Below are 57,671 nucleotides of genomic sequence, written 5' to 3'. Positions count from 1 at the left end.
GCATCCGGCTCATTGGCATGGACAAGTGGGATGGAGTCAGGGAGCGTTTAAAGGACGATTGATGTTCAGTGGAGAGCAGTTGCCTGTACATTATCCCCCTGCTGAACTGGTTGTTTCCCCAAAGTTAACGGTTCAGCTAGATCCTCAACAGATTGATATCAGTGGTCATATTCAGATTAATAAAGGCCTGATCAAGATTGCACAGTTACCTCAATCCGCTATTTCACTTTCCGATGATGTTGTCATTTTGGACCAACCTCAAAGTCAACGTCAGAATCATGCGTTGGCCATGAATATGACCGTCGATTTAGGTAATGCACTCTATTTGGATGCTGAAGGGTTAACAGCACAGCTGACCGGGCAATTAAATTTGCATCAGCAACCGGAGCAGGATCTGTTTGCCATGGGGCAGGTCTCTCTAGAAGATGGGCGGTTTAAAGCTTATGGTCAGGATTTACAGATCCAATCAGGGACTCTCACTTTTAGTGGACCGTTGAATGAACCGAATATTTCGGTTAAAGCAATCCGAGATCCAGATAATACCGATGATAATGTGACGGTTGGCGTCACGGCATCGGGACCTCCTCATGCATTAGTGGTGAATATTTTTTCTGATCCCCAGATGGCGCAAAATGAGCAACTATCCTATCTGCTAAGAGGTCATGGCATTACTTCTCAGGAAGATAACTCGGCGCTCACATCACTATTGTTATCGACGGGGGTTAGCCAAACGGGCGCAATTGTGACCCGGTTAGGAGAAAAGGTAGGTATTGATCAGTTACAACTATCAACAGCGGGTAGTGGTGATGCAACGCAGGTTCGAGTGAGTGGGTATCTGTTGCCTGGGGTACGGGTTCAATATGGGATGGGCGTGTTTGCAACCAATAATGAACTCACGGTTCGTTATCAATTGATTCCGAAATTTTATCTAGAGGTCGTCAGCGGTTTGGCCAATGCGTTGAATTTTTACTATGAATTCAGTATACAATAGCCTGTTAATTTAGTTTTTTCTAATATAATATGGTGGCGAAAATAATGTTGAACCGAAACACAGCTATTAAAATGATGGATAGATAGGCACAGTGGATGCTGAGTAGTCGTTTAAAGCTGCTTTAACTTATCTGTGTACGGTTGCGTTTTGTGATATCTGCTTTTATCGCTGAGTATGGATAGCTAGGGGATTTTGAAATGACAAAAATTGTGATTGTTGGAGGCGTTGCTGGTGGTGCTTCGGCGGCTGCTCGGGCCCGAAGGTTGAGTGAAGATGCCGAAATTATCGTATTAGAACGGGGGGGCTTTATCTCGTTTGCTAATTGTGGTCTGCCTTATCATATCAGTGGCGACATTAAAGAACGGGAAAAATTGTTGCTACAGACTCCGGAAAGTTTTTTAGCCCGTTTTAATGTTGAAGTTCGGGTGATGAATGAAGTGATCGCCATCAATCGGGAACAAAAAAGTGTACAGGTTAAAAATCGGCTTGATGGTTCCGAATATACTGAAAGTTATGATGTGTTGCTATTAAGCCCAGGAGCTGATGCCATCACTCCCCCAATCCCCGGACTAGATAATCCATTGACGCATACTCTACGGAATATCCCGGATATGGATAAAATTATTGCCACTTTGAAAACGAATCGGGTCGCTCATGCGACGGTCGTCGGGGGTGGATTTATCGGTCTTGAGATGATGGAAGCACTTCATCAGTTAGGCATTACGACTACGCTCATTGAAATGGCTGATCAGGTGATGACGCCGGTGGATCGGGAGATGGCCGGGTTTGTTCATGCTGAAATTCGAGACAAAGGGATTGATTTACGACTGCAGGTCGCATTGACATCGGTTGAATATAAAGCAGCGGCAGAAGCGGAAGATACCGCCGGTGAGTTAATGTTGTCTTTAAGTGATGGCCATTCGTTAAGAACCGATATGCTGGTGATGGCGATTGGGGTTCGTCCAGAAATTTCTTTGGCTAAAAGTGCTGGCTTAGCAATTGGTGAATTAGGGGGCATCTGGGTTAATGATCAGATGCAAACGAGTGATCCTTGTATTTATGCTGTCGGGGATGCCGTTGAAGATCCGGATTTTGTAACCGGGAAACCTGCTCTCGTTCCATTGGCTGGGCCCGCGAATCGTCAGGGGCGGATGGCTGCGGATAATATGTTGGGTCGTGAGGAACATTATCAGGGAACTCAGGGAACAGCCATTTGTAAAGTGTTTGATTTGGCGGTTGCATCGACCGGGAAAAATGAAAAACAACTGAAAAAACTTGGGGTTGCATACGAAAAAGTTTATGTGCATACGGCCAGTCATGCCAGTTATTACCCGGGGAGTGAAGTCGTTTCGCTGAAGCTATTATTTGATCGTCATGATGGGAAAATCTATGGTGCACAAGCGGTCGGTAAAGATGGGGTTGATAAACGCATTGATGTTTTAGCCGTTGCACAACGAGCCGGGATGACCGTGGAACAGCTGCAACATATTGAATTAACGTATGCTCCTCCATTTGGGAGCGCTAAAGATGTGATCAATCAGGCCGCGTTCGTTGCATCCAATATTTTGAAAGGGGATGTCGTCGCGATTCATTTTAATGAAATTGAACATTTAAGTGAAAATCAGTTGTTACTAGATGTTCGCAATCCGAATGAACTTGAAACAGTGGGGTATATCGATGGTGCGTTGAATATTCCGGTGGATCAGCTCAGAAGCCGCATGCACGAATTGCCTAAAGATAAAGAAATTATTATTTATTGTCAGGTGGGATTGCGAGGCTATGTGGCTTATCGTCAGTTAGTGAATTCAGGTTATAAGGCGAAAAATCTGATTGGCGGATATCGCACCTATAAATTTGCGACTGCATGATTGGATGCAGCCTTATTTAGCATGAAGATTAAATGTGAGTTTCTAGTTATTTCGAGCGGGTTAAGTGTCAGTTCGCTTTAACTGGGTTCAAAGGAGATAAAAATGCCTGAAAGTTGGTTGATGGGCTTATTGGGTGGCATGGTCATCGGTGCAGCTTGTTTGCTTATGCTTAGTGTCAATGGGAAAATTGCCGGGATCAGTGGTATTGTGGGGCAATTGCTACAATCTGGTGCATCAAAAGAGTATTGGCGAGCTGCTTTCCTAGTTGGATTGATCATGTCTCCCTGGCTGGCTCAGGGATTACATTTGCACCTTCCTGATTTCACCCATATGAATATCTATATGGCGTTAGTGGCCGGGTTATTGGTCGGAATCGGCACTCGGTTGGGAAATGGATGCACCAGTGGGCATGGGATTTGTGGAGTCGGGCGCTTCTCCAAACGATCTATTGTTGCAACGATAACCTTTGTTGTGGTCGGAATGATCACCGCCACATTGGTGCACTAGGAGGCCTTTATGGTTATTGCTTGGATTTCGGGTCTGATATTTGGTTTGGGTCTCATTATTGCTCAAATGGTCGATCCGGCTAAAGTGCTTGGATTTTTAACGATTAACTCACAGTGGGATCCGACTCTGCTTTTTGTCATGATCGGTGCATTACTGGTGTTTTCGATCGGTTACTGGGGATGGGTACGGCGTTTAAAACAGCCGTTATTAGCTCGTCATTTTGAGCTGCCGACAAATCGTCAGTTGGATGGTAAATTGATTCTGGGCGCTGCGCTATTCGGGATTGGCTGGGGACTCGTTGGTATTTGTCCAGGGCCTGCGATTACCAGTATCGCCAGTGGTGCCTGGCCATTACTGGTTTTTGTATTAGCAATGTTGGCCGGAATGTATATTGCGAACCAGATTAAGCGTCGTTAAGCCATGTCGAGGAAGAGGCGACTCTTCCTCCTTGTGTTGTCTCTAATCTAATACGGCTAAAATTAGCGCTGGTTGTCAAATCCTGAGAAATGATCATTTGATACATTTAATTCAATTCTATATCAGTGTATTTTAATGCCATGAATGAAGTTAATTGATATTTGCCAACAGGTGATTGGGATTTGTTATTTATGCGGCAGCGAAGCCAAACAACTGTAGGTCTTCGGATTGATGTGGATACCTATCGGGGTGCTCGGGAAGGCGTTCCCCGGTTACTGTCATTACTTGATAAGTATCAGGTGAAGGGATCGTTCTTCTTTTCGGTTGGCCCTGATAATTCCGGAAGACAGCTCTGGAAACTGTGGCGACCTAATGTCTTGTGCAAATTTATACGAACGCAGATAGCCGGGGTCAGCCGTCATTATTCCGGAGCGTTGTGGCGTGGTCCGGTCATTGGTCATCGCGTCGCAGATATTATCCAGCAGGCGGATAGCGCAGGGCATGAGATTGGCTTGCATGCTTGGGATCATCATAAATGGGAAGCCCACAATGATGAGATGGGAGCGATGGAACTACGTTCCGAGTTGGAAAAAGGCTATCAGTTATTAAGTCAAGTGCTTGGGCGTGAAATTGATTGCAGTGCGGCCGCAGGATGGCGGTGTAGTGAACATTCACTGGCTGAGAAAGAAGCCTTCCCATTTCGTTATAATAGTGATTGCCGGGGTAAATCAATATTTGTTCCCGCTCAGGGTATGGCTCCTCAAATTCCGGTGACACTCCCAACCTATGAAGAACTCATTTATCGGCATGGCATCAAACGGCATAATTACAATAAAACTATTTTCTCCCAGATTAAACCCGAGCAATTGAATGTGTATAGCATTCATGCCGAGATTGAAGGGATGGGGCAATTTGAACTTTTCGATGAATGGCTAAGTATGGCTCAAACTCGTTCCATCCAAGTTGTGCCTTTGGGACAATTGCTAGACCAAGATTATGCATCTTGGCCCTATGATGGCATTGTCAATGCTGATTTAACAGGGGCCGATGACTGGCAGAGTCACCAGGCATCGGTTGTTCAGCATCCAGTTAAGGAAGAATGATTAAATTATAAGCTAGCTGTAGCCTGTTTGAGCCAGGCAAGTGTGGCTGGATCATCATGTAATTGTGGTGCAACCAGTTGATAGACTTTTTGGTGGTAATCATTAAGCCAGTGACGTTCGGCATCAGAGAGCCGTTCTTTTTGTATGAGCCGAGTATCAAATGGCACATGGGTTAATGTTGAAAACTGATAAAAAGGCCGATCACTATGAATGCTTTCGGCTATTTCTACGGTTAATAAATTTTCACAGCGTATTCCATAGCCACCATCCAGATAAAATCCTGGTTCATCGGAGATGATCATTCCTTCTTCTAAGGCGATACTATTGATCGCTTTAGAGATCCGTTGTGGGCCTTCATGAACACTTAAAAAGTGTCCGACGCCATGTCCGGTGCCATGATCAAAATCAAGCCCTTGTTGCCAGAGATATTGACGGGCTAGCACGTCTAGCTGAGTTCCGGTTGTTCCTTGAGGAAAACGCTGACAGGCCAGTGCGATCATTCCTTTTAAAACTAATGTAAACCGTTCTTTGATCTCCGTTGAAGGTGTACCAATAGCCACCGTACGAGTGATGTCGGTTGTACCAAAACGATATTGAGCACCACTATCGACCAAATAGACACTGTTTAGTGCAAGTTGGGCCGGTTGTTCGGCATTGATATGGTTATAGTGGCACATGGCTGCATTCGAGCCTGCGGCCGAAATTGTTGCAAAGCTTAAATCTAGGCAATCGGGATCCTGCATTCGGAATTTTTCAAGTTGATCACTGGCTTCCGCTTCATTGGGGAGCTGGTTTTGTTTCACCTGTTGATCCAACCAAGCTAAAAACTTAACTTCAGCCGCGGCATCGCGGCGGTGTGCTTCACGAGTACCGGCAATTTCGGTTGGATTTTTAGTGGCTTTCGGTAGCAAACATGGATCAGGTAATGCCACCAAGCTGATGCCCGCTTGTTGTAATTTGAGCTGACACCAGGCATTGCTTGTGGCTGGATCGGCTTGAACTCGCTGGCATTGTGTTGATAATTGCTCCAGAGCCCCTTCAAACTCCAGTTCGGGACGGATCGTTACACCTTCTCCAACATGTTCTGCAAATCCGGCTGGCACTTTATCAGGATTCACAAACCAGATCATTTGTCCGTCACTCATCAGAATCGCTTGGCTTAAAACAACGGGTAGACATGGGATGTCTGAACCACGGATGTTGAGGAGCCAAGCAATGGAATCTGATGCTGTGATCAAAGCTGCCTGAGCTTCGGCTTGCGCTATTTGGTGACCAATGCGCTGGCGTTTGGACAAACTACTTTCACCTGTGATTTGTTCTGATAACAAAATAGCAGGATCTTGAGGTGGATAAGGTCGATCTTCCCAGAAAAGATCGACGGGATTTTCAGTGGTGACGAGTTGTAATTGTAAGTGCTGAGCCAGTGCCTGTGCCTGATTAAATTGGTGCAGGCTGAAAGTGCGGCTATCTATCCCGATCCGCTGTTGCGGTTGTAGATTTTGGCAAGTCCAAAATAGATAAGGCTCATCAATAAGATGATGAAAACTATATAGATCAGCACTAACTTGCTGGCGAACCTGGACTGTATAACGACCATCGACGAAGATGGCGGCCTGATTGGCCAGAATTACGGCAACCCCGGCCGATCCGGTAAATCCCGTTATCCACTTCAACCTTTCATTAGAGGCTGGAACATATTCGCCTAGATACTCGTCAGCTCTCGGAATAATATATGCATCCAGTTGATTGGCAGTCATAAATTCGCGGATTTGTTGAAGACGCTGAGAGATCACGTGTGACATCAGAAGATTCCCTGATTTAAATAAAAAATGTGATCCAAGATTACGAAAGTTTTCCAACTTCGGCAATCAGCCTGTAAAGCTTAATTCGCATGGACTGTTGAAAAATGATATAACTCTATCGCATTATGTAAGAAGCTTTTATTGGACGGTATTTATTTCACTAAAAGTTGCATATACAACATCATATCCCGGTAATCGGAGTGTTACGGGAATAAATCATAAAAAATATAGAGATGGACAAAATGAAAAAACTAATGACTTATGCTGCTGCCGGGGTAGTCATGGCTTGTGCAGCTTTAAGCTCGCAGGCAATGGCTGCGGAATCAGCACTTGAAACAATTGTGAATTCTGGCAACTTGCGTGTTTGTTTTGAAGCGGGTTATATGCCGTTTGAAATGAAAGCCAAGGATGGTCGCTTTATTGGCTTTGATATTGATATGGGTAAACAGATGGCTCGAGCCATGGGTGTTAAATTTGTACCTGTCAATACGGCTTGGGACGGGATTATTCCTGCATTGCAGACCGGCAAATGTGACATCATTATGGCTGGGATGACGATTACGCCTAAACGAAATCTTAAAGTAAATTTTGCAACGCCTTATATCGTTATCGGACAGTCAATTATTCTGTCACCGAAGCTTAAAGGCAAAATTACCAGCTATAAAGATTTAAATGACCCTAAATATACGATTGCAACGAAATTAGGGACAACAGGCGATGAAGCCACTAAACGCTACTTGCCAAAAGCCAAATTAGATCTTTATGACACAGAAGCTGATTCGGTATTGCAGGTTGTGAATGGTAAAGCAGATGCATTTGTCTATGATATGCCATTTAATGCGATTTATGCCGCTCAGCATAAAAATCAGGTGATCCACTTAGATAAACCGTTTACTTATGAACCTCTGGGCTGGGCCATTCGCCAGGATGATCCTAACTTCTTAAACTTCCTCGATAACTATATGCGCCAGATCCGTGGTGATGGCTCGTATCAGCGAATTTATGACAAATGGTTCAAGTCTGATAGTTGGTTAAAACAGGTTCAGTAATGAACTGAAGGAGAAAGCCGGTTATGACTGCCGGCTTTCTTCGCTAATATTTGAGATTGAAAGAGAGTATTTGTCATGCAGTCAAAATCCGGTCGTTGGTTCGGACATGGGATCTATTTGATCATAATGGTGCTCATTGTCGGAGCCATCTATCTTTCCGGCAAGACCATTAATTATAACTGGCATTGGGAGCGGTTATGGCCCTATGTCGTTAATACAGAGATGCAAAATATTCGGGCTCAGGGCGATGGAACTGTGGTTGTCGCTAAAAATGGGCAGCTGGAAGTTCGATTTGATGGTCAGAGTCAACCGCAAATTGTTAAAAAATATGACCATCTGTTAGTGGGCGATGGTGATTTAGTCTTTGAAGGTGATCCGATTGCACAGCGTAACAATTGGCGATTTGGTCCGATTGCTGTTGGGCTCTGGGTTACGGTGAAAATTTCGTTTATTTCGTTGTTTTTCGCCATTCTTCTGGGTTTAATCTTTGGGCTGATGCGGGTGTCTAAAAATCAGATTGCCAAGGATTTGTCACTGACTTATGTTGAAGTCATCCGGGGTACGCCATTACTGGTTCAAATTTTCATTGTCTATTTTTTTATTGGTACCGTACTCAGTCTCGATCGATTTACCGCGGGTGTGGTTGCGTTATCGATCTTTACCGGAGCCTATGTGGTTGAGATTATTCGAGCGGGTATTCAGTCGGTTTCAACCGGTCAGATGGAAGCTGCTCGTTCTTTGGGGATGACCTATCCGCAGGCCATGCAGTATGTTGTGTTACCCCAAGCGTTTAAACGAACATTGCCTCCTTTAGCGGGACAATTTATTAACCTAATTAAAGATTCATCTCTGGTTTCTGTTATTTCAATTACTGATTTAACAAAAGCTGGACGAGAAGTGGTCAGTGGTAGCTTTGCCCCATTTGAAGTTTGGTTTACGGTCGCTGCTCTCTACCTTTTGGTCACTGGGGCACTATCTTGGGCTATTCAATTATTAGAGAAGAGGTTATCTGCCAGTGACTAATCAATACCAAGGCGATGATATGGTGGTGGCGACCGGGATTGATAAATATTATCCGAACGGTTGTCATGCACTGAAGTCTGTATCAGCCAAGATTAAGCGTGGTGAAGTTGTTGTCATTATCGGACCTTCTGGTTCGGGTAAATCAACTTTTCTCCGAACTTTAAATCAGTTAGAGGAAATTAGTAACGGTACCATTATTGTGGATGGTATCGATATGTATGATCGGTCGACCAATATTAATCGGCTTCGGCAAAATGTGGGAATGGTGTTCCAAGGGTTTAACTTATTTCCCCATAAAACAGCATTAGAAAACGTGATGTTGGCACCTCTTAAAGTGTCTAAACGACCTGCTAAAGAAGTGGATAAAATGGCCCGAGACTTGATGTCACGAGTCGGGTTATCCGATCGGATGAATAACTACCCATCGCATTTATCGGGTGGACAACAGCAACGGGTTGCGATTGCCCGCGCTTTGGCCATGCAACCGGATTTGATGTTGTTTGATGAACCGACGTCGGCTTTGGATCCTGAAATGGTAGGTGAAGTGCTGGATGTTATGAAAGCATTGGCCAAAGAAGGGATGACGATGGCGATTGTGACTCATGAAATGGGGTTTGCTAAAGAAGTAGCCGATCGAGTGTTATTCATGGAAGATGGGGCTTTGTTGGTAGACGATACTCCAGAAGCTGTGTTTGATAACCCAACGCATCCTCGGTTGAAACAATTTTTAGCTAAAATCCTGTAAGTATGGGGATTTATTAAATATCAATTGAGAGCGCGGTAAAGCCGCGCTCTTTGCTATCAAACTCTAATGGATAGCCTGAGACGTGCTCGTGCTACTGGTTTAGTACAGTAAGCTGAAATAGCGACGGCGATATTTTGAAGCCAGAGGATCGCCATTGAGTGTATTGACGATATCCAGAAATACTTTTTTGGCATTCCCCCCATCACTTTCCAAATCTTTTTGTAATAATTTCAGTAATAGCTCTAATGCTTCTTCGTTTCGGTTCGATTGTCTATACTGAACCGCTAACTGAACTTGTAGTGAAACATTGTCTGGGTCACTTTGTAGCTGAGCTTCCAGAGCCCGGATTTCAGGCGTATCCGCCGCTTGTTCTAATAATTCCAGTTGACTGACTAACGCATGGTATTCAGATTGTTGATCTTCTAACTTGGTTTTATCCAACAAGGCTTTGGCTTCAGGAGTTTTTCCTTGCTCCAGCAAGGCTGCAATGTAGGCAAAATGAACATCACTGCGATCGGGAGCCAGTTCCCATGCTTCTTTTGTCAGACGTAGTGCTCCGGCGGTATCGCCTTGTTCGGCTAACTGATGGGCCTCATCAAGTTTGAGATCTTCGGGTTTAGGCAGATACTTATTCAAGATGTCCCGAATGTTACCTTCCGGCTGCGCACCAGCAAAGCCATCAACGGGTTGGCCTTCTTTCATGATCATCACGGTGGGCAAGCTTCGAACGCCGAATTGTCCAACAAGAGGCTGAAGTTCATCGGCATTGATTCGCGCTAATGTGAAAGCGCCTTGGTATTCGTTTGCCAGTTTTTCTAGAAGAGGCATCAAAGTTTTACAGGGCTCACACCAATCAGCCCAAAAATCGATTACGACGGGATGTTCAAAAGAGCGATCGATCAAGATGGATTTTGCATTTTCCATGTTGATATCGATGATGAATTCATTTGCTGGCATAACACCTGTTTCCTATGGATAGCTTTACCATTTTTATGGGGACGAATTTATAGTTTTCAACTATACCGGTTCGATAACTTTAGCGAAATCATAGATTACTCGTTATAGTTAGACTTAAATAGTCTTAAGTATAGTCTGACGTGGTAGGTAGGTTTATGGAGCAGCTCTCGCTATCTGAATTAACCATTCTTTTAGTTGAACCGTCATTGACGCAGCGTAATGTGATTCACCGACGCTTGCATGATGCCGGAATTGATAATTTTTTATTTGCTGATAATTGTGAAGATGCGTATCAGATTGCCGCATCAAAGATACCTGATTTAGTGATTAGTAGTATGTATTTTGCAGATGGTACCGCAACGGATTTAGTGAACCAAATGCGCTCGAATACGTTGTTGCAATCAACGGCGTTTATGCTGATTTCTAGTGAAGCCAGTCATCATACCTTAGATGCGATCAAGCAAGCTGGGGTGATAGCGATACTGCCTAAGCCTTTCCAGTTCACGGATTTAATGAAAGCATTAAAAGCTACGCTGGATTATATCGATCCGGATGCCGAAGTAGATTTTGATATTGAACGATTTAAAAATCTTCGGGTACTGGTTGTGGATGATAGTATCACGGCTCAGCGCCACATTAGTCGTGTATTAAATAATATTGGAATTGAATGGATCGAAACAGCCGATAATGGCCGTCAGGCACTGGACTTTCTGGCAGAACAAAGCGTGGATTTAATTGTATCCGATTACAATATGCCGGTTATGGATGGTGCCGCCTTAGTTGAAGCATTAAGGCAGGATGAACAGTTTCATCATATTCCGATTATGATGGTTACCTCAGAGCAAGATGGGGCCAAATTGAATGGTGTTCGTCAAAGTGGTGTTTCAGCGTTGGTGGATAAACCGTTTGATATGGCCGCAATTAAGCAAATTTTGGCCGGGCTATTGTAAAGTTGTGTAGTACATGAATAGCATGGTTTTATGACCATGCTATTGGAATGTGTGGTTAAGGGTGTACTAATGAGTTTGTAGAGCCTGGTGCAGAAGAGGGAGAAACGGTAATTGTGATATCACTGCTGCTAAATCCGCTGCCGGTAATTTGAACGGTAGCCACCCGTTGACCCTTAATATAAGTTAAGACGGCATTTTGGCTTTTAACGGATGCAATTAAATTCCAGCCCAGCTGAGGCATATTTTGCCGGTAATATTCGAATGTTTTGAAAGGACTTTTTCCGTTATGTAATGCGAGTCGGCCGATCCAGTCATTTCCCTCACTGATAATAATCGATGCTTCCGGATCGAGTTTGGTATCGGCATCTGCAGGAATATCTTCAAATGCAGTGAGTGCTTTCTGGTCCTGCTTAATTGAATGATCTTTTACGCCGGTATCCCGGGTGGCGATTGATCCATTGGTACAGCCTGCTAAGACTATTATGGCGAGAGCCATCAATAACCAACGCATATTTTTCTCCTTTGCCTTTAAATGGTTGTTTGTTTCATCATTCAATGAATGGTTATCACTGGAAAATATCTTCACCCAATTGATCAATGAACACCTGACATTTTTGAATTGCCAGTTCAATTGCTTGTTGTTCGCTTGGACACACATCACTGCGAATAAAATGATGTTCTTTGGCGTCGTCTTGAATAGTTTTACGAATAAATGCAGCTACCCGATATTGTCCTTTTTCTGCAATAGGGGAAGGTGTAATTTCGAAACCTTTATAATCACAACTTTCATATTGCTTCGTTTGTGGTTGTTGCTCTGTTGTTGTGAAAAGGGATTTCAGAGATGTAAAAAGTCCCATATTTATTCCTTGATACAATACAATACCCGTTAGGGCTGTTGGCCTTTGATTGTTTTATTTTGTTTTAATCTATGTGTTTTGTATACGGTGATTAGATTTTAATTAACAGGGTATAACAAAGAACAAAATAATCCACAAAGATGAACAGAGTTAGATGATACCGACCTGATTTAAGAGTTACAACGGAGTTTGCAGTGAGCGACTTATTTCTTCAATCTATTCCCGGTTTTTGGGTTTTATTTTTAGTGTTGATCGCCCTATTGGGATGGGGGATCGCTTGGCGGAAAAACCGGCAGTTTTATGGGGCTGATCAGCAGTTGGCAACACTGCGTCGGGAGCAGGAGTTGATGCAGACGGAATTAGATAATCTGCGGGATCAGTCTTATCACTGGCAACAACAATATCAGCAGCAGATCCAACAACAAGGGCAGTGGCAAGCCCGTATGGAGTATTTGGATCAGTTACAGGTCAAAAATCAGGATTTAGAACAGCAGTTATCACAAGATCGTACTGAATTGGCCCGATCGCAAGAAAAATTAGAACAGTTACAGCAGCAGATGTTATCTCAGGAAAATACCGAACAACGTTTTAAAGAAGCATTTGAAAATCTGGCACATCAGATTTTTGAGCAAAAGAGTGCGGTGTTCCGGGATCAGAATCAGCAAAGTCTCGGTGCTATATTGGGTCCATTACGACAACAACTCGATAATTTCAGGCAGCAAGTACAGCAAAGTTATGATACGGAATCCCGTGAGCGGCAATCGTTGAAAACACAGGTTGAACAATTACAACAGCTGAACCAGCAAATGAGTGAAGAAGCACTGAATCTGACCCGAGCGCTTAAAGGTGATAATAAACAGCAGGGTAATTGGGGAGAGGTGATCTTATCCCGTATTCTTGAGGAATCCGGTCTGCGGGAAGGGCATGAGTATTCGGTACAGGTGGTTGGGAAAAATCAGCAGGGGCAGACGATTAAACCAGATGTTATTGTTGAACTTCCACATCAACGGTCCGTTATTATTGACTCTAAAGTCACGTTAACGGCTTATGAACGGTATAATCGTAGTGATGATCCAGCGCAGAAAGAGCAAGCCTTACAGGCACATGTCCGGTCTTTAAAAGGGCATATCAGTGGTTTGGGGAAAAAGAATTACCAGACTTTATATGGTGTTCAAGGGTTGGATTACGTGCTGCTGTTTGTGCCCATTGAGCCGGCGTTTCAACTCGCCGTGCAGGCTGATCCTGGATTAATCTCGTTGGCTAGTCAGATGAACATTTTATTGGTTAGTCCAAGTAGTTTATTAGTGGCTCTGCGCACGATTGAGAATTTATGGCGAAGCGAATATCAGCAACGAAATGCAGCGGAAATTGCCTTAAGGGCTGGTCGTTTATATGACAAGTTCTGTGGTTTTATCGAAGATATGATGGCATTAGGGCAGAATCTGGATAAAGCTCAGAGTTGTTATGATGGCGCGTTACAAAAACTTTCCAGAGGACGGGGAAATTTAGTTCGTCAAGCTGAACAACTTCGGCAGATGCAGATCCCAACATCGAAGCAAATGACCGATGAATTAATTGATGATATACATAATGAGTCTGCAGAATAGCCGAATACTTCTATAATCATTGCTATAGATTTATGAAGGATATGGTGGATGAAAATCGTAAATGGATGGTTACAACAGAGTTCTCCTATCCGGTATATGCACTGGTTGGGGCGCTCTTTTTTGCGGTTTATTGCGGCGTGGGCGCTGGTTTGTCTGGTTTTGTTATTTGTTGTTTTAAGCCTCTGTTTTTCGAATACTCAAGAACAATTGGCTCGGGATTTCGATCGTTCATTTGCACTTTATCCAATGGAAGTTCGGGAAGTTAAGGAGCTCGTCAATCAGCGTCTATATATCCTAAGTCAGTCTCAGGTTATTCAAGATTACGTACAACATCCAAATGATTCACATTTTTCCAATATTGGTCAGGCGCTTATAACACTTGCCGGAAAATTTCAATTGTCAGGGGATTTCTATTATGCCGATGCGAAAATCCAGCGAACAATTGGTATTGTAGAAAAAAATGAAAAGTATCAGCTTAAAGACTCATTACCAGATGGGTTGTCGACGCAAAGATTTTCTCAAGGTGTGGATCGTTCAGTGGATCGATTCCATTTTCAGAGTCGACAAAATAATGTGCCAGCTGACTATCTTTTTATTTCTGTTCCGGTTATGGATCGATCAGATCAACTATCTGGATGGGTGATTAATGTTTTTTCAATGCCACAGTTAGCTCGAATTTTTAGATTAACCGAATCACATGAATTAGTTCAGCGTGCTGCTGTGTTAACCCCGTATGGGATGTATGCTGGCCCAAGGGGGCAATTGACTCGAACTATTGTTCAGCAACATTTCCCACTATCGGATCTTAAGCAAGCATTATCCGATGTGATGAAGCTGACTCACTATCAGTCTTATTCTATGCGAATTGGATTTGCAGGGACCCTGTTTATCAATCGAGCATTAGTGGAACAGCATTACGATGTCGCTTTTTTGTATATGCCTTATTCGTTGATTTTGAAGCATATGGAAGGCTGGCTTATTGGTTCCGTTTTAATTGATTGCTTTGCTTTTATTTTAGGGACTATTTATATCCGCCAATATTTAGCGACCAAAGCTAGACAGCACGAGTTACTGATCTCTGTATCGGTTCAGAAAGCGTTATTCGAAAGTAATATTGTGATGATTGTTATCGATTATAAAGGGATCATCCGTCAGGCTAATCAGTATTCGTTGAACTATTTTAATCTTCATCAGGATGAACTCATAGGGACTCATATTGAGCAAATTTTGGCGTTTGCTCCAAGTATCAAATATATTGTAAAGAGAACTCAGCTTGAAAATGGATGGTTTGGTGAGGTCGAAGTGAGTCATGGCCAGCAAACTGTCTATTTAAAATTTAGTTCTACCCCCGTTTATGATAAAAACCAGCTTATATTTTGTGTATTGTCAGGTGTTGATATGCAGAAACAGAATGATGTCGAGTTTAAGCTAACACAGCGGGCCAATACAGATCCTCTGACTGGACTCTATAACCGCCGGTATCTGGAAGAACAAATTATACGAGAACTAAAACAATGTGAGCGTTCTCATCAGGCACTTAGTTTAGTCTTATTTGATATTGATTCGTTTAAAAAAATTAATGATCAACACGGTCATTATGTGGGGGATCAGATTTTAGTTGGGTTATCTAAACTGACGTTAGAACAGATCCGAGGCAATGATATTGTGGCTCGCTGGGGGGGAGAGGAATTTGTACTACTATTGCCAGCGACGAATCTTGAAGAGGCCGAACAGATAGCGTTAAATTTACAGCAGAAAATTGCTGATCTGATATGGGATAATGGCGTGAAATATACCTGTAGTTTTGGTGTCAGTTGTTGGCAGCCTTCTATTTCGGCCAGTGAACTATTTCAGCAGGCCGATGATATGTTATATGCTGCGAAATCGGCAGGGCGCAATCAAGTTTTTTGCTGGAAAACTTCGCGACAGCAGTCGGTTTAGCGGGTTACAAGAGGGGCTGCTTTCGTTTGAGCCTGCTGTTATGCATTGCGGATCGCAAGCATTTCATCTGCGGTTAACTGGCGATACTGGCCCGGTTTTAAAGTCTCATCTAGCGTGAGAGGGCCAATTTGCCAACGGTGAAGTTGAGAGACATGGTTGCCTACGGCTGCTAACATCCGTTTGACTTGATGATAACGTCCTTCCTGAATGCTTAAGTCAATCAATTGTGGCGCGAGAACAGTTACCTGAGCTGGTCTTGTTGCTTTTTCTTCCCCGTTTAAAAATATTCCTTGCTTTAGCTCTTCAATACTTGAAGGCGTGATGGGTTCTGCCAGCGTGACTCGGTAGGTTTTCCATTTATGCTGATTTGGCGATGTAATTTGATGGGACCATTGTCCGTCATCCGTAACTAATAATAGTCCGGTGGTATCTGCATCCAGACGGCCTGCCACATGTAATGGGGGCATGGATGGATCTTTGAGTAAAGAAAAAACACTGGGATGAGTGTGTTCATCATGGGTACAAACATAACCAACCGGTTTGTTGAGCATGAGGTAGACTGCTTGAGCGCGCGCGAGTGTCTGCTGATCTAATTGAACAACGTCTTCCTCAAAAATGTGTACTTTACCTTGTTTCTCGGTTTTTCCATTGACCTGAATACGTCCTGAGTAAAGTAGTTGTTTCACCTGACTGCGGGGAATGTTACAAGAATGGGCAATCATCTTGTCCAGTCGGATTGGGGTGGCCATAAAATTCCAGAGTTTAAAGAGATAATTTTATAAGATTTTACCTCTCTGGGTAAAGCTTGACTGCGATATGGTACCGATATCTTTTTCAGGTACACTTTATCCTGAGCAACGTTTTAACTAAGTAAGCGAGCATGGATCTAAAAGTATTACGTTATTTTTTAGCGGTAGTGCAAAAAGAAAGCATTACTGCGGCCGCTGAGTATTTGTATCTCACTCAACCAACGCTGTCTCGACAACTGAGTGCATTAGAAGATGAGTTAGGGGTGACTCTCTTTATGCGAGGAAATCGCAAAATTACGTTGACTGAAGAGGGGCGCCGGTTGCGTAAACGAGCTGAGGAAATTCTTGATTTGGTTACTAAGACTGAATCGGAGTTTCTTGCACCGGCAGAGCAATTGCGAGGCGATATTCATATTGGGAGTGGTGAAACGCGAGCGATGTCGGACATTGTGCAAATTATCCAACAGGTGCGTGTCGATTACCCGGATATCCACGTTCATATCCATAGCGGTGATGCCAATGATATCTTAGATAGCTTGACTAAAGGATTAGTGGATTTTGCGGTATTGATTGGTCCCGAGGACCTCAGTGAATATGAATTTTTGCGGCTGAAAAAGAAAAACCAATGGGGCTTATTAATGCGTAAAGACAGCCCTTATGCAGCCAAGACGGTGATTACACAGCAAGATATGCTCTTGATGCCATTGATTTTCCCGAGGCAACACAATACGGAAAACAAAATTAGTCAATGGATGGGGCCTCACTATCGTCAGCTTAATATTATTTCGACCTATAATTTGATTTTTAATGCGGCTTTAATGGTGGAGCACGATTTGGGGTATGCTTTGTGCTTAGACGGTTTAGTCAGTACTGTTGACGAGAGTATTTTTTGCTATAAGCCTTTGCAGCCAAGGCTCGATATTGACGTGTATGTGGTTTGGAAAAAACACAATCCTCTCTCGAAAGTATCGGAACTGTTTGCGAATCAACTTAAACTACAGCTGTTATAACAGCTGAATAAGTTTTTAAAGTGCCGCGATCAAACAACCAGCGTCAATGCTGGCTGTTTGATGAGATAAGACTGAGCGAATCAACTATAAGTATTGGTTAAAATAACTCACCAATTTTGTGATTGCTTGAGAGACGTACTCTGTCTTGTCGTATAAATCAATGTGCGTTGCGCCCGGGATGGTGAACCGTTCTTTAGGCTGTTGCGCTTTTTCATAGGCCATGTCAGTAAAGTATTTGGTATCGGCTTCACTACCGACAATGAACAGGAGTGGCCGTGGTGATACGGTATCGATGTGTGCAAATGCATCAAATGCTGCCAGACGGTCAAAACTCGTCAATAGTACTTTATTTGGGGAAGTCGGGTAGGCACAACGTGGTGTGCGGTAGTATTCGAAAGCTTCATGCATGATGACCGAGTCACCATAATGGGTATCCATTCCAAACTCGTCTTCGGTATTGGGGACATAGCCGATAATCAACGGTTCTTCGCCACGTGCTTCACGAGTACGTTGTTCTGCCACTAGAGACAACAATTTTTTCATTGTTTCTGGATTATTTTGACCTGGGTTGCCGTTTCTAGCGCTGTATCCGGTATTCCATGAGCTGATACCTGCAGCCGCTTTGATGCGGTATTCCGTTTGAATCGCGCTCAGTGTGTAACCTGCTCCCGCACAAATACCCATTGCACCAATTCGGTCTTCATCCACAAATGGCAGCGTGACGAGATAATCTACCGCACTACGGATATCTTCAACGCGTGCTGTTGGATCTTCTAAGTAACGAGGTGTTCCTTCACTCTCTCCTTGATGCGTTGCATCAAATGCTAAAGCTACAAAACCGGCTTGAGCTAAATTATAAGCATACAGTGAGGAGGCTTGCTCTTTTACACCCCCACCCGGGTGAGTCACCACAATTGCAGGGTATTGTTTGGATTCATCAAAGCCGTTTGGAGTAAACAGTAATCCTGCGACTTTAAGGCCTTGTTTAGTAAAAGTGACCCGCTTACCTTCAGTGTAATGGGTATCATAAAGGAAATTCACGTTATGCGTTGGAGTGGTCATAGAGTCTACCTTGGATCCAATAAATGAGATGGTTTTCATCGACTAAGTATTGAGAGTATATGAGGGGCTACTCGGCCATGTAAAATACTTATATTGGATGACCAGCCATACCTAAAATGCATGTATCTGTGATCAGGTTTAAATCATCAAAGAATGAATACTTCTTCGTTCGTCGTGTCTTATTTGGGTTATGAGAGAATGCTTTTGTATGTACCTAATAAACTTATTTTAATAACTTAATAATCAATAAATGAATGAACCTGATCCTCTTTTGAGATGGAATCTTTGGAGACTTTTTGACATCCGGTTGAGGTTAATCAAGGTCAGCGTTAAGCTATTCTAATTTAATATCATTCATAGTAACGTAAGCAGTTGGATTAGGAATGATAACGTTTACAGTAGTTTTGAATGATCAGAATAAAATTTGAGAACTAGATCTACGTTTAGTCTATATGTTCTGGTTTAATAGCGTTATTTTGAGTTATTTGGTTTCCTGATCATTGTTAACGATAACCAAATTTAGACTTTACAGGAGAGTAGCATGTCTCAACGTGCCGATGTGTCGGTAACATGGGAAGAATGGCAGATGACCCCTAAAGGTGAGGTCATTCGTTTATTCCATTTAATAAATGCAAGAGGGAGTCAACTGACTGTATCTGATTGGGGGGCAACATTAACCTCATTCAAGTTGGCAATGCCCGATGGCCGGCTTCGGCAGTTAGTTTTAGGATGTGATACTTTATCTGATTATCAAAATCAGAGTGCTTTTTTAGGCGCGACAGTTGGTCGATATGCGAACCGTATTCGTAATGCTCAGTTTTCAATAGACGGGCAGGTGTATCAGCTTGAAGCAAATGAAGGGACCACATGCTTACATGGCGGCCCTCATGGCTTCAATAATCAATTATGGAAAGCGAAAATTTTAGAAAATACTCCGGATCCTACCGTTGAGTTTTCAATCTTTTCCGCCGATGGTGATCAGGGTTTCCCTGGAAATGCAAATGTATCAGTTGAATTCTCACTGACCGCTGATGATCAAATTCGTATTCATTATAAAGCAACCGTTGATAAGCCTTGCCCATTCAATTTAACTAACCATAGCTATTTTAATCTAGATGGTGTGGCAGGAGATGTCGGTTCTCATGTGGTACAGATCAATGCCGATCACTATTTACCGGTTGATCAGGCTAATTTGCCCGCTGATGCTCCCCAACCGGTTGCTGGCACTCCATTTGACTTCAGAGTTGCTAAACCTCTGAATCAGGACTGGCGTAAGGTTGCGACCGATCAACGCTATCGTGGTTTTGATCATAGTTTCATTCTGAATCAAGATCCAGACGCACCTGCGATTCAAGTTGTTTCAGGCGATGAAAAAATATCTATGAGTGTTTATACCTCATCACCAGCCGTTCAGCTATATACCGGACAATATCTTGAAGGAACTCGGGGTCATAACGAATTGGTCTATCAGAATAGGGATGGCTTTTGCCTCGAAACCCAGTTCTTACCGGATCAGCCTAATAGTGACATTGCTGAAGCATGTATTGTTCGCCCGGGTGAAGTATTTGATCATTCTACGTGTTTTGCTTTTCACTATTGAGTCATTAAGTTTAATCACCTATTTTATGGGGTAGGTGATTAAACTACCTGCATTAATTGGAGTCATAATGAAGCAGTGGTATGCCGGGGTCCTTGTTTTAATCCTTTGTGTTTGTGCACTGTTACAACTTGCTTCACCTGCACCCTTTGGGTGGTTCTTTTATACGCTTGTGTGTGCGTTTGCCTGCCTGTTATCCGCTTGGAATGTGTGGCATCGTAAATTTGTTTTTATTTGTCTCATCGTGACGGCTGCCGGTCTTGGGTGGCAATGGATGGGGACATTATGGTTATTAACGAAAATACAATTATGGGATTCAGTTACTTTTTTTAGTAGCCATACGCCTTTTTTACAAATGCGACATGCACTGATTTTATGGATTATATTTTTATCGTTAGGGGGAATTATCCTCTGGAATGGTATTTCCTTCAAAAGCAAAGATGATTGATGTGGTATTGAATCAATTCATTTTTATGATGGATTGGCTCTTATTTAACCTGAGTGATGAAGAATATAATCAAAGCGTCATTTCAGTGTTATCACAGAATTAAATGATATAACTAAGTATTTTTTCTCATAAAATAGAAGTTGATTCGGTTTGACATTACTTTCTGCACTTCATAGAGTGATATCAATAATTGATTAGTAGTTATTTTTATGAAAAAAGATACCAAAATTATTGCCTCGGGACGTAAACCAGAATGGACCCGTGGCGCAGTAAACCCTGCGGTCGTTAGAGCATCTACGGTTGTATTTGACTCCGTGAGCGATATGAAAAAAGCGACGGCGCAGCGCCATAATAAGACTCTATTTTATGGTCGACGAGGCACTACGACTGCATTTGCCTTTCAGGATGCGATGAATGAACTTGAAGGCGGTGTTGGATGTGCCCTATATCCTTCAGGTACTGCGGCTATCAGTGGCGCATTGCTATCGTTTCTACAGGCGGGTGATCACTTGCTCATGGTCGATAGTGTGTATGAACCTACCCGTGATCTCTGTGATGGTTTGTTATCCCGATACGGCATTGAAACTACATATTATGATCCAATGATCGGTGAAGGGATTAAAGCACTAATCCAACCGAATACTAAAATTATTTACCTTGAGTCTCCTGGTTCTATCACGATGGAAGTGCAGGATGTTCCTGGTATTTGTCGTGTTGCTAAAGCTCATGGCGTGATGACGATGTTGGATAATACTTGGGCATCGCCTGTAAACTTACAGCCTTTTGCGTTGGGGATTGATGTATCCATTCAGGCTGCGACCAAGTATGTGGTTGGGCATTCGGATGTGATGTTAGGAACTGCAACCACGACTGCTGAATATTGGGATCAGTTGCGTGAGAATAGCTACCTGCTTGGGCAGTGTACATCTCCGGATGATTTATATTTAGCTTTGCGGGGGCTTCGAACTTTAGGTGTTCGGATGCGCCAGCACCAAAGTAACGCGATGCAAGTTGCACAGTGGCTTGAATCCCGTTCCGATGTTGATCATATTCGTCATCCGGCATTTGCATCATGTCCGGGACATGAGTTTTTTGAGCGAGATTATCTGGGAGCTAATGGGCTATTCTCGTTTGTGTTAAAGCAAGGAAATGCCGAGGGCATTAAGGCCATGCTGGATGGGATGCAACATTTTAAAATTGGTTTTTCTTGGGGGGGCTTTGAAAGCCTAATTTTAGGGCACACTCCCGAACATGTGGCGCATTTGCGCTCGGCTACTTCATGGCAGGCTCATGGTCCTTTGATTCGTTTGCATATCGGTCTGGAAGATCCTGAGGATTTGATTGCTGATTTAGACGCTGGGCTAGCTCGTCTGGCACAATGTAATTGATATTATGTTCAGTCTCGTGTTGATATGATGCGGGACGGTTGCTCTTCCCTATAAAAAAGCCGAGTCAATCTCGGCTTTTATGGGTTGGATCTAAATCACGATTGATGAATATGATGAAGCGTGATTTTATGGATTAGTCGTCAACCCCTATTAATACTTCAGTTGCTTTAACAATAGCATAAGCAGATTCACCGACTTTAAGATCCAGATTTTCTACAGCACCATTGGTGATGATTGACGCGATAACGACACCATCAGTTAATTCGATTAATACTTCGCTGTTAACGGCACCTTTAGTAATTGATTTAATAGTCCCTTTAAGCTGATTTCTGGCACTTAGTTTCATGTTGTGTTCCTTGTCATTGATGAAATTATAATCATTTATAGATGATTTCCTGTTCAACAACTCCGTGAGTTGTCAATACAGTTAATCCTTGTTATTTATGCAGTTATTAAGTAATAAAATCAATAGTAGTGAAGCGATAAATTCAATAATTTTTTGTTAACGTAAATCACGACTTGAAATGGAGTTACCGTAGATCAGCTTACAAAAGTATTATTTTGGGGGCGTGAAAGGAAGGCTCTACACAAGATAGAGCCATGTTATGAATATGTACTACAAGATGATCTAATGATTCATATGCTGATGACATAGAATGTTCAGCATTTTTAATGTGGCATTAATCCCGGCATACACTTGGTTCGCATGAACGCCTCGGGTTTTGAACGTTTGTCGCTGCTCATTAGACCAGTGAATCACACACTCGGTTAAAGCATTGGTTTTCCCGCCGGGGGGAATATGAATTTCAAAATCGACCAAAGCAGGAAGGGCAATTCCGATTTGCTTTAATGGCGTTTTAAGCGCTTCAATAAAGGCATCAAATCCGCCATTTCCCGAGCCGGCACTTTTAAGAATTTGATTTTGATAGCCCAGTTTAATACTGGCAACTGAGTCGATGTCTAGACCACTGGTAATGGAACAATTGAGTAATTCGAGATAATTGAATTGTTGGCTTTCTAGTGTATCGGCAATAATGAAAGGCAAGTCTTCGGGGGTAATGACTTCTTTCATATCACCAAGTTGAACAATTCGATTCAATACTCGACTTAAATCATCTGGACTCAGATCGATATTTAAGGCTTCCAGATTTTTGAGTACGGACGCTTTACCGGATAATTTTCCTAATGCATAGCGTCGTTCCCGATGAAATCGTTCTGGAGTCAGTTCGGTAACGTATAGATTGCCTTTTTGATCACCGTCGGCATGGATCCCAGCTGTTTGAGTAAATACATCGGCACCGACAATCGGAGTATTGGCCGCGATTCGCTTCCCTGAGAAATTTTCGACCAGTTTGGCCGTTGCGTTTAACTCAGCTTCATTAATCTGGAGCGGAATGTGCAGTTTATCTTTAAGCACAACCGCCACTTCTGCTAGCGAAGCATTGCCGGCACGTTCCCCTAAACAGTTAATTGTACAATGAATACTACGGGCACCTGCTTTGACGGCCGCTAGGGCATTCGCTGTGGCCAGGCCATAGTCATTATGGGGATGAAAGTCAAAGTTGAGTTTTGGAAAACGCTGACACATAGCCCGAATGTCCCGAGAGACTTCTTCAGGAGTCATGATCCCTAACGTATCCGGGAGCATGAAATGTTGGATCGGATAACTTTGGAGTGCATCGATTAGCGCAAAAACATAGTCTTGATTATCTCGAAAGCCATTTGACCAGTCTTCAAGATAAATATTACACATGAGCCCTTGTGCAATAGCATAGTCTAATGTTGCTGAAATATCCTGTAGGTGTTGCTGTAAGGTTTTACCTAACTGCATATGGCAATGTTTTTCACTGCCTTTACAAAGTAGATTAATGACTCGGGCACCTGATTCTCGAATCCAGTCAACGCTTAGCTTCCCATCAACAAAGCCCAGAATTTCAATACGATCTAATAAATTTTGAGAGCTAGCCCAATCGGAAAGTTGCCGAACTGCTTGTTTCTCGCCATCGGAAACTCGTGCTGAAGCGATTTCTAACCGATCCACATTGAGCTTTTGCAATAGGATTTTGCCTAAGCTGACTTTCTCTTCAGGGTAGTAAGAGACTCCTTGGGTTTGTTCTCCGTCTCTTAAAGTTGTGTCTAGTAATTTAATGGTTGTAGGGGACGGCATAGATGACTATTCCTTGATAAAAAACCGGGCTATTAGGGCTTGTTGATCTTTCATAGTTGAATTTTGTTCAAATTAAACCTATTTCGAGCTAGGCGCGCTTGTGTCGTTCATGAATTAAGCGAATAGAGCACGCCAGTGTTCTGAATGGGTTTTATGAACCTTCGGGCAGCATGAGCCTAATTGGTGCCGCGATAGTAAGCATCGTTTGCGGAGAATAATCCACGGCACAATGCCCGGCTTGCCCAAATTAGACTCAGATGGCTGCAAAAATAATCACGAAAGGATCAACAGGCCCCCGGTTCGTGATTTATTCTGCTGAAGGCCATAACCAGGGGAGCTGCTGCTTTTGTTTCTGTTCAAAAGCAGTAATTTTGGGCTCATGTTGTAAGGTCCAGCCAATGTCATCGAGTCCTTCCAGTAAACTATGTTTACGGAATGGATCAACATCGAATTGAATCGTTGCTCCAGAAGGTGTTGCTATGGTTTGCTGCTCTAAATTAACGGTTAACTGGCTGCCAGGGTGAGCTTCGAGTTCGTCAAACAACATCGCCAATTCTGATTCACTGACTTTAATCGGCAAAATGCCGTTTTTGAAACAGTTATTGAAGAAGATGTCCGCGAAGCTAGTCGAAATTACAGTATTGAAACCGTAGTCAGCAATTGCCCAAGGTGCGTGTTCTCGAGAACTTCCGCAACCAAAATTATCCCCGGCGACTAAAATCTTAGCACCTTGAACTTCAGGCTGATTTAACTCAAATTCAGGGTTGTTACTGCCATCATCTAAATAGCGCCAGTCGTTAAACAGGTGAACACCAAACCCGGTCCGTTCTACCTTTTTCAGAAACTGCTTGGGAATGATCTGATCGGTATCGACGTTAGAGCGATTCATTGCCGCTGCAATTGAAGTATGAGTTTTATAAGCTTGCATGGTTTATTCCTTAATAAATCGGGTGGCAATGATTATTTCCAATGGCGTAAGTCGACGAATTTCCCTGCGATTGCAGCAGCAGCTGCCATTGCTGGTGAAACTAAGTGAGTTCGCCCACCTTTACCCTGACGACCTTCAAAGTTTCGGTTTGAAGTCGAAGCACTGCGTTGACCCGGTTCCAGAAAATCACCATTCATAGCAAGACACATTGAACAACCCGGTTCACGCCATTCCCAACCGGCTTCAATAAATATTTTATCCAGTCCTTCTTTTTCAGCCTGTTCTTTAACCGGATAGGATCCAGGAACGGCAATGGCCTGAACTCCCGCCGCTACTTTTTTCCCTTTTACGACTGCGGCAGCAGCCCGGAAATCTTCAATACGACCATTGGTACAAGAACCGATAAATACGACATCAACAGGAACATCGGTGAGTTTAGTACCCGGTTTTAATCCCATATAGCGTAGCGCGCTTTCTGCTGCGCTCGCCTTAACTAAATCGGCCATGGTTTGGGGATCTGGGAGCGGCTGGTCCACACTGGCAACTTGTTCAGGAGAGGTACCCCATGTGACTTGTGGCGCAATATCTGCCGCATCTAATTCAACAACTTTATCGAATTCGGCATCGTCATCGGTACGAAGCGATTTCCAGTAAGCAACCGCTTGTTCCCAATAATCACCTTTAGGAGCAAATTCACGACCCTTCAAAAATTCAAATGTTTTTTCATCCGGCGCAATTAACCCAGCTCGAGCTCCCCCTTCGATGGCCATATTACATAATGTCATCCGGCCTTCCATTGAGAGTGACTCGATTGCATCACCTGCAAACTCAATGACATAACCTGTTCCGCCTGCTGTACCAATTTTACCGATGATGGCAAGTGCAATATCTTTCGCGGTGGCATACTGGGTAAGTTTGCCATTGACTTTAACCAGCATTGTTTTGGATTTTTTCTGCTGGATTGTCTGTGTGGCCATGATATGTTCAACTTCAGACGTACCGATACCAAAAGCAAGTGCGCCAAAAGCACCATGTGTTGCGGTATGACTATCACCACAACAAACCACCATGCCTGGGTGAACAAAACCATGCTCGGGAACCACGATATGAATAATACCGTTGTATTGGTTTGTCATATCATAAAGATTCAAATCGTTTTCAGCACAGTTCTGGGCCAGAGTTTCGACTTGTTTTCGGCCGATTGGATCTTCAATAGTTTCACGGTTTTTGGTCGGAATGCAGTGATCCATTGTGGCCAAAATGCTATGTGGATTACGAATTTTTCGTCCGGCGACTCTCAGTCCTTCAAATGCCTGTGGGCTGGTGACTTCATGCATCAGGTGACGATCCACAAACAGTAATGGTGTGCCGTTCTCCGGCTCGTATACCACATGTGAATCCCAGATTTTTTCATACATTGTTTTTTTCATCGGACTTTCCACTTTGCTCCTGATCGATTGTGGTTGAACATATCGATCTTATGATTCTTAAATGCGATGTTATGATCACTGCATATCTACGGCAGAGAGTGCATCATCGTAATCCAACCTAGATATGGCGGCAAGCGCCAAACGAGAACTCAGAATAGTTTCATTTAAACGGATCTCGATAAAGGTTTTTATTCTAATTAATTCTATTTTTTTAAAATAAAAAAACAAGCTAAAAATTATAATGGCAATTATTCTAAATAGAATGGTTATCTATTGAGTGAGTTATTGCAAATACTTCAATGCTTTTGAATGATCGTTGTAAGTTACAGGATAATGATGTGCTAGGGGCTTTAAATTATGATAAAGATGCTTTTTCATGATTGTTATCGTGATTTTCGGGTCGTCTTCTCGACTCATTGGCAAAGCATCGCTATAATGCTGCGTCTTTATTAATGGCTGTAAACTCTCATTACTGGTTTTTAGGGATGGCGAAGGCATGCCCCCTGCGCTGTTCGAATAGTTTACTCTAGAAGAAATGTCAGATAAGAGCTGACGGAAATTGAGGTAAAAAAATGCAGGTTTCATTGGAAACGACTGAAGGTCTGGAACGTCGCCTTTCTATCGCTGTTGAAGCAGCGGCGATTGAACAAGAAATAAAAGAAGCAATTCGGAATGTTGCAAGAAATGAACGTATGCCTGGTTTCCGCCGTGGTAAAGTTCCAGCATCACTGATTCAAAAACGCTATGGCAAAGCGATTGAAGCCGATGTAAAAGAAAAAGCAATGCAGCGTCATTTTTATGAAGCGATTGTTCAGGAAAAATTATCACCTGCGGGTGCGCCTTCTTTAGAAGAAGGTGAAATGGTTGAAGGTCAGTTTAAGTTCACTGCAACTTTTGAAGTTTTCCCTGAAGTTACATTGAATGATTTTGCTGAACTGGAAGTTGAAAAAGTAACGGCTGAAGTAGCGGATAGTGATGTTGATGCAATGGTTGAAACATTACGTAAACAGCGAGTTAACTGGACTGAAAGCGATAAAACTGTTGATGACAGTGATCGAGCAACATTTGATTTTCTGGGGAAAATCGACGGTGAAGAGTTCGAAGGTGGGAAAGCTGAAGGTTTCTCTTTAGAAATTGGTTCAGGACGCATGATCCCTGGTTTCGAAGATGCACTTAAAGGTCATAAAGCCGGTGAAGAATTCACAATCGAAGTGACCTTCCCTGAAGACTATCACGCTGAAAACTTGAAAGGCAAAGTTGCAACTTTTGATATTAAATTAGAAAAAGTTGAAGCATCTGAATTGCCTGAAGTTGATGCTGATTTCATTAAATTGTTCGGTATTGAAACCGGTGAATTGGCTGATTTGAAAGCTGAACTGCGTAAAAATATGGAACGTGAGCTGAACCAGAAGTTAAAATCTGATGCAAAAGAACAGACTTTAGCCAAACTGTTAGAAGCAAATGAAATCGATGTGCCTAAAGCATTGGTTGTTCGTGAAATCGATCAATTACGTCAACAGGCACAACAACGTTTCGGTGGTGCTAATGCTCAGAATCTGCCTCAACTGCCTGATGAATTATTCAGTGAACAAGCTGAACGTCGCGTTAAAATCGGTCTGTTGTTAGGTGAAGTAATTAAAACTAATGAGCTGAAAGCTGACGAAGAAAAACTTAAAGCGCATTTGGAAGATCTGGCATCGGCTTATGAAGAACCGGAACAGGTTATCGAATATTACAATAGCCACAAAGAACTGAAAGAAAATCTTGAAAATGTGGTACTGGAAGAACAGGCTATTGAATTAATCTTGGATAAAGCTAAAGTTTCTGAGAAATCTCAAACTTTTGATGAAATCATGAACAAATAAGTCAATATTGAATGACTAGCATTTGACTTTAGTCTTCAAGACTTGCATATAATGGCTCGGGTGAGGTTCATTTTCCCGAGCCATTTTATTTAAGGAAAGAGCATCGATGTCAAATAATTATCCCGAAATGAGTAATCCGTTGGCTGCATTGGTTCCGATGGTCGTCGAACAGACATCTAAAGGTGAACGTTCTTACGATATTTATTCACGGCTTTTAAAAGAACGGGTGATTTTTTTAACGGGTCAGGTTGAAGACAATATGGCTAACCTGATTGTGGCGCAACTGCTATTCTTAGAATCGGAAAGTCCTGAACAGGATATTTTCTTGTATGTCAATTCCCCGGGTGGTTCAATCAGTGCTGGTATGGCGATTTATGATACGATGCAATTCATTAAGCCTGCTGTGAGTACCGTATGTATGGGAATGGCGGCGAGTATGGGTGCATTCTTATTGGCCGGTGGTGCAGAAGGTAAACGGTATTGTTTGCCGAATGCTAAAGTGATGATCCATCAGCCTTTAGGTGGATTCCAAGGGCAGGCTTCGGATATTGAAATTCATGCGAATGAAATTATTCGAACCAAACGTCGTATGAATGAATTGTTAGCTCAGCATACGGGGCAGCCTTATGATCGGATCGCAACGGATACTGATCGTGATAATTATATGACGGCTGAGCAAGCTAAAGAATACGGCTTAGTCGACGATATATTAATGAATCGAGCGTAGTTTAAATCAAGCGCTTATTGATTCATAATAAAGTGATAGTTGATATAACAACCGTTTGTTGTATCTGCAGTGAAGAGGTTAGCCAATGACAGATAAACACAAAGGTGATGGTGACAGTGGCAAGCTGTTGTATTGTTCATTTTGTGGAAAAAGTCAGCACGAAGTCAGAAAGCTTATCGCAGGTCCATCTGTGTACATCTGTGATGAATGTGTTGAGTTGTGCAATGACATTATTCGTGAAGAAATAAAAGATATTTCTCCGAAACACGAAGGTAGCGCGTTGCCAGTGCCTAAAGAAATTCGTGGTCATTTAGATGAATATGTAATTGGACAGGATCAAGCCAAAAAGGTTTTGTCTGTTGCGGTATACAATCATTATAAGCGACTACGCAATGCAGGTAATGCCAGTCAAGTTGAATTGGGCAAAAGTAATATTTTGCTGATTGGTCCGACTGGTAGTGGTAAGACATTGTTGGCTGAAACCATGGCTCGTCTTTTGGATGTTCCATTTACAATGGCAGATGCAACAACATTAACTGAAGCAGGATATGTTGGGGAAGATGTTGAAAACATCATCCAGAAACTGCTTCAGAAATGTGATTATGATGTTGAGAAAGCCGAACGGGGTATTGTCTATATTGATGAAATCGACAAAATTTCCCGTAAATCTGATAACCCTTCTATTACTCGAGACGTTTCGGGTGAGGGGGTACAGCAGGCTTTACTGAAATTGATTGAAGGGACGGTTGCATCAGTTCCTCCGCAGGGTGGGCGTAAACACCCTCAGCAGGAATTTTTACAAGTTGATACTTCGAAGATTTTGTTCATATGTGGTGGTGCTTTTGCCGGTTTGGATAAAATCATTGCCCAGCGTAGTGAATCGAAGTCAGGAATCGGTTTTGGTGCGGATGTTAAAACAGAAGATCAGAAAACGTCGTTATCTGAAACATTCTCACATGTTGAGCCTGAAGATTTAGTTAAATATGGTTTAATTCCTGAGTTTATTGGTCGGTTACCTGTTGTGGCAACATTGACTGAACTCGATGAATCAGCCTTAATTCAGATCTTGAATGAGCCTAAAAATGCATTGACGAAACAGTATGCAGAGTTGTTTAAGCTGGAAGATGTTGAATTAGAGTTTCGTGAAGATGCTTTGCAAGCGATTGCTAAAAAAGCCTTGGCTCGTAAAACTGGGGCTCGTGGGCTTCGTTCCATCGTTGAAGCGGTATTGCTGGATACGATGTATGAACTGCCATCAGTTGATAATGTCTGCAAAGTTGTTATTGATGGAACAGTCATCAATGGCGAAAGTGATCCGTTACTAATTTATTCAAATAAAGATCAGCCTAAGGCTTCTTCAGGAGAATAATGGAATAGAGTGGTGGCAGATTAATCTGCCACCATTAACAACTGCCGTATTTATATACAATCAGTCTATTTTTATGAGTTTTTCCCTTCTCTTTGATTGAATCTCTGCGCTTTACCCCAATATACTGAATAAAGTGAATTTATATTTCAGCTAAGGCAGAGAGGATCCAATGACCTCAGAGCGTTCAGAAAGTATATCGATACCCGTATTGCCACTTCGTGATGTTGTGGTGTATCCCCATATGGTTATCCCTCTATTTGTTGGTCGTAAGAAATCGATTCAATGTCTTGAGACAGCGATGGAGCAGGATAAGCAGGTATTGCTTATCGCGCAGAAAGATGCTTCAACTGACGAGCCCAGTGTCGACGATCTTTACGATGTGGGGACAGTTGCCAATATTTTGCAGCTACTAAAATTACCGGATGGCACTGTAAAAGTGTTAGTTGAAGGGAGTCAGCGAGCACAATTAAAGGCGTTTACCGATAACGAGGAATTTTTTGAAGCCGAGATCCAGTTTATTGAATCACAAGCAATCGATGAGCGCGAACAGGAAGTATTGGTTCGTTCGGCAATTTCGCAGTTTGAAGGCTATATCAAGCTCAATAAGAAAATTCCACCGGAAGTATTAACTTCGGTATCAGGGATCGACGATGCAGCTCGCCTAGCCGATACAATGGCCGCGCATATGCCATTAAAATTGGCGGATAAACAGCGAGTACTTGAGATTTCCAGTGTGGCGGAGCGACTTGAGTTTCTGATGGCTATGATGGAATCAGAAATAGATCTGTTGCAAGTTGAGAAAAAAATTCGTTCACGCGTTAAAAAACAAATGGAAAAAAGTCAGCGTGAGTACTATCTCAACGAACAGATGAAGGCAATTCAGAAAGAACTCGGTGAGATGGAAGAAGGCCAAGATGAGTTCGAAGTTTTGGCTAAAAAGATTGCCGATTCAAAAATGCCTAAGGATGCTCAAGAAAAGACAGAAGCAGAGCTTAACAAGTTAAAAATGATGTCTCCCATGTCGGCTGAAGCCACAGTGGTCCGGGGTTACATTGATTGGATGTTAAGTGTTCCATGGTTTAAACGATCCAAAGTTAAGAAAGATATTGCTAAAGCCCAGGAGATCCTTGATACCGACCATTATGGTCTGGAGAAAGTGAAGGAGCGTATCTTGGAGTATTTAGCGGTACAGACTCGAATGAATAAGCTGAAAGGGCCTATTTTGTGTCTGGTAGGTCCTCCAGGGGTCGGTAAAACCTCTTTAGGGCAGTCGATTGCTCGCTCAACAGGTCGTAAATATGTGCGTATGGCATTGGGCGGGGTTCGAGATGAAGCCGAAATTCGAGGTCATCGACGGACTTATATTGGTTCGATGCCCGGTAAGTTAGTTCAGAAAATGGCTAAGGTTGGGGTTAAAAACCCACTGTTTTTGCTGGATGAGATCGATAAAATGTCTGCGGACATGCGAGGTGATCCAGCGTCGGCGTTATTGGAAGTTCTTGATCCTGAACAAAACAATAGTTTTAATGATCATTATCTTGAAGTTGATTATGATTTATCGGATGTGATGTTTGTGGCAACATCGAATTCGATGAATATTCCCGGCCCATTGTTAGACCGAATGGAAGTGATTCGTCTTTCTGGTTATACCGAAGATGAAAAACTGAATATTGCGAAGCAACATTTGATTGCTAAACAGATGAAACGCAACGGGCTTAAAGCGAATGAACTGGTTATTGAAGATAGTGCGATTACCGGTATTATCCGTTTTTATACGCGTGAAGCGGGCGTCCGTGGGTTAGAGCGTGAGATTTCTAAATTATGCCGTAAGGCAGTGAAACGAATTCTACTGGACCCAAGTGTGAAACATCTGGTGGTTGATGGGGATAATCTGCATGATTATCTCGGGATTCAACGTTTTGATTATGGTAAAGCTGATCAACAAAACCGAGTTGGGATGGTCACTGGATTAGCTTGGACGGAAGTTGGTGGTGATCTGCTAACGATTGAAACAGCTTCGGTTCCTGGTAAAGGTAAAATGACTCAAACAGGCTCACTCGGTGATGTGATGCAAGAGTCAATTCAGGCTGCGATGACGGTCGTCCGTTCGCGTGCAGATAAATTAGGAATTAATCCTGATTTTTATGAGAAACGAGATATTCACGTGCATGTTCCTGAAGGGGCTACGCCTAAAGATGGCCCGAGTGCTGGGATTGCGATGAGTACGGCATTAGTCTCATGTTTGACCGGTATTCCTGTTCGAGCTGAGGTAGCAATGACTGGGGAAATTACACTCCGGGGCGAAGTGTTACCTATCGGCGGTTTGAAAGAAAAACTGTTAGCCGCTCACCGGGGAGGCATCAAACAAGTTCTGATTCCTAAAGAGAATGAGCGAGATCTTGAAGAAATCCCTGAGAATGTGAAGCGGGATTTGGATATCCGTCCTGTCAGATGGATTGAAGAAGTGTTAGAAATTGCACTGGAGCGTAATCCATTTGGTGTCGAATTCCTAAATGCGAAGGATGCCGAAACAGTGTGATCAACGTATGGGCTGGCAGAAAAATTACTTGCCAGCCTTGCGTTTGCGTTCTAGCCTATGGAATGCTCTTTTGGGGGAGTATAAGTATACGGCCCATCTAGTTTTATGGATTAATAGGGATTGTTGTCAAAGGGGATTGTTGTGAATAAAGCTCAGTTAATTGACCAGATTGCCACTGGTGCAGATCTTTCTAAGGCTGCCGCGAGTAGAGCGTTGGATTCAACGTTAGAAGCGATAAGTGAAGCGTTGAAAAACGGTGATCAAGTAACATTGATAGGTTTCGGTTCGTTTCAAGTAAAAGAACGAGCCGCTCGGAGTGGACGAAATCCACAGACTGGAGCAGAAATTCAGATCCCTGCTGCAAGTGTTCCTTCGTTCAAAGCAGGTAAATTATTAAAAGATGCTGTTAATTAAGCCGTGCTGGTTTGATTTTGCATTTTATTGTTGAGCGCATCGCAGATGCGCTTTTTCGTTATCTATAAGTGTTAAAAGAGTGAACTAGAGCATGTTAGAGAAGCTTCAGGAAGGCGGCCAGAGTATCGTTATTAAGATCATTCTTGGCTTGATTATTATTTCTTTTGCCCTAGCAGGAATTGGTACTTACATAGCTGCACCGAGTGCAAATTATGCAGCGAAAGTAAATGGTGAAACTATTTCTCAGGCCGAACTTGAACAGGCTTATCAGAATCAGCGCCAGCTGATGGAACGTCAATCGGGTGATGCGTTCTCTGCATTGGCTAATAATAGTGAATATATGGCGCAGGTTAAACGGGGTGTTTTGCAGCAGCTTGTAGAGCAACGTTTGATTGTTCAGGAATCAAAGGCGCTGGGTTTAACGATCAGTGATCAGCAGATTAAGCAAGAGATTATGCAAATGCCTGCTTTTCAGAAAGATGGCAAATTTGATAATGCGATTTTCCGTTCTATTTTATCGAATGCAGGTTTAACACCTGAATATTTCAGTCAGTTAACACGTCAGGACTTAATGACTCAGCAATTGCGGGTTGCTTTGTTTGATAGTGAATTTACGGTTCCTGCTGAGGTTAACCGGTTGTCAGCTTTATATAATCAAACACGCTCATTTAGTTATGTTTCGGTGCCTGCTTCTAAATTTACCTCTGGGATTAGCATCACAGATAAAGATTTACAGAGTTATTTCGAGTCTCATAAAAGCCAGTTCCGTTCTGATGAATCGGTTGATATAAATTATATTTTAGTTGATGCGCAGCAACTGGCAAAAACGATTAAAGTAACTGATGAACAGGCGCGTAATTATTTGCAAGAACATGCAGATCACTATGAGCAGCCAGAACAGCGCCACGTAGCTCATATTCTAATTACTGTTAAAAATGGTCAGGATCAACAGGCAAAAGCAAAAGCAGAGGCTATTCTAAAGCAGCTTCAAGCGGGTGCTAATTTTGCGAAGTTAGCCGAGGCTGATTCGGATGATAAATTAACGGCTAAAAAAGGGGGAGAGCTGGATTGGTTCCAAAAAGGGGTCATGCCAGCAGAATTTGATAAAGCTGCGTTTGCTCTAGCGAAGAGCGGTGATTTGAGTGGTGTGATCAAAACGAAGTATGGTTATCATATTATTGAGCTGTTGGGGGTTCGTGAAGCGAAATTAGCGGATTTTGCTGCGGTTAAAGATCAGTTAGTACAGCAGGTTCAGCAAGAACAGGCCATGACTCAGTTTTATGATTTATCGCAGAAGCTGAGCAACTTATCTTATGAGATGCCGGATAGTTTGGATGAAGTAGCTAAGCAAATGGGTGTGAAAGTGATTCATGCAAAAGGGGTTACTCGGGCTCATTTACCTTCAGAAATTCAGAATTCTCAAGTGGCTCAGCAAATATTTTCGCAAACAGCCATTGAACAGCAGCAAAATAGCAGTGTTATTAATTTAAGTCCTGAGCAGGCCTTGGTCGTCCGTGTTGTTGCGCATAAAGCAGCGGCAGTTAAGCCATTTGCTGATGTAAAATCACAAGTTCAGAAGTCTGTTGAAATTCAGAAATCACGTGAAGCATCGAAAGCGTATGCGAAACAATTGCTGAAAGTGGCCAATGATCCCGAACAGTTTGCCAAATTAGTTGCAGATAAAGACTTGAAAATAGAGTCAGTTACTGATTTCTCTCGTAATAGTCAGTCGGATATTAATTCGTTAGTTCTTCAGAAAGTGTTCTCAATGCCCCATCCACAAAAAGGGAAGGATGAAGTTCAACTAATTGATGTTGCGGCCACTGAACCTTATGTGGTGCGATTGACTCATATCGGTCAACCTGATGTTCCAGCTAACTTGCAGCAACAGATCGCCAGTCAGTTGAAAAATCAATTAACCAACCAAAGCTATCAAATGTTGCTAAACTATTTAAGAAGCAAAGCAGATATTTCATATCATGGTTAGTTGGAATAAATTCGGAAACGAATCTGATAGGTTATTACAGCCACGGCAATTGGTTATATTATTGATTGCCGTGGGGGTGATCGCTATTGGATTAGGGCTTTTTATTTATTATCGGATCTTTTATCTATCCGTTCCATTAAATCCAATTCTGGGGCAATGGCGTTCTGCCGAGCCTTATTTTGGGCAGATTGAAGTTCTTAATTTCACTTCGGATGGTCTGGTTCGTGATGGTCGCTTTATAAAGACCTCTTATCGAATAAAAGGGACGAATAAAGTGACGGTAGAAACGAATTCTCATGAATATCAGTATATTGTATCGTCGGATGGGTTAAGATTATTTATTTATCAACCTCGTGTCGGAAAGATGACCTATAATCGGGTTTCTCCATTACCGGATACAGCGCACTAAGTAGAATAGCATTGGTGTTGGTTTTAGTTGAGTTAATGTAACAAAGCCCTCAGATGAGGGCTTTGTATTTTCGAAGTTTTGTTTAGGATATATGATCACGCTTGAATCGGTGAAAAATCAACAACAGGGTTTACATCTGCATCGTAATCCACACCATCTAGTCCAAATCCAAATAAGCGCATAAACTCGTGTTTATATAACGCATAAGCTGTTTTATCTTTCAGGTTTGCAGTTGTAATTTGCGGCCATAATTCTTGGCAAGCTTGCTGGATATCTTCCCGTAATTCCCAGTCATCTAAACGTATACGGTTGCCCTCATCAACAGCAATAGAACCATCGGTGTCATATAATCGCTGTTCGAACAACCGTTGGATCTGCTCGATACATCCTTCATGAACCCCTTTTTCTTGCATGATTTTAAAAACCATCGCCAAGTATAAAGGCATAACCGGGATAGCAGCACTCGCTTGGGTTACGACACTTTTCAGTACCGTTACGTTTGCTCCCCCATTTAATTCGGCTAAATCATCATTAATGGCTTTTGCTGCACGATCTAAATCTTTTTTGGCTTGTCCAATTGTGCCATGCCAGTAAATCGGCCAGGTTAAATCGGCCCCAATGTAACTATAGGCAACAGTCCGTACGCCATCAGCTAGTACATTGGCTTCTTTTAGCGCCTGCATCCACAATTCCCAATCCTGTCCTCCCATGACTTTAATCGTATTATCAATTTCTTCTTGGGTTGCCGATTCGACAGTGGCTTCAAAAATTTCGTCTTTGTTCGTATCAACGGCCGTTGATGTATACACTTCACCAATGGGTTTGAGTGTTGAACGTATCACTTCTCCAGTATCGGGCATTTTTCGAACGGGTGAAGCCAGAGAGTAGACAACGAGATCGATTTTGCCTAAATCAGCTTGGATCTGGTTGATTGTGACTTGGCGAATCTCATCGGAAAACGCATCACCATTAATGCTTTTGGCGTACAATCCGGCCTGATGGGCTTCTTTTTCAAAAGCAGCACTGTTATACCAACCCGCTGATCCCGGTTTTTTTTCTGTGGGTGATTTTTCTAAAAAGACCCCGATTGTTGCTGCTCCGCAGCCGAATGCCGCATTAATTCGTGACGCGAGGCCATAACCCGTAGAGGCTCCTATCACGAGTACTCGTTTGGGACCATTTGCTATTTGCCCTTTTTGTTGGACATATTGAATTTGCTCACGAACGTTAGCTTCACAGCCAACTGGGTGAGTTGTTGTGCAAATAAATCCACGAATTTTAGGTGTAATTATCATCTGTGATTCCTTTGAGCTAATTCGGGTATTTTAACTAAATAGTGTCAATAAAAAAGAGTATTTTAGCATGAGCTGATGAAGGCTCATACTTACATATAATTACAAACATTTAACCTTTGAAAATGTACGTAAAATAACCATTACTTTTTAAATTCAGTATTATAGGCACTGAGCAATCGTTGGGTTACTTCGTGAGCGGGAGATTCAAACAGCGTATTTGTTTGGGCCCATTCGACGATTCGCCCCTGATGCATCACGGCAATATGGTCACTCATGTGGCTCACCATTCCCAGATCGTTAGATACGATAATGTAACTCAGACCGAAACGCTCCTGAAGTTCAAGAAGTAGATTGATAATCTGGGAACGAACCGATACATCTAAAGATGAAATGCTTTCATCTGCAATAATAATTTTAGGATTTAAGATAAGCGCGCGGGCTAGAGCTACTCGTTGTTTTTGCCCGCTACTTAACATTTGCGGATAATAGTCAGCATGTTCGGGTAATAAGCCGACGAGTTTTAGTGTTGAATGGATCCGTTGCATCCGTTGAGATTCTGTCATATAGGTATTTAGGATCAACGGAATTTCTAAGATCTGGCCAATTCGGCTTCTCGGGTTCAATGAGGTATTTGGGTCTTGGAAGATCATTCGAACCAGCTTGCAACGCTTGCTGTGGGCACCATATTCAAGTTGTTCACCATTAATGGCAATAGTACCGTGGGTGGGGCGATTAAGTCCCGCAATTAGTCGAGCCAGTGTTGATTTTCCTGATCCCGATTCTCCAATAAGCGATAATGTATGGCCTTGTTTTAAGGTTAAGTTTACATCTTGAAGCGCATAAATAGTTTGTTGTTTAAACCATCGAGTATGCCTGTGGAATTGTTGAGATAAGTTGACGATTTCTAGTAAGGCACTCATTCGGCTTCCTTATCTTTATTCAGTGGGTAATGGCAGGCAAAATAATGCGTTTTCAAATTGCACAGTTCGGGCTGTTGAACGCATTCCCGTTGTGCTCTGGGGCATCTGGGGCCTAAGCGGCAGCCAATGGGTAAATGTTGTAAAGATGGCGTTGCACCGGGTAGGGATGGAAGGCGACTTTTAGATTTTAAGCCATCTCGATAATTGGGAACGGCATCGATCAGAGCTGATGTATAAGGATGCAGCGGATTATTGAGAACTTGACTGGATTGCCCTGATTCAACGGTTTGACCACAGTAAAGAATGGTGACTTGATCGGCTAAATCCGCCAGTGTCCGGAAATCGTGGTTGATCAGTAAAATCGCAGTATTATTTAATTTGTTAAGCTTATCAAGTAAGCGCAAAATCTGCATAGCCGTTGTTGTTTCCATCGCTGTTGTTGGTTCATCGGCGACCAGTAAGCGTGGCTGAGCGGCAATCGCCATGGCTATCATGACTTTTTGGCATAAACCATCAGACAGTTCATGAGGATAACTATGCATTATTTTTTTAGGATCACGAACACCTACCCGATGCAGTAAGATCTGAGCATGTTTTTTACGCCATCCTAACCGTTGCCAAAAATGGCCTTTGAATAGGCATCTCGGAATCGCTTCTTCGATTTGTTCCCCTATTTTTTCCGAAGGATCTAAACAGCTAGCCGGTTCTTGAAAGATCATGGCAATATCTCGTCCCATGACTTCTCGACGCTGTTTGGGAGATAAAGAAAGTAAATCAACTTTCCCTAATCGCATTCGATCAGCTCTGACTCGCCAAGTGGGCTTGGTCACCCCTAAGATGGCTTTCGCGATCAGACTCTTCCCCGAACCTGATTCGCCAATTAATGCTCTAATTTCACCTTCAGCCATTGTAATACTGACTCGATCAACAGCTTTAACGAGCCCACTGGGTGTTTCAATCTCAATGGTCAAATTTCGAATATCAAGTAATGCCATTATTCAGTCCCTTCATTGAGGGCTCGGCGTAAACCTTCACCTACTAAATTAATAGAGAGTATGCAGATCATGATGGCTAATCCAGGGAGGGTAACTGTCCATGGAGCCACTAATAACAAGTTTCGGGTACTCCCGATCAAAGCCCCCCATTCAGGATAAGGTGCTTGCGCACCGATACCGATAAATCCAATTGCGGTAATATCTAATAATGCTGAGGATAATGCTCGGGTGGTTTGGATGACGATGGTTTCGAGGATATTCGGTATAATACCATATTTAATCATTTGCCAGCTGCTGGCACCATCTAAGCGGATGGCGAGCAAATATTCTTTTTGCATTTGAGCAATGACGGCACTATAAGTGGAGCGGATAAATTTAGGAATCTGGGCTAAAGTGACAGCAATTAAGGTATTTGTCAGTCCGACACCAGTGACTGAGACTACGAGCAGCGCAAGTAGTAGGGATGGAATAGAGAGTGCAGTATCCATTAGATGATGGATGATGCTGGATTTTATTCCTCGGGTAATACCAGCCAAAATACCTAAAGGGATCCCAATCAACATGGCTAGGGCGACCGTGATGATGGCACTTCCAAATGTCAATCGAGAGCCATAGATGACCCTAGATAGAATATCCCGACCTAAATCATCTGTTCCAAAAAAGTATTCAACCGTTCCTTTCCCTTGCCATGATGGTGGATTTAACAGCAATTGACTTTGTTGATCATAATGAAATGGCGTGAGATAAGGTGCCCCTAAGGCTAAGATACAAAATCCAAGAAATATCCAAAATCCAATCATGGCTAGGCGATTGTTTTTAAAGTTTTTTAAAACTCGGATCCGAGCCGATGGGATATATTCATGGACAAATACATTACTCACCTGTTTTGTTTTAGAGTTGTTCATAAATTTCTCGTCGACGAATTGGATAGAACAACGCCGTGAGTAGATCAGTCAAGATAGTGGCGCAAATCACAAAACTGGCCACAACTAGCATTCCACTCCGGATAGCTAGATAATCGTGTTGATAGAGGGCGGTGATAAACCATCGACCGATACCTGGCCATGAAAAAACGATTTCGGTCACCATTGCCATCGTTAAAACACTACCAAATTGCAAGCCTAAATTAGGAAAAATGGTAGGAAGCGTATTGCGTAGCGCATGATGAAAGATGACTTCGGTTTTCGATAGGCCTTTAATGGTTGCTGCTTTGATATAGTTTTCTTGCATCACTTTAGTCATTGCAATTGATAATTGTCGAATGACTTCGGTCGTTGGCAAAATGGCTAAAACACAGGCCGGTAGAATTAAATGATGGAGCACTGACAGCAGCGCTGTCATTCGTTGTGAGGGGGATAATAACAAGGAATCTATAATGGCAAATCCCGTGACATGGGGAATATTGAGCAGAATGTTATAGCGCCCTGAAATGGGAAACCATCCTAATTCTAATGCAAAATTCATCACTAACAGAATGGCCAGCCAGAAAACAGGAATACTATATCCGATCAGCGTTAAACTGATGATGACCCGGCGCAGCCAATGTTTTTGAAATATTCCAGCTAAGGCCCCCAGAGGGATACCAACGAGCATTGAGATAATAAATGCAGCAAAACACAGCTCTAGCGTAGCTGAAAAAGCGATTAAAATCTCTTTGATTAAGGGTTGTCCCGTGGTGCTTGAAATACCTAACTGTCCGTGCAAATTATGCCATAGATAATTGGCAAAAAGCGGGACTATACTGCCATCGTCGGGCACTAAGCCGCCTGGCTGTCTCCAGTCAAGCCAAAAAGTAATCAAATTTAATATCAACAAGGTGATCAATAATAATATGATGCGCCTGATGAAGTAACGTAGCATCGTATACTTCCTATACTTAGAGAATCATGACGGAGTGTTAACACGTGCGTTTATCAGAATCAGTATGATGAAACCTATAGCGAAGAACCATATGTTGCTCACACTATGTGAGGAAACTGTTGCACCTTTGACTGTGTTGTGAATACTCTGCATGGTGTCCATTATATTTTCAGTTTATTTAGCCAATTATGACATGCTGTTGTGGCTGAACAGGTCACTATAACTTCAATGCAAGCTATACTAATGCTTAATAGCCACTATTATAGCTTGCATTGAAGTGGATAAGTTTTTGTCATTTATGCAAAAGGTGCGATTATAAAAGCGTGACTATGCATCTTCTACATTTTTTAAGAATTTTATCCAATTAAGAGAGAAACTGTAAACGGTTATAGGCCTACAGATTGCCTATATTTTACTCAGATTGAGTATAAAATACTTTATATTCAATGAAGTATAAGTAAGATTTTGAAGTTATGACAGTAAAGTCGTGACGGCAAAGTTGGTTATCAGGTAATATGGATGTATCAGGAAGGGAAGGAGCGCCAAAGATGGCTAAAAATGACTCAGAAGCACATGCGAATATATTGGCCGATGAGCGAATTCAGGAGCTTATGGCGCATTTGAATCAATGGCAATTACAATTGATTGATGGCCATCCTCGGTTAGTTAAAAATTATCTGTGCCAGAATTTTGCAGGAGCCATGCTCTTTGCTAATCAAATTGGAAACATGGCCGAGCTTGAAGGTCATCATCCACGATTACTTATTGAATTCAATCGGGTAAAGGTCAGTTGGTGGACCCATCAACCATTGGGATTGACTGAATTTGATTTCGTTATGGCCGTACGCTGTGATGAATTGGCCGAACGTAATGCAGGTTAAATATGACACGATTGGAAATTGGTTGTCGTAGTGGGACTGCTATTGTTTCTAAAATATGTCAAATTCTCGACGAATTTGGTGTAAATTTATCCGGGATGGAAACCAACAATAATGGATTCCTTTACCTAGTCATCTCTGAACTTCCAGATGGACAATTGCCGACACTTCTTACTAAATTACGCTATTTGGAAGAAATTTGTGATGCTCGCGTTGTCGGTTCCACGCCAGCTGAATCTGGAGAGCGAGAAAATCAGTTATTATTGAATCGAATTCTTTCCCCTGTACTTTTAATCGATCGTAACGGCTTGATGATCCAGGTTAATCAGGCTTTTATTTTTGCTTCTGGCATCGCACGCGAATTTTTAATTGGTCAGCCTTTAAGTGAATTTATTAAAGGATTTTCTTTTAGCCGTTGGTTGGGAAATGGACAGGGGCGAGCTGAATCAGTCGACATTTATTTGGATGACAGGCCATATTCAGCCCAGATTGAGCCCGTATCTAACGATTCCTCTTTAGCTGATTTACCTGCGGCTATGATGCTTTTACAGCCTGATAGTCATGTGGTTCCAGATCTCGATTTGGCGAGTGTTCGTGATAGTTTTGCTCCTTTCGGACTTGTTGCCCACCATCCTTCTTATGTGTCTGTTGTCGCCCAGTTGAAACAGATAGCTGAACAACCTCGTTCTATTTTGTTATATGGAGAGCAGGGGTGTGGGCGTCATTTTTCAGCGCATTTATTGAATCACTTTCAGGGAAATTCAGCCGAGCAGGCTATCATGATTGATGGCCTGATTAGTGATGCCATTTTGGATGAGCAATTACTAGATATTGCTGTCAGTCAACCGATGATGGTGATTATTAATAATGTAGAATCTTTGCAGGTTGAGCAATTTGAACGGCTGTGTGCTCAGATGCATCATGTCGCACAAGTGGTATTTATTTCATTAGCAACTCCGAATCAATTGATTGAACAGTTTGGTGCGCAATCTTTTTATGCGGCGATTGAGCAGTGTCTTGAAATATTACCTTTACGGATGCGTAGTGAGGACATTGTTCCGCTAGCCCAGGCGTGGATTGATGAACAATTTTTAAGCGCAGGAAAAGTTTCTCTAATTTTGGCTAAAAGTGTGCAACAATTCCTTAAAAAATGTTCTTGGCCAGGTAATATTGCACAATTATTGCAGGTATTACGTGATACTATGACAGTAACAGGATTACGATCTTGGGCTGTGAGAGATATAAAATATAGCCATCAAAGCCAGCGACAATCTGTGGATTTAGATGAAATCCTCGATCAAGAGTATCATCAGGCTATGTCTGATTTTGAAAAGATGCTGATTAGTTACCATTATCCGCATTATCCAAGTACTCGGTCTCTGGCTAAGCGACTGGGGTTGTCTCATACCGCCGTTGCTAAAAAATTAAGGGAACATAAAATTACTTAAAAATTGGTCATGACTGGCCAGAATTATTTGATGCACAGGAGTTGAGAAATGAATCGTTATAAGATCGCTTTGTTGGCAGGCGATGGTATTGGTCCAGAATTAATGCAGGAAGCGGTAAAAGTTTTAAAGGCTGTGGAAGCTCGACATCCAGATGTTGCTTTTGACTTAAAACCAGCGCTATTTGGTGCAACAGCTTACTTTGAAACCGGAAAGTCTTTTCCGGAAGAAACCAAACAAATTTGTGATGAAGCCGATGCGATTTTAAAAGGAACGATTGGTTTAAGTTACGAAGAATCACAGAAAATTCCTGTAGATGAACAGCCTGAACGAGGCGCTTTGCTTCCGATGCGTCGGCGTTATAATACGTTTGCGAACTTCCGGCCGGTTTATTTGCCCAAAGCATTATCTTATTTTTCACCATTGAAAGAAGAAGTCATTGGAGATGGCATTGATTTTGTCATTATCCGGGAATTGGTCGGTGGTCTTTATTTTGGTGAAAAACAGACCGGTATTAATGAACAAGGTAAGCGTTATGTTCATGAAGTGCTTGAATATGACGAAGATCAGATTCGAGCTATTGCAAAAGTTGCTTTTGAAACTGCGCAATCACGTAAGAAAGTCTTACACAGTATCCATAAAAGTAACGTTCTAAAATCCAGTGTCTTGTGGAATGAAATCATTGGTGAAGTAGGTCAGGATTATCCTGATGTCGAAGTGAAATATATCTTGGTTGATGCTGCCGCTACTTATTTATGTCTGAATCCAGGGCAGTTTGATGTTTTGGTCATGGAAAATATGTTTGGTGATATTTTAAGTGATCAGGGCGGTGGTATTTTAGGCTCGTTAGGCTTAATGCCTTCTGCTTGTGTCGGTCCTGAAAAATCATACTATGAACCCTCACATGGTAGTGCGCCAGATATTGCCGGGAAAAATGTGGCCAACCCTTATTCAATGATTGGATCGGTGGCTTTAATGTTAGATATGAGCTTTGGAATGAAGCAGGAATCTAAAAATCTATGGCAAGCGATGCAGGCTGTTTTTGCTGCTGGATATTGCACACCTGATCTGGCTAAAGGCAAAGATGTGAAGTTGATTCATACTGATGCTTTTGGTGATCGAGTTGTTGAAGAGTTGAATAAATTACCGATTAACGATTAGATCTTTTTGGTAACGGATCGTCCTTTAGTATGGGATATACGAAAGGACGATAGTTTCAGCTATACATCGAGTAGATATAAAAAAACCGCTAATTTAGCGGTTTTTATATTTATTCTTGGCCAGTTTACTTTACAGAGGCACTACGTTTTCTGCCTGAGGGCCTTTTTGGCTCTGACCCAGGGTGAATTCGACTTGTTGACCGTCTTTCAACGTTTTGAATCCATCACTTTGGATTGCACTAAAGTGAACGAAAACATCAGGGCCATTTTCTTGAGCGATGAAACCAAACCCTTTAGTTTCGTTGAAAAATTTTACGGTACCAGTCAATTTGTTGGACATATCTCGATCCTGCAATAAAATATCTATGTAATACATTGAAAAATATGACTTACTTATGAATTACAGGAGCGACGTTATACATTGCTTCTAAATCGCATAAATATTGCCAATCATTTCAACGAATCCAGTATACACGGCACCTCATGAGCTGCAAGGTCTTTCCATAGCAAAAACGTACAAATTATGAGCATTTTATAGTGGTTTATAATTTATTTTATAAATTTGCGATATTATGCACATCTTGTTATTTATTGATGAATTAATAAGCTCCAGATGGCTTGAATTCCGTTGATTCTAGATGTACTGAGGAACTGTTGTAGTTTTAATTTATTCAAAATTGCAGGCAGGTCGAGTTGCATCAGTAATGCTGGATCTTGGGTATGCTGGCAAAGTAACAGAAGTAAATAGATTAATCCGCGAATGACTCGGGCTTCACTATCAATCCAGATATTTTGATCATCTGAATAAAACCAGCTTTTGCTCTCGCAACCTTGAACCTCATTTTTAGCAATACATTTTTCAGGTTCGATTCTAGGTAGCGCTTTACCGAGTAATAGCAGTTGGCGGTAGCGTTCTTCACCGCTACTTAGACTTTGAAATTGAGTTTCTAATTTGTCCCAGGTCAGCACCTGTTGGATTAATTGGGGATAATTCATAAACGGTTTATATCTATAGCTTGTTTGAGTTGTTCAATAAAATAGTTAATTTCATCAATGGTATTATAAGCTGCCAGAGAAACGCGAATACTTCCTTGCTGCGTGAATTGTTCCGTGAGTGGAATCGCACAGTGGTGTCCACAGCGGATAGCAATCCGTTGCTCGTTTAACCAAGCGGTAATATCAAAAGGATGAATACCCTGGACTTCAAATGCGAGTACGCCACAGCGTTGCTTGGGTGCGCCCAATAGCCGGAGTCCATCTATTTCGTGCAGTTGGTTATAGGTATAGTTCAACAAATTTTGTTCATAGGTGTAACGCCCATTATCCCATGTTTTGAGAAATTCGACCGCTTCAGCTAGACCTAAGACACCGGCTATGTTGGGTGTCCCGGCCTCTAACGTGAATGGCAGCTCCCTGAAACTTGCGGTATTAAAGCTGACATGCTTGACCATTTCACCCCCGAGCAACAGCGGATGCAGACGTTTTAACAGAGTTGAACGGCCATATAAAACACCAACACCTGATGGTGCGTACATTTTATGTCCCGAAAATGCATAGGCATCGCAGCCTATAGCATTCAGGTCAACGGGCAAATGTGCAACCGCTTGCGCACCGTCAATAATTGAAATGGCTCCGACGGTTTTGGCGAGATGGCAGATTTTAGCAACATCATTACAGGTGCCAAGACTATTGGAAACATGAGCTACAGCCACTATTGCGGTTGAATCATCCAGTAACGCTTCATAGGCAGGCCAATCTAATTCTCCCTCGGAAGTGACCGGGATAATTTCAAGACGTAAATTTTCATGCTGGCACAAACGCTGCCAGGGAAGTAAGTTGGCGTGGTGTTCCATTGTTGAAACTAATACTTTTTGACCTGGGAGAAATTGTCCCTGTAATCCATAGGCCAGCATATTTAAACTGGCTGTTGTTCCTGAAGTCCAGATTATCTGTGAATCTTCTGCTACGTTGAGCCATTGGGCGACGGTTTCTCGGGCTTGTTCAAATTGATCGGTTAACATTTGAGCCCGAGGATGAGAGGAGCGGTGAACATTGCTTCGGCCCTGAAGGTAGTAGCTATTCAGCATCGCAATGACTTGTTCTGGAAGTTGTGTCGTTGCCGCATTATCCAGATAAATTCCCAGATCATTCGTCTGAAAGCATGGAAAACTATTGCGGAATGTTTGAGGATCGAATGTATTCATAATGTAGCCCAAAAAATTGAGTCTTATTCTAGCTTGAATCACTGGATGTTTTAAATTGCTTCTTTTGGGCTATTGATCTTTCATGGCCGAATTTTGTTCAAATTAAATACACTTTGAACATGAAGCTTCATGAGGGAGTCAATAGTGTAACAAGATCAAAATGGGATTAAATGAAGTTTGGCTTGCTGTAACTATAATTCTCTCATGTTAAACCTATCTAAAAATTAGGCTGATTAGGATGTATATTGATAGGTTTAATTTAATCCTATTGGGTCTTTTTAATCAGTGTTTTATAAATATTGAACTTAAATTCGGGGCCAAATTTTTGTTTAAAATGTAAATGAAATCGAATAAATAAACTCCAACTTGTCACTTAAAAGTAAAATAAATGAAAGATTTTAAGGGTTTGTCTCGATAATCTGATCTTCATCAATGGATTAAAATCTATCGGTATAACAATAGAATGTCGGTTTTTCGTTGAGTCGGTAATTTCGAGTAAATTGAGACTATTTACAGAATGAACCAATGAATATGATGTTTTTTGCGGGGGGTATGTAGACCAAGGGTTTGGCTACAGCACATTATTTCAATAAAAGATTTCAATTGATACTACAGGATAGACTATGTTAAGGAATTTCCGTTGGGTGGCTTTGTTATTAGCTGCTTTCAGCTTTCCCGTGTTTGCAGATCAGGCACCTGAAGGTCATTTACATTTAGTTGGGACCACGACAGCATGGATTTCGCTGCTTGCTTTTATTGTGGCTTATTTGCTTGTTGCTAGTGAAGAGTGGACTCATCTGCATAAATCGAAACCGGTACTGATTGCAGCCGGATTGATTTGGTTTCTAGTTGGGTTAGCTGAACGGGGAACAGCGCATGCTCCCTGGGTTGGAGAAGCTTTTAGTAGTAATTTAGAAGAATATGCCGAATTATTGTTATTCCTATTAGTTGCGATGACATATATCAATGCGATGGAAGAACGAGGCGTTTTTGATAGATTAAGAACCTGGCTTGTTAGTAAGAACCTTTCATATCGCGTATTGTTTTGGCTAACAGGGCTTCTCGCATTCTTTATTTCACCTATCGCTGATAATATGACCACTGCATTGTTGATGTGTACGGTTGTTATTAAAGTGGCTAAAGATGAAAAGCGTTTCATCAATATGGCCTGCGTGAATATCGTGATTGGTGCCAATGCGGGAGGAGCCTTTAGTCCTTTTGGTGATATTACGACTCTAATGGTATGGCAAAAAGGCGTTGTGGAGTTCAATCAATTCTTTGATTTATTTATTCCTGCCGTTGTTAGTTTTGTAATTCCTGCAGTTATTATGACCTTCTTCATTAAGAAAAGTACGGTGGCTTCAACCAGTGAAAATGTTCCGATGAAACGAGGAGCACGCCGTATCATTTTATTATTTTTATTGACTATCGTGACAGCTGTTGTGGGTCATAATTCGTTAGATTTGCCTCCTGTTATGGGGATGATGTTAGGTCTTGGATACTTACAATGTATGGGATTTTATCTGCGGCGTAGTTTTCCGAAAAAAGTTCAGCATCTTAAAACATCAGCTGAACAGCGAGGCGATCAGGAAGCGTTGCAGTATTTAGGAAGTATCGTTCCTTTTAACGTGTTTCAACGCATCGCTCAGGCCGAGTGGGATACATTGCTCTTCTTCTATGGGGTTGTAATGTGTGTCGGTGGGTTAGGCTTTATTGGTTATTTGGATCTGGCTTCTACCGCGCTTTATAGCAACTGGAACCCAACTTATGCTAATACTACCATCGGTATTTTAAGTTCAGTTGTGGATAACATCCCAGTAATGTTCGCTGTATTAACCATGCATCCTGATATGAGCTTAGGTGAATGGTTATTGGTTACGATGACTGCAGGTATTGGTGGAAGTTTATTATCTATTGGTTCTGCCGCTGGGGTTGCGCTAATGGGGCAGGCTCGAGGAATGTATACTTTCTTTGGGCATTTGCGTTGGTTGCCTGCTATTGCCCTTGGGTATGCCGGTGCGATTCTGGTTCATTTGTGGCTTAATGCAGCCCTCTTTTAATTAAAAACATCTTAAAGATTGTTTTGATCTAAAAAACCACCTATTGATGTAGGTGGTTTTTTAAGTTCTGCTGGTCGTTATTGATTATTATCGTAATTATTAACTGGAGTGGATCTGCTTTTTTGTTTTAGTTATGAACGTCATCATGCATAAAATTATGCGGTTTCATTGCCAGCTTTACATAATGATTTACGATTTAGTTTGATGATTTTTAGTGATTAAAAAATGTAATCACACTTAGTATTAAAAAGAGTAAGCAAGATCCGCGGCGAATCCATTTCATCGGAAGTTTGTTAATGTATCGATAACCAATGAGCATGACTGGAATATTGGCTATACAAAGACCGACTGTACTTCCTGAGACAACTTCCCAAAGATTTGTATATTTAGCGGCCATAATCATTGTCGCTATTTGGGTTTTATCTCCAATTTCAGCTAAGAAAAACATAATTAGCGTTGTCAATAATGGCCCATAGCGCATGGGTTGAGAGTCATCATTTTCCATTTTATCTGGGAAAAGGGCCCATAATGCAACAGCTAAAAATGAGATGGTTACCAGCCAGCGAACTACATCGGGTGTGAGCCATTGAGAAATGAGGGCCCCCACATACCCCGCTAAGAGATGATTGGCAATCGTGGCGATAATCATTCCGATGATGATCGGAATAGGCTTTCGGAATCGGCAAATTAAAATAATAGCGAGTAATTGTGTTTTGTCGCCCAATTCAGATAATGCCACCGAAAAGGCTGATGTTAAAAATGCTTCCATGATTGATTTATAAGGTAAGACGGGCCAATGAAACCAGACAGAATAGTCAAAGCAGCCCGCCTTACAACTTAATTATTGGCGTTGACTAATCTGTTTGGTCTTGTCAGGCCATGAAGGCTGTGATTACCACGGTTAGATAATTAACCAAGAATGTTGATAATCACTCACGTTGAAGTGACGACTACTCCCCAAAAAGAGCGGGGATTTTAACGGGTTAATCGATAAAGAGCAAGCGTTGCTCACTCATCCCCCGTTTCGTTTAAAACGGTATTGATGATCGGCCAGCCATTTTTCGATTGCCAGACGTTGATCACCTTGAATTTCAATGGTGTATTCTTTTACACTTCCACCAACACCACAATGCTTTTTTAATGCTTTGGCAATGGTTTTAAGTTCTTCTTGGGGGATACCAAAGCCATTTAATACCGTCACTCCTTTACCTTTACGGCCTTTAGTTTCTCGCCGGATCCGAATAATACCGTCTCCTTTGGGGATTGGCTCTGCCTCCGGCTCTGGTTTGATTCGGCCTTGTTCGGTGCTGTATACCAGCTGACTTAATTGATCTTGCAAACTTGCCATATTATTTATGAGTGAGAATAGATAAATTAAGTTTTAGTCTAGCGTGGCTATTCGTACGGAGCAAGCATCGTTAATGGATGCTTGTCTTTATCCAATAGTAGTTTTTAGTTATCTTTTTTTCAGGGCAGCTCCGGCAGCTGCCTGTAGAACATTGGGATAAACAGGAGGGTATATCCGCATGTTCACTGATATAGCCTCGTCGAAGCCAATGATGGATAATTTCTTCAACAAGTGCCGGAGAAAGTGCCAATGCCCCTGCGATTTGGGGAACGGAAGCTATTTTTTCGTGTTGAATAAAATCACGCACTGCAAATAATGGGTTCAAACTGTAGGTTCTCCCGATAATGTTGGCTTCTGTGATTTTCCAAAAAACCGCAACCCTAAAACCAGCCCTAAAAAGCAGATACAAATTCCAGCTGTCCACATCACGGATTGTCCGGGATGTTCGGTATAAGTGCCTAATTGATAAATAAGTGTTGCGCCTGCCCAACCAATTGCTATGCCATAACCTGATGAGAACAACATCCAACCCCACCCAACTTCTCGGCGTAAAGCACCCATTGTGCTTGCGCACGGCATATAGAGTAAAACGAAAATGAGGTATGCGAATGCTGATAGCGGCGTGAATCCTTTTGCTAGTGCAGTGAGGGTTGCACTACTGGCTCCTGAGGCTTGTCGTGCCTCATCATCCGTTCTTAAATCGGATATGCCTAGAGGGTCTGAAATTGTTGTGATAAATGTTTTTATATTTTCTGGGATGGTCTGGATCGCGACTTTGAGCTGGCCCCAAATATCCGGATTGCGATAGCTAGTTAATGTATCCTGTGCGCTTTGGCGTTGGTAAATACCATTCATGGTGCCAATAACAATTTCTTTAGCCGCAGCCCCCGCGACTAATCCTGAAACAGCTGGCCAATTATCCGGAGTGATCCCCATTGGCGCAAAAATGGGGACGATAGCGCGGCTCCCCTGTGCCAGAAGTGAATGGTCGATATCGGTTGTTGTGATCCGGCCATTCTGCCAGCCGATACCCGGTAGAATGAATAAAACTAGACCAATAACGGCAATGACTCGTCCGACACGAAACATAAATATTTTGAGTCGATGCCAACTTTGGATGATGACACTGCGAAGACTCGGTAAACGATAGGGGGGTAACTCCATTGCAAACGACCGGGGTTTGCCTGTGAGAGCCGTTTTCCCTAATAACCAAGCGGTGAAAAAGGCCACCACGATCCCAACTAAATAAAGTAGAAATACAACCTGTCCACCTTGTTCTCTAAAGAAAACGACAGCAAATGCCATATAGATCGTTAATCGAGCAGAACAGGACATAAAAGGCTGCATTAATACGGTTAGTATTCGTCCTCGGGGATCTTCTATAATCCGGGATCCCATAATGGCTGGAACGTTACAACCAAAGCCAATAACCATGGGGACCAATGCATTGCCTGGAAGTCCCATACGACGCATGAGTCGATCCATTGCATAGGCTGCTCTGGCCATATAACCGGAATCATCCAGAATAGCCAGAAGAAAAAATGTCATGCCGATAGGTGGGATAAAAGTAATAACTAGATTTAAGCCGCCACCAATGCCGCCAGCAATAATTGATACTAGCCAGTTGGGTAATCCCATCAGATAGAGAACATGGCCGACACCATTGATGAGTAGCGCCGATGAGGCCTGATCAAAGAAATCCAGCAGAATATTTCCGCCACTAAAGCTTAAGACAAATACAACATAGAGAATACATAAAAAAATGGGGACTCCAAACCAGTCACTTAATGCAATATTATCGAGAATCTCGGTTGTTTTTTGACGGAATGAATTCGCGGGGCGTCGAGTAAAGGCCAGGCTCGCAATTTTGTAGGCCCAGTCGAAGCGACTCGCTGCGATTAAGTCTGCAGCGGCTTCACCATATTGCGTTTCGAGTTGTTGTTGATGACGCTGTAATCGTTCTTGTAATAGAGGGGACTCGGTATGAGTAATTCCTTCTAATAAACGTAAAGCGGTAAAACGCTGGCGGGCAAGTGATGGTGCTTCAATATGGGTTGCGATATCAGTAATCGCTTGTTGAGCTTCTTCGGTATATTCAAGCTGGCAGCTGGTCGGAGGATGCTGCAGACTATTTTTAATCGCTTGGATCAGTTCTTCACGACCTTTCCCTTTACGAGCCACCATTGCTACAACAGGAAAATGTAACTCGTCCTTGAGTCGATCGAGTTCCGCATGCAAACCGATAGCTTCTGATTCATCGATCATATTAAGTACCAGAATCATTGGCTTGCCAATTTCAAGCAGTTCAGCCGTCATCACCAAGTGCCGTTCAAGATTAGATGAATCGACAATATTAATGATGAGATCCACCGGATTATCAAGTAAGAAATCTCGAGCAACAGCCTGATCGGCACTACCACCGCCCATTAAACTATAGACCCCGGGCAGATCGACTACTGAGAGTTTGGCTTCATCCAAATTCATGGAACCCGAACGTTTTTCAACTGTGACACCAGGCCAGTTGCCGATGCGTTGGTGTGCACCGGTTAATAGATTAAATAAAGTGGTTTTGCCACAATTTGGATTTCCGGCTAGTGCTACAACGAAGTGTCCTGCAGGTAACTGCCATTGTTCATGATCACAACATCCACTCATATCGACCGTCCAGCTACCAAGGTATTTTCTGAAATAGGTTGAGCTAATTGCGTGACTGCAATCTGTAGAATAATTTCAGGGCCTAAGGCCACTCGGGCTCCACCGATTTGAACGACTGCGCCACGACGTCCGGGACCGTGGACAATTTTCATTTGAATGCCTTTTCGGATCCCTAGCATATTCATACGTTGAACATCTTCGATATCTGCATCGATATGATTCACTATGACTGATTCACCTAAATGTAACTGGCTTAACTGAAAAATTTGTGGCGTAGTTGCTTTGGACATAACGTATACCCTGCATATATATAGCCAATGACCGACATCACTTTACTGGCAATCGCTTTTTTCTAGCCAATTTTAGCATTTTCGGCAAACAAGATGTATTGATAATTATAAATGATAATAATTCCGTTTTCTCATTTGTTTGATCAAAACCAGTTTTAGATGGATTAGATATAACTTATTGAGTATGAGTCTGGCTAAAAGTGTCTGACTTATAGTGTATGGATGCCGAATTGCTGCAGAATTAATTGCTCCAGACAGGCTGCAGCAGGTCCTTGATGTTGAGCATTAGGGACCACAAGGTAGGTTGTTATCTGGCGCGTAGCACCGCCTTTGACTTTAAGATTGATTAGAATACCTTCATTTAACTGGTTTTTAATTAAATGTTCAGGGATCCAGGCAAAACCTAAATTTTGTTCTAAGAGTTTTATGGCTTCATGGAACGAAGAAACGGTCCAACGTTGTTCGGCGCGTAGCCAGCCGTGATTAGCATTGGGCTGTTTACCATTATCTCGAATGACTAGTTGTAAATGCTGGATGAGATCGTCGAAGGTAATATTCATTTGTCTGGCGAGCGCATGCTCCCGATGCGCGACTAATAACATTTTTATTTGACTCAGTGGTTTTCCCAAAATTCCTTGAGGTAGGTCTGCCGTGATCACTAAATCAGCATTTTCTTCGATAATAGCTTCTTGGGTTGCGGATAAAACAGTATCGATCAATGTGACTCGGGTTCCTCTGCTTTGGGGAAGAAATTGTTTCAACGCTTGGTAAATGAGTACTTTTGACTGAATGTGCTCAATGGCTATGGTTAGTGTGGGTTCCCATCCTTGTTCGAGAGAATCGGCTAAAAGTTCAAGGTCTTCCACCTGTTGGGTTAGCAGCTGACTGCGACGAAGCATGACTTCACCAATTTTTGTCAGCACGGCTTTACGACCTTTAACTTCAAGCAATGGGACACCCAACTGCATTTGTAGTTTTGTGACGGCATGATTTAAAGATGACTGACTTTTATTCAGTGCATGGGCGGCTTGTGCATAGCCTCCGAATTTTACGACTGCTTGAAAAATGCGCCATTGTTCAATAGTCGTTCGGGCTCGATAAATACTCATCGAATTTGCGCATCCAGACTCATCCCTGTAACTGATTGACTCTCATCGGCCATTAAAAATAAATAAGTGGGCATAATTTCAAGTGGTGTTTTCAGCGTGTGAGGATCTTCTTCCGGCTTGGCCTGGGCTCGCATGTGGGTTCGGGTTGCTCCGGGATTAATGCAGTTGACGCGTAGCGATGTTGTTTTCATTTCATCCGCTAAGGTTTGCATTAAACCTTCGGTTGCAAATTTAGAAATGGCGTAACTTCCCCAGGTCGCTCTACCATAACGGCCTACACCGGATGAAGTCAGAATAAGTGAACTGGATGCTGAGGCTAGTAATAAAGGTAAAAGAACCTGGATCATTAATAGCTGTGAACGAACATTGATCTGCATGACCTGATCAAAATCATCGATAGCAATTTCTGCAATAGGAGCGAGTTCACCTAATATTCCGGCGTTGAGTAATGCTCCATCGAGACGATGCCATTGGGTTTCAATTTGTGCGGCCAGTTGTTTAAAATCAGTGGCGTTCGCGTTGGCTAAATCTAAAACTATCGAAAGTGTTTTAACATGAAAAGGAGCAATTGCTTGTGTCGTTTGTTCGAGTTTTTGTCGGTTTCTGCCGATTAAAATAATGTCAGCACCTCGTTTGGCGTATTCAATTGCTGCACAGCGCCCGATTCCATCGCTGGCCCCACTGACTAAGATAACTTTGCCCAGCAGAGCATCAGGTTTTGCATTAAAAGACAGATGAGTATTGGATTGAATTGCCGACATAAAAACTCCATACATCAAAAAACTCATGGTTATTTATACCGTAATTTCATGCTTTTGACGAGGCCTTCGAGCTATCTGAGTCGACGGGAAGATAGGAAAAACTTATGATAAAGGGTGAGCCACGTAACATTACTCGAGCGGAGAGATATTTTGGACTTTTTATATCATTTGGGATTATTTTTGGCGGAAGCCATTATTATTGTGATTGCTGTGGGCGCTATCATCCTGATGGTGGTTGCGGCCAGTCTTAAAAAGAGACATAAAAGTTCGGGACTTAGTGTCGAAAATTTATCTGAGCATTTCCAGCAGATGAATGATCGACTGAAAGCTGAATTGCTCTCTAAGCCTGAATCTAAGGCTTTTTATAAAGCTCAGAAAGCTGAGTTAAAAAAACAGAAAAAACATCCGGCAGAACCGAAATCAAAATTATTTGTCATTGATTTTAAAGGTAGTATTGATGCAAAAGAGGTTCGATCTTTACGTCAGGAAGTTACATCGGTTTTAGCGGTGGCCTCTCCTTCGGATGAAGTTTTGATCCGACTGGAAAGTGGGGGAGGGATGGTGCATGGTTATGGCTTGGCGGCTTCTCAGCTAGCCCGGATCCGGCAGGCTGAAATTCCGTTGACGGTTGCTGTTGATAAAGTTGCGGCGAGTGGTGGATATATGATGGCATGTATAGCCAATAAGATTATCTCCGCTCCTTTTGCGATCGTCGGTTCGATTGGTGTGGTGGCACAATTACCGAATTTTCATAAGCTTTTGAAAAAAAATGATATTGATTATGAGCAAATTACTGCCGGTAAATACAAACGGACATTAACTGTTTTTGGTGAAAATACCGAAGAAGGTCGGGAGAAATTCCGGGAAGAGCTGGAAGATACCCATCACTTATTCAAAGATTTTGTGAGTCATTATCGTCCACAGATTGATATTGAAAATGTTGCGACGGGAGAACATTGGTTTGGTACGCAGGCTCAGGATAAAGGGTTAGTTGATGCTATTTCAACCAGTGATGATTACTTGATGCAACGCTATAAATCATGTGATGTGATTCAGATTCGTTATGAAACCAAGAAAAAGTTAACTGAAAAACTGGGTCATTCGGTATCTGTAGGAATCGAGCAGGCTATTGCTAAATTAATTCAGAAAGGGAACTGGAGCTGGTTGAGATAGTCATAAAAACCGGGTACAGAATGAGTTTTGTACCCGGTCTTAGAATGCGGAGGAAGTTTTAGACCCTCTGGAATGGATAAATTGATCCTAATTTCAAAATTTGAGTCAACTCATCTAATGCGGTATAGGATTCAGTGACCAATTTGGGATCTCGTAAATCATCAAAGCTGAGTTGTTCCCGATAATGTTTATCAACCCAATGGGTTAGCGTCTGATATAATTTTTCAGTGAGCAGCGTGTTGGGATTTACAGCTGATAATTCCATGTCACTTAGCGCGACGCGGAGTCGCAGACAGGCTGGGCCTCCGCCGTTTTTCATACTCTGTTTGACGTCAAAATAATGGATTTGTTTAATCGGCGTATTTTGTTCAACCAGATGCTTCAGATAGTCTGCTACAGCGGGGATTTCTTGGCAATTTGTGGGTGCAATAATGGCCATGTCACCCGAAGGGAGCGTCACGATTTGGGTATTAAACAAATAACTCTGGACGGCATCGGATAGGCTAACTTCTTGTTCTTTGACTTCAATGAAGTGTAATTCCATATCTGGTAAACGAGCACGGATCGCATCCATAGTAGCCTGCGGATTCAAAAAGGCTTGTTGGTGATAAAACAAGACGTTTTGATTTCCGACTGCAATCACGTCATTGTGAAAAACACCCTGATCAATGACATCCGGGTTTTGCTGAATAAATAGTGCAGTATCGTCGTCAAGCCCGTGCAAGCGAGCAATAGCTTGAGAGGCTTCTAAGGTCTGCCGAGCAGGGAACTGTCGAGGGTATGGTAGCTTTGGGTTATAGCTGCTTCGGCCAAAGACAAATAACTCCAACCCGGCATTACCATATTGTTGACAAAGTCGAGTATGATTAGCGGCACCTTCATCACCAAAATCTGGATGAGATGGCAAGTAGTGATGGTGACAAAAATATTTGTTATCACTAAAAACAGCCTGCAAAATACGGCCTGTGACTTCAGGTTCGATGGAGCGATGAAATTTGTCGATGAGGTTGGCGGGGGTGAAATGAACCCGACCATCTTGAGTATCGGCACTGGGCGAAACTGTGGCTGCGTTTGCTGTCCACATGCTAGACGCAGAATAGCAGGCGAGTAGCGCATTAGGTGCTTTGAGCGCAGCTTGTTCTAGTACTCTTGCATCACTACCGCTGAAGCCGAGCTGCCTTAAAATGGCTAAATCAGGGCGTTGTTGGGGCGCCAAAACGCCTTGGATCAATCCCAAATCGGTTAACGATTTCATCTTGGCTAAACCTTGTTTAGCCGCTTCTTTGGGGTTTGATATATTTTGAGCATTGGATAGCGATGCAACATTACCGAAAGATAAACCCGCATAATTGTGGGTCGGTCCGACTAGACCATCAAAGTTTACTTCATAATGTTTCATAGCTATCCTCAGCACATAAATAATGAATCATTTCAAATTTAGATATGAAAGTCGCCGAAATTATGGCAAATAGAGTTAGGTTTATCTATGGTTTTGTGATGATTTTCGACGAATCAGTCAGAATATAAGTTGGATGATATATCACCAAACGCTGTTTAATTTGCAAATTTTTATTGACCTTGCGAACATGAGCCGCAAGATAAATAGCAGTTT

The 57,671-nt window shown here is 42.4% G+C and carries 53 protein-coding genes (1 of these 53 running past the window's edge); 27 read left to right on the top strand and 26 right to left on the bottom strand.

Annotation, left to right across the window (positions count from 1 at the left end):
* The 5 genes from ABUE20_RS01560 to ABUE20_RS01540 form a co-directional block, all read left to right on the top strand.
* A protein-coding gene (locus ABUE20_RS01560) for a translocation/assembly module TamB domain-containing protein (RefSeq protein ID WP_408618041.1) crosses the window boundary here: on the top strand, nucleotides 1-991 show its 3' portion. 2,684 nt of this gene lie to the left of the window's left edge; only the last 991 of its 3,675 coding nucleotides appear in the window; its start codon lies off the left edge, out of view; its stop codon occupies nucleotides 989-991.
* A gap of 197 nt (nucleotides 992-1,188) precedes the next feature.
* Nucleotides 1,189-2,859, top strand: a complete 1,671-nt coding sequence (locus ABUE20_RS01555) for an FAD-dependent oxidoreductase (protein WP_408618039.1) — start codon at nucleotides 1,189-1,191, stop codon at nucleotides 2,857-2,859.
* A 102-nt stretch (nucleotides 2,860-2,961) separates the two neighbouring features.
* Nucleotides 2,962-3,366: a YeeE/YedE family protein gene (locus tag ABUE20_RS01550; RefSeq protein ID WP_408618038.1), complete on the top strand. Its 405-nt coding sequence runs from the start codon at nucleotides 2,962-2,964 to the stop codon at nucleotides 3,364-3,366.
* A gap of 9 nt (nucleotides 3,367-3,375) precedes the next feature.
* On the top strand, nucleotides 3,376-3,783 hold the full coding sequence (locus tag ABUE20_RS01545) for a DUF6691 family protein (RefSeq protein WP_408618036.1): 408 nt from the start codon (nucleotides 3,376-3,378) through the stop codon (nucleotides 3,781-3,783).
* A gap of 191 nt (nucleotides 3,784-3,974) precedes the next feature.
* Nucleotides 3,975-4,886: a polysaccharide deacetylase family protein gene (locus ABUE20_RS01540; RefSeq protein ID WP_408618034.1), complete on the top strand. Its 912-nt coding sequence runs from the start codon at nucleotides 3,975-3,977 to the stop codon at nucleotides 4,884-4,886.
* Nucleotides 4,887-4,891: 5 nt separating this feature from the next.
* On the opposite strand, the gene ABUE20_RS01535 is transcribed toward ABUE20_RS01540, so the two are convergent.
* On the bottom strand, nucleotides 4,892-6,688 hold the full coding sequence (locus ABUE20_RS01535; RefSeq protein ID WP_408618032.1) for an aminopeptidase P family protein: 1,797 nt from the start codon (nucleotides 6,686-6,688) through the stop codon (nucleotides 4,892-4,894).
* Between the two features lie 242 nt (nucleotides 6,689-6,930).
* On the opposite strand from ABUE20_RS01535, the gene ABUE20_RS01530 reads away from it, so the two are divergent.
* The 3 genes from ABUE20_RS01530 to ABUE20_RS01520 all read left to right on the top strand — a co-directional run bounded on the left by ABUE20_RS01530 (nucleotide 6,931) and on the right by ABUE20_RS01520 (nucleotide 9,505).
* Entirely contained in the window at nucleotides 6,931-7,737 is an 807-nt protein-coding gene (locus ABUE20_RS01530) for a transporter substrate-binding domain-containing protein (RefSeq protein ID WP_408618031.1), read from the top strand.
* A 75-nt stretch (nucleotides 7,738-7,812) separates the two neighbouring features.
* A complete protein-coding gene (locus ABUE20_RS01525) occupies nucleotides 7,813-8,760 on the top strand; it encodes an amino acid ABC transporter permease (protein ID WP_408618030.1) in 948 nt (315 codons plus the stop codon).
* Nucleotides 8,761-8,779: 19 nt separating this feature from the next.
* The gene (locus ABUE20_RS01520; RefSeq protein ID WP_408618229.1) at nucleotides 8,780-9,505 is read left to right on the top strand and encodes an amino acid ABC transporter ATP-binding protein; all 726 of its coding nucleotides are present in this window, start codon (nucleotides 8,780-8,782) and stop codon (nucleotides 9,503-9,505) included.
* Nucleotides 9,506-9,604: 99 nt separating this feature from the next.
* Here ABUE20_RS01520 and ABUE20_RS01515 read toward each other — a convergent pair whose 3' ends face one another.
* Nucleotides 9,605-10,462 carry a tetratricopeptide repeat protein gene (locus ABUE20_RS01515; protein WP_408618029.1) on the bottom strand — a complete coding sequence of 286 codons (858 nt, stop codon included), beginning with the start codon at nucleotides 10,460-10,462 and terminating at the stop codon, nucleotides 9,605-9,607.
* 155 nt (nucleotides 10,463-10,617) lie between these two features.
* On the opposite strand from ABUE20_RS01515, the gene ABUE20_RS01510 reads away from it, so the two are divergent.
* On the top strand, nucleotides 10,618-11,412 hold the full coding sequence (locus ABUE20_RS01510; protein WP_408618028.1) for a response regulator: 795 nt from the start codon (nucleotides 10,618-10,620) through the stop codon (nucleotides 11,410-11,412).
* Between the two features lie 55 nt (nucleotides 11,413-11,467).
* Here the strand turns inward: ABUE20_RS01510 and ABUE20_RS01505 are convergent, their stop codons facing one another.
* Complete coding sequence (locus ABUE20_RS01505; RefSeq protein WP_408618027.1) at nucleotides 11,468-11,923, bottom strand: hypothetical protein; 456 nt, start codon at nucleotides 11,921-11,923, stop codon at nucleotides 11,468-11,470.
* 55 nt (nucleotides 11,924-11,978) lie between these two features.
* Complete coding sequence (locus ABUE20_RS01500; RefSeq protein ID WP_408618026.1) at nucleotides 11,979-12,269, bottom strand: HlyU family transcriptional regulator; 291 nt, start codon at nucleotides 12,267-12,269, stop codon at nucleotides 11,979-11,981.
* A 194-nt stretch (nucleotides 12,270-12,463) separates the two neighbouring features.
* On the opposite strand from ABUE20_RS01500, the gene rmuC reads away from it, so the two are divergent.
* On the top strand, nucleotides 12,464-13,876 hold the full coding sequence (gene rmuC / locus ABUE20_RS01495; RefSeq protein WP_408618025.1) for a DNA recombination protein RmuC: 1,413 nt from the start codon (nucleotides 12,464-12,466) through the stop codon (nucleotides 13,874-13,876).
* A gap of 48 nt (nucleotides 13,877-13,924) precedes the next feature.
* On the top strand, nucleotides 13,925-15,817 hold the full coding sequence (locus ABUE20_RS01490) for a GGDEF domain-containing protein (RefSeq protein WP_408618024.1): 1,893 nt from the start codon (nucleotides 13,925-13,927) through the stop codon (nucleotides 15,815-15,817).
* Nucleotides 15,818-15,855: 38 nt separating this feature from the next.
* Here the strand turns inward: ABUE20_RS01490 and ABUE20_RS01485 are convergent, their stop codons facing one another.
* Complete coding sequence (locus ABUE20_RS01485) at nucleotides 15,856-16,566, bottom strand: pseudouridine synthase (protein WP_408618023.1); 711 nt, start codon at nucleotides 16,564-16,566, stop codon at nucleotides 15,856-15,858.
* A gap of 131 nt (nucleotides 16,567-16,697) precedes the next feature.
* Here ABUE20_RS01485 and ABUE20_RS01480 point away from each other — a divergent pair, with 131 nt between their 5' ends.
* Nucleotides 16,698-17,576: a LysR family transcriptional regulator gene (locus ABUE20_RS01480; RefSeq protein ID WP_408618022.1), complete on the top strand. Its 879-nt coding sequence runs from the start codon at nucleotides 16,698-16,700 to the stop codon at nucleotides 17,574-17,576.
* 84 nt (nucleotides 17,577-17,660) lie between these two features.
* Here the strand turns inward: ABUE20_RS01480 and ABUE20_RS01475 are convergent, their stop codons facing one another.
* Complete coding sequence (locus tag ABUE20_RS01475) at nucleotides 17,661-18,638, bottom strand: alpha/beta hydrolase (RefSeq protein WP_408618021.1); 978 nt, start codon at nucleotides 18,636-18,638, stop codon at nucleotides 17,661-17,663.
* Between the two features lie 541 nt (nucleotides 18,639-19,179).
* Between ABUE20_RS01475 and ABUE20_RS01470 the strand changes: the two genes are divergently transcribed.
* From ABUE20_RS01470 to ABUE20_RS01460, 3 genes are all read left to right on the top strand, one after another.
* Nucleotides 19,180-20,238: an aldose epimerase family protein gene (locus ABUE20_RS01470; RefSeq protein WP_408618020.1), complete on the top strand. Its 1,059-nt coding sequence runs from the start codon at nucleotides 19,180-19,182 to the stop codon at nucleotides 20,236-20,238.
* Between the two features lie 67 nt (nucleotides 20,239-20,305).
* Nucleotides 20,306-20,683, top strand: a complete 378-nt coding sequence (locus ABUE20_RS01465; protein WP_408618019.1) for a hypothetical protein — start codon at nucleotides 20,306-20,308, stop codon at nucleotides 20,681-20,683.
* 209 nt (nucleotides 20,684-20,892) lie between these two features.
* Entirely contained in the window at nucleotides 20,893-22,071 is a 1,179-nt protein-coding gene (locus tag ABUE20_RS01460) for a cystathionine beta-lyase (RefSeq protein ID WP_408618018.1), read from the top strand.
* 133 nt (nucleotides 22,072-22,204) lie between these two features.
* Here ABUE20_RS01460 and ABUE20_RS01455 read toward each other — a convergent pair whose 3' ends face one another.
* The 4 genes from ABUE20_RS01455 to leuC all read right to left on the bottom strand — a co-directional run bounded on the left by ABUE20_RS01455 (nucleotide 22,205) and on the right by leuC (nucleotide 26,596).
* Complete coding sequence (locus ABUE20_RS01455; protein ID WP_408618017.1) at nucleotides 22,205-22,417, bottom strand: TOBE domain-containing protein; 213 nt, start codon at nucleotides 22,415-22,417, stop codon at nucleotides 22,205-22,207.
* Nucleotides 22,418-22,699: 282 nt separating this feature from the next.
* Complete coding sequence (locus ABUE20_RS01450) at nucleotides 22,700-24,238, bottom strand: hydroxymethylglutaryl-CoA lyase-like TIM-barrel protein (protein ID WP_408618016.1); 1,539 nt, start codon at nucleotides 24,236-24,238, stop codon at nucleotides 22,700-22,702.
* Between the two features lie 307 nt (nucleotides 24,239-24,545).
* Nucleotides 24,546-25,166 (bottom strand): 3-isopropylmalate dehydratase small subunit, encoded by a 621-nt coding sequence (gene leuD, locus ABUE20_RS01445; RefSeq protein ID WP_408618015.1) that lies wholly within the window; start codon nucleotides 25,164-25,166, stop codon nucleotides 24,546-24,548.
* Between the two features lie 32 nt (nucleotides 25,167-25,198).
* Complete coding sequence (gene leuC, locus ABUE20_RS01440) at nucleotides 25,199-26,596, bottom strand: 3-isopropylmalate dehydratase large subunit (RefSeq protein WP_408618014.1); 1,398 nt, start codon at nucleotides 26,594-26,596, stop codon at nucleotides 25,199-25,201.
* 572 nt (nucleotides 26,597-27,168) lie between these two features.
* Here leuC and tig point away from each other — a divergent pair.
* The 7 genes from tig (at nucleotide 27,169) to ABUE20_RS01405 (ending at nucleotide 35,906) form a co-directional block, all read left to right on the top strand.
* Nucleotides 27,169-28,461, top strand: a complete 1,293-nt coding sequence (tig, locus tag ABUE20_RS01435) for a trigger factor (RefSeq protein ID WP_408618013.1) — start codon at nucleotides 27,169-27,171, stop codon at nucleotides 28,459-28,461.
* A 106-nt stretch (nucleotides 28,462-28,567) separates the two neighbouring features.
* Complete coding sequence (clpP, locus tag ABUE20_RS01430; protein WP_408618012.1) at nucleotides 28,568-29,188, top strand: ATP-dependent Clp endopeptidase proteolytic subunit ClpP; 621 nt, start codon at nucleotides 28,568-28,570, stop codon at nucleotides 29,186-29,188.
* An 85-nt stretch (nucleotides 29,189-29,273) separates the two neighbouring features.
* Nucleotides 29,274-30,557, top strand: a complete 1,284-nt coding sequence (gene clpX, locus ABUE20_RS01425) for an ATP-dependent protease ATP-binding subunit ClpX (protein WP_408618011.1) — start codon at nucleotides 29,274-29,276, stop codon at nucleotides 30,555-30,557.
* 169 nt (nucleotides 30,558-30,726) lie between these two features.
* Nucleotides 30,727-33,096, top strand: coding sequence for an endopeptidase La (gene lon / locus ABUE20_RS01420; RefSeq protein ID WP_408618010.1), 2,370 nt, complete (start codon nucleotides 30,727-30,729; stop codon nucleotides 33,094-33,096).
* Nucleotides 33,097-33,237: 141 nt separating this feature from the next.
* Nucleotides 33,238-33,510 (top strand): non-specific DNA-binding protein Hbs, encoded by a 273-nt coding sequence (locus ABUE20_RS01415; RefSeq protein ID WP_408618009.1) that lies wholly within the window; start codon nucleotides 33,238-33,240, stop codon nucleotides 33,508-33,510.
* A gap of 91 nt (nucleotides 33,511-33,601) precedes the next feature.
* Entirely contained in the window at nucleotides 33,602-35,497 is a 1,896-nt protein-coding gene (locus ABUE20_RS01410; protein ID WP_408618008.1) for a SurA N-terminal domain-containing protein, read from the top strand.
* On the top strand, nucleotides 35,490-35,906 hold the full coding sequence (locus ABUE20_RS01405) for a DUF2850 domain-containing protein (protein ID WP_408618007.1): 417 nt from the start codon (nucleotides 35,490-35,492) through the stop codon (nucleotides 35,904-35,906). Before ABUE20_RS01410 ends, ABUE20_RS01405 begins: the two co-directional genes overlap by 8 nt.
* A gap of 95 nt (nucleotides 35,907-36,001) precedes the next feature.
* Here the strand turns inward: ABUE20_RS01405 and fabV are convergent, their stop codons facing one another.
* The 5 genes from fabV to ABUE20_RS01380 form a co-directional block, all read right to left on the bottom strand.
* On the bottom strand, nucleotides 36,002-37,201 hold the full coding sequence (gene fabV / locus ABUE20_RS01400; protein ID WP_408618006.1) for an enoyl-ACP reductase FabV: 1,200 nt from the start codon (nucleotides 37,199-37,201) through the stop codon (nucleotides 36,002-36,004).
* Nucleotides 37,202-37,341: 140 nt separating this feature from the next.
* Nucleotides 37,342-38,121: a peptide ABC transporter ATP-binding protein gene (locus tag ABUE20_RS01395; protein WP_408618005.1), complete on the bottom strand. Its 780-nt coding sequence runs from the start codon at nucleotides 38,119-38,121 to the stop codon at nucleotides 37,342-37,344.
* A complete protein-coding gene (locus ABUE20_RS01390) occupies nucleotides 38,118-39,116 on the bottom strand; it encodes a peptide ABC transporter ATP-binding protein (protein WP_408618004.1) in 999 nt (332 codons plus the stop codon). The genes ABUE20_RS01395 and ABUE20_RS01390 overlap by 4 nt, the downstream gene beginning before the upstream one ends.
* A complete protein-coding gene (locus ABUE20_RS01385; RefSeq protein WP_408618003.1) occupies nucleotides 39,116-40,021 on the bottom strand; it encodes an ABC transporter permease subunit in 906 nt (301 codons plus the stop codon). The genes ABUE20_RS01390 and ABUE20_RS01385 overlap by 1 nt, the downstream gene beginning before the upstream one ends.
* The gene (locus tag ABUE20_RS01380) at nucleotides 40,008-40,976 is read right to left on the bottom strand and encodes an ABC transporter permease (protein WP_408618002.1); all 969 of its coding nucleotides are present in this window, start codon (nucleotides 40,974-40,976) and stop codon (nucleotides 40,008-40,010) included. The genes ABUE20_RS01385 and ABUE20_RS01380 overlap by 14 nt, the downstream gene beginning before the upstream one ends.
* Nucleotides 40,977-41,524: 548 nt before the next feature.
* Here ABUE20_RS01380 and ABUE20_RS01375 point away from each other — a divergent pair.
* The 3 genes from ABUE20_RS01375 to leuB are packed head-to-tail and all read left to right on the top strand — an operon-like array spanning nucleotide 41,525 to nucleotide 44,460.
* Complete coding sequence (locus ABUE20_RS01375; RefSeq protein ID WP_408618001.1) at nucleotides 41,525-41,857, top strand: 4a-hydroxytetrahydrobiopterin dehydratase; 333 nt, start codon at nucleotides 41,525-41,527, stop codon at nucleotides 41,855-41,857.
* 2 nt (nucleotides 41,858-41,859) lie between these two features.
* The gene (locus ABUE20_RS01370; protein ID WP_408618000.1) at nucleotides 41,860-43,302 is read left to right on the top strand and encodes a TyrR/PhhR family helix-turn-helix DNA-binding protein; all 1,443 of its coding nucleotides are present in this window, start codon (nucleotides 41,860-41,862) and stop codon (nucleotides 43,300-43,302) included.
* 48 nt (nucleotides 43,303-43,350) lie between these two features.
* On the top strand, nucleotides 43,351-44,460 hold the full coding sequence (leuB, locus tag ABUE20_RS01365) for a 3-isopropylmalate dehydrogenase (RefSeq protein WP_408617999.1): 1,110 nt from the start codon (nucleotides 43,351-43,353) through the stop codon (nucleotides 44,458-44,460).
* A 129-nt stretch (nucleotides 44,461-44,589) separates the two neighbouring features.
* Here leuB and ABUE20_RS01360 read toward each other — a convergent pair whose 3' ends face one another.
* The 3 genes from ABUE20_RS01360 to ABUE20_RS01350 all read right to left on the bottom strand — a co-directional run bounded on the left by ABUE20_RS01360 (nucleotide 44,590) and on the right by ABUE20_RS01350 (nucleotide 46,663).
* The gene (locus ABUE20_RS01360; RefSeq protein WP_408617998.1) at nucleotides 44,590-44,799 is read right to left on the bottom strand and encodes a cold-shock protein; all 210 of its coding nucleotides are present in this window, start codon (nucleotides 44,797-44,799) and stop codon (nucleotides 44,590-44,592) included.
* 248 nt (nucleotides 44,800-45,047) lie between these two features.
* Entirely contained in the window at nucleotides 45,048-45,455 is a 408-nt protein-coding gene (locus tag ABUE20_RS01355) for a SufE family protein (protein WP_408617997.1), read from the bottom strand.
* On the bottom strand, nucleotides 45,452-46,663 hold the full coding sequence (locus ABUE20_RS01350) for an aminotransferase class V-fold PLP-dependent enzyme (RefSeq protein ID WP_408617996.1): 1,212 nt from the start codon (nucleotides 46,661-46,663) through the stop codon (nucleotides 45,452-45,454). Before ABUE20_RS01350 ends, ABUE20_RS01355 begins: the two co-directional genes overlap by 4 nt.
* Before the next feature lie 623 nt (nucleotides 46,664-47,286).
* Between ABUE20_RS01350 and nhaD the strand changes: the two genes are divergently transcribed.
* Nucleotides 47,287-48,723 carry a sodium:proton antiporter NhaD gene (gene nhaD, locus ABUE20_RS01345; RefSeq protein WP_408617995.1) on the top strand — a complete coding sequence of 479 codons (1,437 nt, stop codon included), beginning with the start codon at nucleotides 47,287-47,289 and terminating at the stop codon, nucleotides 48,721-48,723.
* Between the two features lie 211 nt (nucleotides 48,724-48,934).
* Here the strand turns inward: nhaD and ABUE20_RS01340 are convergent, their stop codons facing one another.
* The 7 genes from ABUE20_RS01340 to ABUE20_RS01310 form a co-directional block, all read right to left on the bottom strand.
* Complete coding sequence (locus tag ABUE20_RS01340; RefSeq protein ID WP_408617994.1) at nucleotides 48,935-49,492, bottom strand: TMEM165/GDT1 family protein; 558 nt, start codon at nucleotides 49,490-49,492, stop codon at nucleotides 48,935-48,937.
* Nucleotides 49,493-49,735: 243 nt separating this feature from the next.
* Entirely contained in the window at nucleotides 49,736-50,071 is a 336-nt protein-coding gene (locus tag ABUE20_RS01335) for an SUI1 family translation initiation factor (RefSeq protein WP_408617993.1), read from the bottom strand.
* A gap of 70 nt (nucleotides 50,072-50,141) precedes the next feature.
* A complete protein-coding gene (locus ABUE20_RS01330; protein WP_408618228.1) occupies nucleotides 50,142-50,378 on the bottom strand; it encodes a FeoC-like transcriptional regulator in 237 nt (78 codons plus the stop codon).
* A 14-nt stretch (nucleotides 50,379-50,392) separates the two neighbouring features.
* Nucleotides 50,393-52,726, bottom strand: a complete 2,334-nt coding sequence (feoB, locus tag ABUE20_RS01325) for a Fe(2+) transporter permease subunit FeoB (RefSeq protein WP_408617992.1) — start codon at nucleotides 52,724-52,726, stop codon at nucleotides 50,393-50,395.
* The gene (locus ABUE20_RS01320) at nucleotides 52,723-53,016 is read right to left on the bottom strand and encodes a FeoA family protein (RefSeq protein WP_408617991.1); all 294 of its coding nucleotides are present in this window, start codon (nucleotides 53,014-53,016) and stop codon (nucleotides 52,723-52,725) included. Before ABUE20_RS01320 ends, feoB begins: the two co-directional genes overlap by 4 nt.
* A gap of 209 nt (nucleotides 53,017-53,225) precedes the next feature.
* Nucleotides 53,226-54,119, bottom strand: a complete 894-nt coding sequence (locus tag ABUE20_RS01315; RefSeq protein WP_408618227.1) for a LysR family transcriptional regulator — start codon at nucleotides 54,117-54,119, stop codon at nucleotides 53,226-53,228.
* A gap of 2 nt (nucleotides 54,120-54,121) precedes the next feature.
* A complete protein-coding gene (locus ABUE20_RS01310; protein WP_408618226.1) occupies nucleotides 54,122-54,859 on the bottom strand; it encodes a YciK family oxidoreductase in 738 nt (245 codons plus the stop codon).
* A 177-nt stretch (nucleotides 54,860-55,036) separates the two neighbouring features.
* On the opposite strand from ABUE20_RS01310, the gene sohB reads away from it, so the two are divergent.
* A complete protein-coding gene (gene sohB / locus ABUE20_RS01305; RefSeq protein ID WP_408617990.1) occupies nucleotides 55,037-56,059 on the top strand; it encodes a protease SohB in 1,023 nt (340 codons plus the stop codon).
* Between the two features lie 58 nt (nucleotides 56,060-56,117).
* On the opposite strand, the gene astB is transcribed toward sohB, so the two are convergent.
* Complete coding sequence (astB, locus tag ABUE20_RS01300; protein ID WP_408617989.1) at nucleotides 56,118-57,458, bottom strand: N-succinylarginine dihydrolase; 1,341 nt, start codon at nucleotides 57,456-57,458, stop codon at nucleotides 56,118-56,120.
* Nucleotides 57,459-57,671 lie beyond the last annotated feature (213 nt).

The sequence above is a fragment of the Celerinatantimonas marina genome, assembly GCF_046054165.1.
Lineage (GTDB): Bacteria > Pseudomonadota > Gammaproteobacteria > Enterobacterales > Celerinatantimonadaceae > Celerinatantimonas.
This window is presented reverse-complemented; position numbering and strand designations above follow the sequence as displayed.

Excerpts from the sequence above, each read along its gene's own strand:
- ABUE20_RS01555 (WP_408618039.1), top strand. The coding sequence starts at position 1,189 with ATGACAAAAATTGTGATTGTTGGAGGCGTTGCTGGTGGTGCTTCGGCG.
- ABUE20_RS01550 (WP_408618038.1), top strand. The coding sequence starts at position 2,962 with ATGCCTGAAAGTTGGTTGATGGGCTTATTGGGTGGCATGGTCATCGGT.
- ABUE20_RS01545 (WP_408618036.1), top strand. The coding sequence starts at position 3,376 with ATGGTTATTGCTTGGATTTCGGGTCTGATATTTGGTTTGGGTCTCATT.
- ABUE20_RS01540 (WP_408618034.1), top strand. The coding sequence starts at position 3,975 with ATGCGGCAGCGAAGCCAAACAACTGTAGGTCTTCGGATTGATGTGGAT.
- ABUE20_RS01535 (WP_408618032.1), bottom strand. The coding sequence starts at position 6,688 with ATGTCACACGTGATCTCTCAGCGTCTTCAACAAATCCGCGAATTTATG.
- ABUE20_RS01530 (WP_408618031.1), top strand. The coding sequence starts at position 6,931 with ATGAAAAAACTAATGACTTATGCTGCTGCCGGGGTAGTCATGGCTTGT.
- ABUE20_RS01525 (WP_408618030.1), top strand. The coding sequence starts at position 7,813 with ATGCAGTCAAAATCCGGTCGTTGGTTCGGACATGGGATCTATTTGATC.
- ABUE20_RS01520 (WP_408618229.1), top strand. The coding sequence starts at position 8,780 with ATGGTGGTGGCGACCGGGATTGATAAATATTATCCGAACGGTTGTCAT.
- ABUE20_RS01515 (WP_408618029.1), bottom strand. The coding sequence starts at position 10,462 with ATGCCAGCAAATGAATTCATCATCGATATCAACATGGAAAATGCAAAA.
- ABUE20_RS01510 (WP_408618028.1), top strand. The coding sequence starts at position 10,618 with ATGGAGCAGCTCTCGCTATCTGAATTAACCATTCTTTTAGTTGAACCG.
- ABUE20_RS01505 (WP_408618027.1), bottom strand. The coding sequence starts at position 11,923 with ATGCGTTGGTTATTGATGGCTCTCGCCATAATAGTCTTAGCAGGCTGT.
- ABUE20_RS01500 (WP_408618026.1), bottom strand. The coding sequence starts at position 12,269 with ATGGGACTTTTTACATCTCTGAAATCCCTTTTCACAACAACAGAGCAA.
- ABUE20_RS01490 (WP_408618024.1), top strand. The coding sequence starts at position 13,925 with ATGAAAATCGTAAATGGATGGTTACAACAGAGTTCTCCTATCCGGTAT.
- ABUE20_RS01485 (WP_408618023.1), bottom strand. The coding sequence starts at position 16,566 with ATGGCCACCCCAATCCGACTGGACAAGATGATTGCCCATTCTTGTAAC.
- ABUE20_RS01480 (WP_408618022.1), top strand. The coding sequence starts at position 16,698 with ATGGATCTAAAAGTATTACGTTATTTTTTAGCGGTAGTGCAAAAAGAA.
- ABUE20_RS01475 (WP_408618021.1), bottom strand. The coding sequence starts at position 18,638 with ATGACCACTCCAACGCATAACGTGAATTTCCTTTATGATACCCATTAC.
- ABUE20_RS01470 (WP_408618020.1), top strand. The coding sequence starts at position 19,180 with ATGTCTCAACGTGCCGATGTGTCGGTAACATGGGAAGAATGGCAGATG.
- ABUE20_RS01465 (WP_408618019.1), top strand. The coding sequence starts at position 20,306 with ATGAAGCAGTGGTATGCCGGGGTCCTTGTTTTAATCCTTTGTGTTTGT.
- ABUE20_RS01460 (WP_408618018.1), top strand. The coding sequence starts at position 20,893 with ATGAAAAAAGATACCAAAATTATTGCCTCGGGACGTAAACCAGAATGG.
- ABUE20_RS01455 (WP_408618017.1), bottom strand. The coding sequence starts at position 22,417 with ATGAAACTAAGTGCCAGAAATCAGCTTAAAGGGACTATTAAATCAATT.
- ABUE20_RS01450 (WP_408618016.1), bottom strand. The coding sequence starts at position 24,238 with ATGCCGTCCCCTACAACCATTAAATTACTAGACACAACTTTAAGAGAC.
- leuD (WP_408618015.1), bottom strand. The coding sequence starts at position 25,166 with ATGCAAGCTTATAAAACTCATACTTCAATTGCAGCGGCAATGAATCGC.
- leuC (WP_408618014.1), bottom strand. The coding sequence starts at position 26,596 with ATGAAAAAAACAATGTATGAAAAAATCTGGGATTCACATGTGGTATAC.
- tig (WP_408618013.1), top strand. The coding sequence starts at position 27,169 with ATGCAGGTTTCATTGGAAACGACTGAAGGTCTGGAACGTCGCCTTTCT.
- clpP (WP_408618012.1), top strand. The coding sequence starts at position 28,568 with ATGTCAAATAATTATCCCGAAATGAGTAATCCGTTGGCTGCATTGGTT.
- clpX (WP_408618011.1), top strand. The coding sequence starts at position 29,274 with ATGACAGATAAACACAAAGGTGATGGTGACAGTGGCAAGCTGTTGTAT.
- lon (WP_408618010.1), top strand. The coding sequence starts at position 30,727 with ATGACCTCAGAGCGTTCAGAAAGTATATCGATACCCGTATTGCCACTT.
- ABUE20_RS01410 (WP_408618008.1), top strand. The coding sequence starts at position 33,602 with ATGTTAGAGAAGCTTCAGGAAGGCGGCCAGAGTATCGTTATTAAGATC.
- ABUE20_RS01405 (WP_408618007.1), top strand. The coding sequence starts at position 35,490 with ATGGTTAGTTGGAATAAATTCGGAAACGAATCTGATAGGTTATTACAG.
- fabV (WP_408618006.1), bottom strand. The coding sequence starts at position 37,201 with ATGATAATTACACCTAAAATTCGTGGATTTATTTGCACAACAACTCAC.
- ABUE20_RS01395 (WP_408618005.1), bottom strand. The coding sequence starts at position 38,121 with ATGAGTGCCTTACTAGAAATCGTCAACTTATCTCAACAATTCCACAGG.
- ABUE20_RS01390 (WP_408618004.1), bottom strand. The coding sequence starts at position 39,116 with ATGGCATTACTTGATATTCGAAATTTGACCATTGAGATTGAAACACCC.
- ABUE20_RS01385 (WP_408618003.1), bottom strand. The coding sequence starts at position 40,021 with ATGAACAACTCTAAAACAAAACAGGTGAGTAATGTATTTGTCCATGAA.
- ABUE20_RS01380 (WP_408618002.1), bottom strand. The coding sequence starts at position 40,976 with ATGCTACGTTACTTCATCAGGCGCATCATATTATTATTGATCACCTTG.
- ABUE20_RS01375 (WP_408618001.1), top strand. The coding sequence starts at position 41,525 with ATGGCTAAAAATGACTCAGAAGCACATGCGAATATATTGGCCGATGAG.
- ABUE20_RS01370 (WP_408618000.1), top strand. The coding sequence starts at position 41,860 with ATGACACGATTGGAAATTGGTTGTCGTAGTGGGACTGCTATTGTTTCT.
- leuB (WP_408617999.1), top strand. The coding sequence starts at position 43,351 with ATGAATCGTTATAAGATCGCTTTGTTGGCAGGCGATGGTATTGGTCCA.
- ABUE20_RS01360 (WP_408617998.1), bottom strand. The coding sequence starts at position 44,799 with ATGTCCAACAAATTGACTGGTACCGTAAAATTTTTCAACGAAACTAAA.
- ABUE20_RS01355 (WP_408617997.1), bottom strand. The coding sequence starts at position 45,455 with ATGAATTATCCCCAATTAATCCAACAGGTGCTGACCTGGGACAAATTA.
- ABUE20_RS01350 (WP_408617996.1), bottom strand. The coding sequence starts at position 46,663 with ATGAATACATTCGATCCTCAAACATTCCGCAATAGTTTTCCATGCTTT.
- nhaD (WP_408617995.1), top strand. The coding sequence starts at position 47,287 with ATGTTAAGGAATTTCCGTTGGGTGGCTTTGTTATTAGCTGCTTTCAGC.
- ABUE20_RS01340 (WP_408617994.1), bottom strand. The coding sequence starts at position 49,492 with ATGGAAGCATTTTTAACATCAGCCTTTTCGGTGGCATTATCTGAATTG.
- ABUE20_RS01335 (WP_408617993.1), bottom strand. The coding sequence starts at position 50,071 with ATGGCAAGTTTGCAAGATCAATTAAGTCAGCTGGTATACAGCACCGAA.
- feoB (WP_408617992.1), bottom strand. The coding sequence starts at position 52,726 with ATGAGTGGATGTTGTGATCATGAACAATGGCAGTTACCTGCAGGACAC.
- ABUE20_RS01320 (WP_408617991.1), bottom strand. The coding sequence starts at position 53,016 with ATGTCCAAAGCAACTACGCCACAAATTTTTCAGTTAAGCCAGTTACAT.
- astB (WP_408617989.1), bottom strand. The coding sequence starts at position 57,458 with ATGAAACATTATGAAGTAAACTTTGATGGTCTAGTCGGACCGACCCAC.